This window comes from Streptomyces sp. NPDC111628, assembly GCF_055635195.1.
Genome location: NZ_JBVKBZ010000001.1, coordinates 1 through 53,450, shown reverse-complemented (window position 1 = coordinate 53,450; position 53,450 = coordinate 1). Strand labels below are relative to the sequence as shown.

Genomic DNA, 53,450 nt, shown 5'->3' with positions numbered 1-53,450 from the left:
TTGTGACGGCTGCGACGGCTGCATCGGTTGCGACGGCTGGGGCGCGGGCATCGGCGGTGGCCTTCCGGAACGGGCGACCCCCCGCGGCGACGGCCCGGGATCACCGGGCTCCGGAGGCGGCGCGGGTGGCCGCCCCCGTGTCACACGAGCAGGTCGTCGACTTGTGCTTCCCCCTCACGGTACCGGCGTGCGATCTCCGCGCTGCAGCCGTCCGCCGTGCGCTGGAGCCGCTGCCGGCTCCGGGAGACCTGCTGCTCGTAGCGGACGAGCCGCCCCATCCCGGCGGTCAGCTCGACGTCGGTGCGGGCCGTCAGGTCGGACAGCTCCACCTCGCCCATCATCTCCGCGGCCAGCCGTCGGCACTCCTCGCTGCGCGGGGTGGCCAGCGTCACGTGCCGGGCGGAGGAGCGCTGCCTGGCCGGCGCGTCGGCGAGGATCTCGGAAAGCCGCTCCACCACCGACCCGGTTGCCGCGGTGGTGACCACCGACGACGACGGCGTCGCCGGCCCGCGCCCCGCCAGCTCCGCGCGCAGGATGTCGATACGGCCCTGCAGCAGCCGCCGTACGTAACTGAGGTCGGCCTCCTCGCGCTGGGCGTTCCGGCGCAGCGTGCGCAGCTCCGGCAGGCTCAGCGTGGTCAGGTCCCCCTCCGGGGGGTCCGCCGGCAGCTCGGGGCTGTCCGTGCGCTGCACGGGCGCCCGGGGCGCCTCCAGACCACCCAGGCCGGCCGGACCGCTCGGCCCGCCCCGGCCACTCGGACATGTCAACGCGGCAGTCCCGAACGACCGCCCCGTACTCGGTGTGCTCATGCGCCTCAACCGTCCCCTCGCCCGGCGTCTGGGAGCATCGTGCCACCCCAAGTGGCCGCTATGTGACCGAGTGCCCCCGATCGGCCCCGATCGGCCCCAGATGGGGGGTTCGCAGCGATAAAAACCCCGTACGGCCCCGCCCCTCCACACCCTAGGGGCGCACGGCATCATTGCGGGATGCGTGCAGTGGTGCAGAGGGTCGACGGCGCGAGCGTCGTCGTGGACGGCGAGACGGTGGGCGCGATCGACGGCGAGGGCCTGTGCGTCCTGGTGGGCGTCACCCACGACGACACCAAGGAGAAGGCGGCGCAGCTGGCCCGCAAGCTCTGGTCGGTGCGGATCCTGCACGACGAGAAGTCGTGCAGCGACCTCGACGCCCCGCTGCTGGTGATCAGCCAGTTCACTCTTTATGGCGACGCCCGCAAGGGCCGCCGCCCCACCTGGAACGCCGCCGCCCCCGGTGACGTCGCCGAACCCCTGGTCGACGAGGTCGTCGCGCAGCTGCGCGCGCTGGGCGCGACCGTGGCGACGGGCCGCTTCGGCGCGCAGATGCGGGTGTCCCTGACGAACGACGGCCCGTTCACGGTCCTCGTGGAGGTCTGAGCCCCGCCCTTCAGGGCTCGACGACGGTCTCCTGGGCGGCCGCGGTCTCCTCGGCCATCAGCCGGGCGTCCACCGGCACGTTCCGCTTCACCAGGGCGAGGGCGACCGGGCCCAGCTCGTGGTGGCGCGCGGACGTGGTGACGAAACCGATCTTCCGGCCGTCGGGCCCGTCGTCCGCGAGGCGGATCTCCGCCCCGTTCGGCGGCAGGTGGACCTCGCTGCCGTCCAGGTGCAGGAAGACCAGCCGGCGCGGCGGCTTGCCGAGGTTCTGCACCCGGGCGACGGTCTCCTGCCCGCGGTAGCAGCCCTTCTGGAGGTGTACGGCCGTACCGATCCAGCCCAGCTCGTGCGGGATGGTCCGGTGGTCGGTCTCGAAGCCGAGGCGCGGGCGGTGCTGCTCGACCCGCAGCGCCTCGTGGGCGAGGATCCCGGCCGCGGGCCCGGACTCGGCGGCGAACGCCTCCAGCTCCTCCCGCGGCAGGAAGAGATCACGCCCGTACGGCGTCTCGCGGACCACGGCGGAGTCGGGAGCCTGGGCGATCGAACCGGCCGGCAGGTGCACGAGGGCGGTGTCGGCGGTGCGGTCGGCGACCTCGACCCGGTAGAAGAACTTCATCGACTCCAGGTAGGCGATCAGCGCCTCCTGGCTGCCGGGCTCGACGTGGGCCCAGACGGTCGTGCCGTCGTCGACGAGGTACAGCGCGTGTTCGATGTGGCCGTTCGCGGAGAGGATCAGCGCCTCGGTGGCCTGGCCGGTCGGCAGGTCGCTGACGTGCTGGGTGAGCAGCAGGTGCAGCCAGCTCAGCCGGTCGTCGCCCGTGACGGTGAGGACACCGCGGTGGGAGAGGTCGACGAAGCCGGTGCCGTCGGCGAGGGCACGCTGCTCGCGGAACAGGTCGCCGTAGTGGGCGGCGACGCCTTCGTCCACGCCCTCGGCGGGAACGGCGCCGGGCAGGGACAGCAGGGGGCTCTTCATACGCCCAGCCTACGACTCGCTTACGACTCGGTAGTTGAACCCTTCAGGGAACAGCTCTCGCACCGGCCGAAGATCGCGAAGTGCTTCATGTCGGTGTCGAAGCCGAACTGCTCGCGCAGCTTGGCGGTGAAGTCGGCGGCGACCGACAGATCGGCCTCGATCACGTTGGTGCAGTCCCGGCAGACCAGGTGGATGTGGTGGTGCCGGTCGGCGAGGTGGTAAGTGGGCGCACCGTGCCCGAGGTGGGCGTGGCTGACCAGCCCCAGCTCCTCCAGCAGCTCCAGCGTGCGGTACACGGTGGAGATGTTGATCCCCGACGCCGTCTTCCGCACCTGGCCGAGGATGTCGTCGGGGGTCGCGTGCTCGAGGGTGTCCACGGCTTCCAGCACCAGCTGCCGCTGGGGCGTCAGCCGATAGCCGCGCTGCCTGAGGTCGCTCTTCCAGTCGGTGCTCACCACACCCACGAGTCTAGGACTACTTGAAGAAAGCGATCCCGTCGTCCGGCATGTCGTCCGGCAGGGCCTTGGCCCAGCGCTCGACGTCCTCCGGGGTGACGACCTTCTTCAGGTGCGCCGACATGTACGGGCGCAGCTCGACCTCGGGGGTCTGCTTCTCGCCGACCCACATCAGGTCGCTCTTGACGTAGCCGTACAGCCGCTTGCCGCCGGTGTAGGGCTGAGCCGCCGCGGTGCGGGCCACCGCGTCCGTGACCAGGTCGATCTGGGGCTTCTGGTCGGCCAGCTCGCCGTACCAGATCTCGATGACGCCGTCGTCGCGGGTCATCGTCACCTCGACCTTGCGGTTGGCGTCGACGCGCCAGAAGCCGTGCTCCGACTCCAGCGGGCGGACCTTGTTGCCGTCGTTGTCCAGCACCCAGGTGTGGGACTGGTACTCCAGGAAGTCCCGGCCGTCGTGGGTGAAGGAGACCTCCTGGCCGAAGTTGCACTTCTCGGCACCGGGGAAGTCGTGCACGCCCGCGCCGGCCCAGTCACCCAGCAGGAAGACGAGCGGGACAAGGTCCTTGTGCAGGTCGGACGGGATCTCGATCATGAGCGGTACTTCCTGGCGTCGGTGATCAGCGCTGGCCCTGGTACAGCTTCTTCACGGTCAGACCGGCGAAGGCGAGAACGCCGACGCAGACCAGGACCAGCAGGGCTTCGAAGAAGATCTCCACGGGGTGCTCCTTGAGCGGGGGGCATAAACAGGGCCGGCCTCAGCTTACGCGGCCCGCCCCGCCTCTTCTCGCCGGACTCCGTCCAGGAAGACGGCCCACGCGGGGGCGGCGAACAGGAGGGCTCCGCGGGCGGGTGCCGGCGGGCGCAGCGGCTCGTGCCGCGACGGGACCGGGCTCCCCTCTCCCCGGGTTTCGCGATGCCCCCGTTCCATCCGGGCCACCCGCCCCGGCCCGCGCCGAAGCACAAGGCCCGGCCCCGGCGGCACACGCGGCTGGACGGTGCCACGGTCAGCGGCCTGCTCACCGTGCTGTGCGTCGCGACGCTGCTGGTGACGATCACCTTCGCGGTCTGACGCCGCCCGCGAGGGCTACGCTTCCGGCATGGCGAAGAAGCTCGTGATCAAGGTGACTGCGGGGGCCGATGCCCCGGAGCGGTGTTCGCAGGCGTTCACCGTGGCGGCGGTGGCCGTGGCCAGTGGTGTCGACGTGTCGCTGTGGCTGACCGGTGAGTCCGCGTGGTTCGCGGTGCCGGGGCGTGCGGCCGAGTTCGAGCTGCCGCACGCCGCGCCGCTGCCCGACCTGCTGGACTCGCTGCTGGCGGGCGGCCGGGTGACGCTGTGCACCCAGTGCGCGGCCCGGCGCGACCTCACCGAGAAGGACGTCATCGAGGGCGTGCGCATCGCGGGCGCACAGGTCTTCGTGCAGGAGGCCCTGGCCGACGACACGCAGGCCCTCGTCTACTGACGTCACTGAGGTCACTGAGGTCACTGACGGCGGCGGCGCTCACTGCCCCATGACGTACGCCACCGTCGGGCCGGTGGTCCAGCCGCCGTCCACCGCGAGTTCGGCGCCGGTGACGTAGGACGCGGCGTCCGAGAGCAGGAAGACGACCGCCCCGGCGATCTCGTGGGCCTCGCCGACCCGGCCCATGGGCGTGTTCGGGTACTTCCCCTCGCCGCGCTCGATGCCGACGGCCGCGGTCATCGGGGTGTACGTCATCCCGGGGTGCACGGAGTTCACGCGGATACGGGCGGTGCCCAGCTCCACGGCGCCGATCTTCGTGAGCCCGCGTACGCCCCACTTGGAGGCGCCGTACCCCGAGGTCAGGGCGAGGCCCATGAGGCCCGCCGCGGACGAGATGTTGACGATCGAGCCGCCGCCTGCCTCCTTCAGCGCGGGAATGACGGCCTTCATGCCGATGAAGACGCCGGTTAGGTTGACGTCGAGGACCTTGCGGAAGTGCTCGACGGACGCCGACTCCAGGGTCTGGCCGGTCGAGATCCCGGCGTTGTTCACCAGGCCGTGCAGCGCGCCGAACTCGGTGACGGCGAAGTCGGCGACCCGCCGCCAGTCCTCCTCGGAGGTCACGTCGTGGTGCAGGAAGCGGGCGCGGGCGCCGAGTTCGCGGGCGGTGGCCTCACCCTCGTCGTCCAGTACGTCGGTGATCAGGACGTGCGCCCCGGCGGCGACCGCCTGCCTCGCGGCTTCCGCGCCGAGGCCTCGGGCGCCGCCGGTGACGATGACGTTCTTGCCGGTCAGGTCGTGCATGGTGCGTGCTTTCCTTTCTGGGGTTCTGGGGGCGGGCGCCCTCAGAAGTGGGTGCCGCCGTCGACGCGGACCTCGGTGCCGGTGATGAACCGGCCGTCATCCGAGGCCAGCATCGCGACGACCGACGCCACCGTCTCCGGACCGGCGAAACCCCGGCCGAGCGCGGGGGAGAGCTTCGCGAACAGGGCCATGTCGGCGTCCTCGGGCAGCCCGGGACCGACGCTCTGCCCGCTGGCCCCGCTGCCGTCCGTCATGCCCGAGGAGATGGAGCCGGGCTGGACGGCGGTGAAGCGGATGCCGCGTCCCGCGTACTCGGCGGCCAGGGCGTGGGTCATGGACTGGACGCCGCCCTTGCTCGCCGCGTAGGCCGCCATGTACGGGTGTGCGAACACGGCCGAGGTCGAACTGAAGTTGACCACCGCCGGGTCCCTGCCCTCCAGGAGCGCCGGGATCGCCTCGCGGATCACCAGGAAGGTGCCGACGAGGTTCACCGTCAGGACTTGGGTGAAGTCCGCCAGGCCGGTCTTCTCGGTGTGCGAGGAGCGCAGGATGCCGGCCGCGTTGACCAGGACGTCGAGGCCGCCCAGCGTGTCCGTGGCCGCCCGCACGCCCTCGCGCACCGAGGTCTCGTCGGCGATGTCGACGACGAGCGTGGTGAGCCGGTCCGCGTGGGCCCCGGCCTTCTCCAGGGTGTCCTTCAGGCCCGGCTCGCTGACGTCCGCCGCGACGACGGTGCCGCCCTCCGCGAGCAGCCGCAGCACGGTGGCCTGGCCTATGCCCGAGCCGCCGCCGGTGACCAGGGCGCGACGGCCTTCGTAACGATGCGCGTAGTTCATATCCATGTCCGTCACCGTACGCCCGAGTGGCACGTTTTGCCATCACGTCACGGCGTGCCGCCTGGTGGTCGCAGGCCGTACGCTTCTCGGGTGAGCACCGAGCCACCGCCCCCGACGCTGACCGAACGCCGCAAGGCCGCCACCCAGCTCGACATCGCGCACGCAGCGGCAGAGCTCTTCGCCACCCGGGGCCCGGAGGCCACGACGGCGGAGGAGATCGCCCGGCGGGCGGGGGTCGCGCTGCGGACCTTCTACCGGTACTTCCGCTCCAAGCAGGACGCCGTCGGCCCCCTGCTCACGGACGGTGCCGACCGCTGGCGGGCGCTGCTGGCCGAGGCGCCGCCGGGCAGCGCCCTCGGTCCCGCCCTGCGCGGCGCGGTCGAGCAGGCGCTGGCGACGCCGGATGCGCAGGCCGTCGAGGCGCTGCTGCGCACGCGTGGTCTGCTGCGCGCGGCCGCGGACGATCCCGCGCTGCGGGCGGTCTGGTACCGCGTGAACCAGGAGTCGGAGGAGCTGCTCATCCCGGTGATCGCCCGGCTGACGGACGGCCGCCGGGACCCGCTGGAGGTGCGCCTGGTCGCCGCCGCGGCCACCGACGCCATCCGGATCGCCCTGGAGACCTGGTCCGGCACCGAGGCCGCGACCGAGGGCCCCGGCTCGCCCGCCGACCTGGCGGTGCGCTGTCTGCGCAGCCTCCTCGGCGCCGGGGACGACACCCCTTAGTGGCGCTTCAGTGGCGCTTCTCGTCAGTGGCGCTTCTCGTCAGTGGCGCTTCTCGTCAGTGGCGCTTCTCGTCAGTGGCGCTTCTTGCCGTCCAGTTCGTCCCACCACTCGTCGGACTGGGCGTCGCCCGACGGGTCGTCCCACCACCGGTCGTCCGGGCCGCGCCGGTTGGCGACCATCGCGGCCACCGGGGGGATGAGCATCGTGAACACGCACAGGCCGACGGCCGCCGGGACGGACCAGAGACGCACGACTCCCCAGGCCAGGACGAAGAGGACGATGCAGGTCCCCATCATGGCGAAGTAGACGTGCCGCCGCCGCGCGTACATACCTCCAGAGTAGGTCCGGACCCCCCGTCCGGACACGCCGAAGGGGCCGCACCCCAGGCGTCCAACCCGGTGGGTGCGGCCCCTCGGCCGTCCGCGCGCCGCGCGCGCTGTGCTGCCTGCCGTCAGACGGCGATCGCGACCTCCGCGAGGCCGCCGTGCTGGGCCACGACCGTGCGGTCGGCGGTGCCGCCCGGGACGAGCGCGCGCAGGGTCCAGGTGCCCTCGGCCGCGTAGAAGCGGAACTGGCCCGTCGCGGAGGTCGGGACCTCCGCCGTGAACTCGCCGGTGGCGTCCAGCAGACGGACGTAGCCCGTCACCGGCTCGCCGTCGCGGGTCACCTGACCCTGGATGGTGGTCTCACCGGGCTTGATCGTCGAGGCGTCGGGGCCGCCGGCCTTCGCTCCGCACATGTCGTACTCCTGAGGGGTTGAGGGGGCGGGCTTACTTGTTGGCGCCGAGCTCGATCGGCACGCCGACGAGGGAGCCGTACTCGGTCCAGGAGCCGTCGTAGTTCTTGACGTTCTCCACGCCCAGCAGCTCGTGCAGGACGAACCAGGTCAGGGCCGAGCGCTCGCCGATGCGGCAGTAGGCGATGGTGTCCTTCGCCAGGTCGACCTGCTCGTCGGTGTAGAGCTGCTTGAGCTCGTCGTCCGACTTGAAGGTGCCGTCGTCGTTGGCGTTCTTCGACCACGGGATGTTGCGGGCGGACGGGACGTGGCCCGGACGCTGCGACTGCTCCTGCGGGAGGTGGGCCGGGGCGAGCAGCTTGCCGGAGAACTCGTCGGGCGAGCGGACGTCGACCAGGTTCTGCGCGCCGATCGCCTTGACGACGTCGTCGCGGAAGGCGCGGATCGCGGTGTTCTGCGCCTTGGCCCTGTAGTCGGTGGCGGCGCGCTGGGGCACCTCGTCGCCGGGGACCAGCTCGCGGGCGTCCAGCTCCCACTTCTTGCGGCCGCCGTCGAGGAGCTTCACGTTCTCGTGGCCGTAGAGCTTGAAGTACCAGTAGGCGTACGACGCGAACCAGTTGTTGTTGCCGCCGTAGAGGACCACCAGGGTGTCGTTGGCGATGCCCTTGGCCGACAGGAGCTTCTCGAAGCCCTCCTGGTCGACGAAGTCGCGGCGGACCGGGTCCTGGAGGTCCTGCGTCCAGTCGATCCGGATCGCGTTCTTGATGTGGTTCTTCTCGTAGGCGGACGTGTCCTCGTCCACCTCGACGATCGCGATGTCGGTGTCGTCCAGGTGGTCCTGCAGCCAGTCGGCGTCGACCAGGACGTCGCTGCGGCTCATGTTTTCTCCTCCGGGGCAGTTGCGGCGGGGCGTGCGGTGAGAGGGGGTGCGCGCTCGGGCCGTGCCGCGTCGCGCGCGGGTGCCCACGACGGTGCGGGGCGAGGGTGAGGGGGACACGGACGGCGACGTCGCCGTCCGTCTCAGAAGGAGCGACAGAGCATGGCGGCAACGCGGCACAGGTCCACTGCCCGCCGCTTCGTGAGGTCCGCCTGTCGCTTCATAGGACCCGATCGTAGGGATTGAGGGCGGGCCGTGTCACCGACGTGTCGCATGATGAGACGCGATCGTCCGACATGTGGGATCAGGAGGCTCCGCCCCCCTGCCCCGAGGGTCGCCGGGGCCGACGCCGGCGTCACCGCATCTGCGGTACGGACAGCGCCGTCTCGCCTGTCGGACACGGGCGTCGCCGGACCCCGCGGCACCGGCCTTCGTCCTACCCGGCCAGCTTGACGTTCGAACCCTTCACCGTGATCTCGACGCCGTCCTTCGCCGCCTCGACCTTGTCCAGCTCGATGCCGCCCGGCAGCTCGTCGATGGTCTGCTGGAAGTCGGTGATGGCCCGGATCCGGGACTCGGCGAGCTGCTTGCCGCCGATCTCCGGCAGGCCGTCGGCGACGACCTCGACGTCGTCGTCCTTGACCTTGACCGAGCTGAGCACCTCGACCGGCTCGGGCACCTCGACCCCGAGGACCGTGGCCCGCAGCGACACCTTGATCTTTCCGTTGCCGCCGTCGGAGAGGCCGATGACCTTGGCCGAGACGCCGGGCGCGATCTCCGTGGGCTCGGACCTGGTGGCCTTCATCAGCTCGTCGTAGCCGACGGTCGCGGTGCCGGTGGCGGTGGCCGCGGTGGCGGAGCTGTAGTCGCCGGAGAACTCGACGCCCTTCATGTGCGCGCGCAGCTCGGCGATGCGGATCTTCTCGCCGCCGTTGCCGGTGGACGCCTCGTAGTCGTCGATGCCGACCTCCACGTCGTCCAGGGAACCGCCGGCGACCTGGGTGAGGAAGGGGAAGCCGTTGATGGAGACGTCCGGCGTCGAGGCGAGGTTCTCGGTGCTGCGCAGCTTGTCCGCGGCCTCGTCCTCGGCGAAGTTGACGGCGACACGGTCGGCGATCACGAAGAGGCCGCCCAGGATCACGACGACGATCAACAGTATTCGCAGTGCGCGCATGCGGTGTTTCCCCAACCCTGGACGCTCGACGACGGCGGACCCGACGACCGACGACCGGCGGCCGTCCAGCGCGAGCGTAACGCGGGCCGGTGGCGCCCCCCGGGTTTTGTCGAACACCTGTGACAGGGGGCGCCGTACCGGCGGGCGGGGCCGGACTCAGGCCAGGGCCCGGCCCAGGAGGTACACGGCCGGGGCCGCCGCCGCCAGCGGCAGTGCCACGCCCGCCGTGAAGTGGACGAAGCGGGAGGGGTAGTCGTAGGCCGCCACCCGCAGGCCGATCAGCGCGCAGACCGCCGCGCCCGCACCGAGGAGCGCGCCCGACGCCCCGAAGTCCGTCATCGAGCCGGCCGCGATCCCCGCCCCGGCCGCCGCGAGCAGCGCGACGACCACGGACGCCGGGGTCGGCAGCGGCAGCGCGCGGGCCACGGCCGCCACGGCCACCGCGATGCCGCCGACCGTCACCGCGTCCGCGTCGGCGGCGAGGTAGCCGCCCGCTACGACGGCCAGGGCCGCCGCGGCGATGGTCGCCATCAGGCCGTACATCCGCTCGTCCGGGTCGGCGTGCGAGCGGAGTTGCAGGACGAGGGAGAGCAGCACCCACACCCCGAGCGTGCCGAGGATCGCCGCCGGGGAGCGGTCCGACACCAGCAGCGCCGCGTCGGCGGCGAGCGCGCCCAGGAAGCCCAGCGCGATGCCCTGCCGGGCGGGCCACATGCCGTTCAGCCGGAACCAGCCCGCCGCGGTGACCGCCTGGAGGACGACGAGCGGGACGAGGAGGGCGTACGTGCCGAGCGCCGCCGCGCCGGACAGCAGCAGCCCGAGCAGCGCGGTGAGTCCGGCCGGCTGCATGCCCGGGTCGATGATCGGCGAACGCCCCTCGGCCCGGGCCCGCTGCGCGTCCGTGATCCGCGTGTTCCCGGCGACGGTCGCGGGACCGTAACCCGGATCGCCGGGCGCGGAAGGGGCGGGGGCCGGGGCGGGAGTGGGCGCGGGGCTCGGCTCGGGCGTGACGGGCGGCGCGTACGGCTGCGGCTGGGGCGCGTACGGCTGGGGCTGGGGTTGGGGCTGCCCGTACCCCTGCGGCGCGTACTGCTGCGGCTGCGGCTGCGGCTGCGGCTGCGGCTGCGCGGTGTGCGGCGGCAGGTACGCCGTCTCCTCCGCGGAGACCGGCGGCTGCACCTGCGTCTCCCAGGTCTGCCCCTGCCACTGCTGCGTGTACTGGCCGGCGTTCGGGTCCGGCTGCTGCTCCCCGTAGCCCTGGTGCGACTGGTACGACTGGTACGGCTGCTGCCCGGGCCACGCCTGGGCGTCGTACCCCTCGTACTGCTGGTCCGGGCCGTACTGCCGGCTCGGGTCGTACGGCTGATTCGGGTCGTACTGCTGGTACGGCTGATGCGGCTGGTCGGTCATCGCTCACCCTCCTGCGAACGGCGGGAGCACCTCGACCGTGCCGCCCTCGGCCAGCCGTACCGTCTCATGCCCGCGGGTGCCCACGGGGTCGCCGTCGACGAGGAACGAGCAGCGCAGCAGCACACGGGTGAGTTCGCCGGGGTGCCGCTCGCGGACCGCGCCCAGCGCGTCGGCGAGCGTCGCCGCGTCGTAGGGCTCCTCGGCCACCCCCGCCGCGGCCTTCGCGGCGGCCCAGTAGCGCACCGTGACCTTTGCCATCTCGTTCCTTCGTCTCGGCGATGAACAACGTCAGGCTAGCCCGCCCGGGCCACCGCCCAGTCGCCGATGCGGTGCAGCAGCGTCTCGTCCGAGGCGTTCTCGGCATGGCCCATGCCGGGCTCCAGCCAGAGTTCGCCGTGGTCACCGGCGGCCTCGGCCAGCATCCGGGGGTGGTCGAGCGGGAAGTAGCCGTCCCGGTCCCCGTGCACGACGAGCAGCGGCGTCGACGCGATCCGCGCCACCGCCTCCACCGGCGACAGCGGCACCGGGTCCCAGTCCCGGTGGTGGATCCGGGTGCGCAGGCCGTAGCGGCCCACCAGGCGCCCGGCGGGGCGCATGACCAGCCAGTGCAGCCGGCGCATGGGTGCCGTGCCCCGGTAGTACCAGCGGGCGGGGGAGCTGACCGACACGACGGCGTCCGTGCCCGCCGCGTCGTCGTCGGCGTGCAGCGCGGCGTGCCGCAGGACCACCGAGCCGCCCATGGAGAAGCCGACGGTCACCACGCGCGCGTGCCCGAAGCCGCGCGCCCACGCCACCGCCGCGGCCAGGTCGAGCACCTCGCGGTCGCCGACGGTGGACCGTCCGCCGGACGCGCCGTGGCCCCGGAAGGAGAACGTGACGACGGCACCGTGCCGCGCGAACGCCGCCGCGATCCGCCGCACGTGGGGCCGGTCGGCGTCGCCCGTGAACCCGTGCGCGACGACGAACACCAGGTCAGCAGGGTCGCGACCGCCCGGTCCCGGCTCGTACACGGCGTCGATGAGGACACCGTCGGCCGTACGGAGGAAGGTGCGCGCGGGCGTGCGGCGCGGCGCTCCCCGGGGCGTCTCGGGATGCGGACGATTGGCTGGACCACGGGTGGAACGCGCCACATGACCCGGCGGTCGGTTGCTCATGTCGGCTATTCTGCTGGGCAGAGGACTCGGGCAACGTAGCCCCCGGGTCCTTTTGTGCTTTCGGGAGCGATGCCGGGCGGGCGCCCGGCGTTCACCACCCGGACGCCACCAGTAAGAAGCAGTGCCGCAAACGTCCTCGCAGGGACCCAGGAGGAACCAGACGTTATGGGCGAGCGAACCGGGCACGACCACAAACCGTCCCCCCAGGCAGGTGGGGCGCGATGAGTTCTCTGCTGCTCCTGACCAACGCCCTCCAGCCGTCGACGGAGGTGCTTCCCGCCCTCGGCCTGCTGCTGCACAACGTACGCGTCGCCCCCGCCGAGGGCCCCGCCCTCGTCGACACCCCCGGCGCCGACGTCATCCTCGTCGACGGCCGCCGCGACCTCCCCCAGATCCGCAGCCTGTGCCAGCTGCTGCGCTCCACGGGCCTCAGCTGTCCGCTGGTCCTCATCGTCACCGAGGGCGGTCTCGCCGCCGTCACCGCCGACTGGGGCATCGACGACGTACTCCTCGACACCGCCGGTCCGGCGGAGGTCGAGGCGCGGCTGCGGCTGGCCACCGGCCGCCAGCAGCTCGGCGGCGACGACTCCCCCATGGAGATCCGCAACGGCGACCTGTCGGTGGACGAGGCGACGTACTCCGCGAAGCTGAAGGGCCGGGTCCTGGACCTGACCTTCAAGGAGTTCGAGCTGCTGAAGTACCTCGCCCAGCACCCCGGCCGCGTGTTCACCCGCGCGCAGCTGCTCCAGGAGGTGTGGGGGTACGACTACTTCGGCGGCACCCGCACGGTCGACGTGCACGTACGGCGGCTGCGCGCCAAGCTCGGCCCCGAGCACGAGTCGCTGATCGGCACCGTCCGCAACGTCGGCTACCGCTTCGTGACGCCGGAGAAGCCCGAGAAGGCCGAGAAGGCTGGGAAAACCGAGAAGGCCGAGAAGACCGAGAAGGCCGAGGAGCCCGACAAGGCGGCCGCCGAGAGGAACGAGGCGGCGCACGCAAGGTCATCCAAGGTGTGATACGCCCTGCCCGGAGCGGGTCCATCCGCGTAGACTCCGCGCGTGGCCAAGGTGACTCGGGATGATGTGGCGCGACTGGCGGGGACTTCCACCGCCGTCGTCAGCTACGTCATCAACAACGGACCCCGGCCGGTCGCCCCGGCCACGCGCGAGCGTGTCCTCGCCGCGATCAAGGAACTGGGGTACCGCCCGGACCGGGTCGCCCAGGCGATGGCGTCGCGGCGCACGGACCTCATAGGCCTGATCGTGCCGGACGCGCGCCAGCCGTTCTTCGCGGAGATGGCGCACGCGGTCGAGTGGGCCGCCTCCGAGCGCGGCAAAATGGTGCTCGTCGGCAACAGCGACTACGTCGGCGAGCGCGAGGTCCACTACCTGCGCGCCTTCCTCGGGATGCGCGTCTCCGGCCTGATCCTGGTCAGCCACGCGCTGAACGACAACGCCGCCGCCGAGATCGACGCCTGGGACGCCCGGGTGGTCCTGCTGCACGAGCGCCCCGAGGCCATCGACGACGTCGCCGTCGTCACGGACGACCTGGGCGGCGCCCAGCTCGCCGTACGCCACCTGCTGGAGCACGGGTACGAGTACGTCGCCTGCATGGGCGGCACCGCCGAGACGCCGTCCGTCGGCGACCCGGTCTCCGACCACGTCGAGGGCTGGAAGCGCGCGATGAAGGAGGCCGGGCTCTCCACCGAGGGCCGGCTCTTCGAAGCGCCGTACAACCGCTACGACGCGTACCGCGTGGGTCTGGAGCTGCTCTCCGGGCCGCAGCGCCCGCCCGCGATCTTCTGCTCCACCGACGACCAGGCGATCGGCCTGCTGCGCGCGGCCCGCGAGCTGCGCATCGACGTCCCCGGCGAGCTGGCGGTGGCCGGGTTCGACGACATCAAGGAGGCGGATCTCGCCGACCCGCCCCTGACGACGGTCGCCTCGGACCGGTCGGCGATGGCACGGGCCGCCGTGGACCTGGTCCTGGACGACGGCCTGCGGGTGGCGGGCTCCCGCCGCGAGCGGCTGAAGGTGTTCCCGTCGCAGCTGGTCGTACGGCAGTCCTGCGGCTGCGTGTAGCCACCGCCGGAGCCGGGGGGCCTGGAGCAGGGGGCCAGGAGCAGGGGGCCTTTTATATCGGGCATACGAGGTTCTGCCGGGCTTCTCAGGCAGCACTCAGGCCGCTCTCATCCACGGGCGGGAAGCTCATGGACATGACCGAGAGCCTCCGCCACAACGGCGAGTACGAGCACGCGAACCCGTATCAGGGAACTTCCCAGCACGCCTCCTCTCCCGTCAACCCGGAGTGGCCGCCCCCGCCCGCGCAGCCGCCCGGGAACCACCCCACGCAGCCCCTGCCCGACCCGCAGCCCGAGCCGCCGCACGGCAGGCGCCCGGCCAGACGGCGCGGCCCCGCCGCCCTGCTGGTGGCCGTGGCGATCGTCGCGGCGGCCGTCGGCGGCGGCACGGCGTACGGCATCCAGGAGCTGACCGGCAGCGACACCGTCGCATCCAGCTCGACCAGCACCAACGTGGTGCCCTCCAGCCAGAAGGGCACGGTCTCCGGCGTCGCGAAGGCGGTCAGCCCGAGCATCGTCGAGATCAACGCCACCTCGAACGCCGGCTCCTCCACCGGTTCCGGTGTGATCATCACCGACGACGGCGAGATCATCACCAACAACCACGTCGTCGCCGGTGCCTCCTCCGTCAAGGTGACGACGAACGACGGCAAGCAGTACACCGCCGAGGTCGTCGGCACCGACAGCAAGAAGGACCTCGCGCTGATCAAGCTGGAGAACGCCTCCGGCCTGAAGGCCGCCACCCTCGGCGACTCCGACGGCATCGGGGTCGGCGACCAGGTCGTCGCCATCGGCTCCCCCGAGGGCCTGACCGGCACCGTGACCAGCGGCATCGTCTCCGCCCTCGACCGGGACGTGACCGTCTCGACGGACGAGGGCCAGCAGCAACAGCAGCAGCGGCAGGGCGGCCAGTGGCCGTTCGAGTTCGGCGGGCAGCAGTTCAACGGCGACACCGGCTCGTCCACGACGACGTACAAGGCGATCCAGACCGACGCGTCCCTCAACCCGGGCAACTCCGGCGGCGCGCTGATCGACATGAACGGCAACATCATCGGCATCAACTCCGCGATGTACTCGGCGACCGAGTCCTCCGCGAGCGCGGGCAGCGTGGGCCTCGGCTTCGCCATCCCGGTCAACACGGTCAAGGCCGACCTGCCCGAGCTGCGGGCGGGCGCCAGCAACTGAGCGGGCGCGAAGACGTGCGACGCTGAAAGCGTTGACACCCCGTGCCCGTACCCGACCGCACCCGAGGACCCGAGCCCATGAGCCCCGCAGACGCCGACCGCGACCGCGACCGCGAGATCCAGCGCATCCTGATCGTCGACGACGAGCCGGCGGTCCGCGAAGCCCTCCAGCGCAGCCTCGCCTTCGAGGGGTACGACACCGAGGTCGCGGTCGACGGCGCCGACGCGCTGGAGAAGGCGGCGGCCTACCGGCCCGACCTCGTGGTCCTGGACATCCAGATGCCCCGCATGGACGGCCTGACCGCCGCCCGCCGCATCCGCGGCGCGGGTGACCTGACCCCCATCCTGATGCTGACCGCCCGCGACACGGTCGGCGACCGGGTGACCGGCCTGGACGCGGGAGCGGACGACTACCTGGTCAAGCCGTTCGAGCTGGACGAGCTGTTCGCCCGCATCCGCGCGCTGCTGCGCCGCAGCTCCTACGCGGCGGCGGTGGAGGCCACCGCCGAGGACGACGACACCCTCACCTTCGCCGACCTGACCATGGACCTGTCGACCCGGGAGGTCACGCGGGCCGGACGCCCGGTGGAACTGACCCGCACGGAGTTCACCCTGCTGGAGATGTTCATGGCGCACCCGCGCCAGGTCCTCACCCGGGAGCAGATCCTGAAGGCCGTCTGGGGCTTCGACTTCGAGCCGTCGTCGAACTCCCTCGACGTGTACGTCATGTACCTGCGCCGCAAGACCGAGGCGGGCGGCGAGCCGCGTCTCGTGCACACCGTCCGCGGCGTCGGCTACGTCCTGCGGCAGGGCGGCGCCGAGTGACAGGCCTGGTCCGCCGGGTCCGCGCCCTGCCCATCCGGGCGCGGCTGTCGCTGCTGGTGGCGGCGGCGGTGGCGTTCGCGGTGGCGGCGGCGGCGCTCGCCTGCTGGTTCGTGGTCAAGAGCGTGCTGGTCAGCTCGCTCGACGAGGCCCTCAAGGCGAACCGGATGACCAAGCAGCAGGTGAGCCAGTACGTCAACCTGCGCACCGGCGCGTGCGCCCACGACCCCGTCACGCACGAACAGAACCCCTTCGGCTCGTCCGTACAGCTCGTGGACGGCACGGGCGGGAGCTGCCTCATCATCGGCACCCAGGAGGTGCCGCTCAGCGACGCCGACCACGCCGTGGCCGAGGGCGAGTCCACCGACGCGTTGCACGACGCCACGGGGGCCGACGGTGCCCAGTACCGCGTCTACACCTACAGCGTGCTGCCCGAGCTGGGCGTGGCCGTCTCCGCCGCCCGGCCGCTGGGCGAGGTGAACCGCTCCCTCAACGACCTCGCCCTGGTGCTCGTGATCGTCGCGGGCGCGGGTGTCGTCGGCGCCGGCGCCGCCGGACTCTGGGTGGCGCGCACCGGCCTGCGCCCCGTCGACGATCTGACCCGGGCCGTCGAACACGTCGCCCGCACCGAGGACCTCACCGTCCGCATCCCGGTCGCGGACGACAGCGACGACGAGATCGCCCGCCTGTCCCGGTCCTTCAACAGCATGACCTCGTCCCTGGCCAGCTCCCGCGACCTCCAGCAGCAGCTCATCGCCGACGCGGGCCACGAACTGCGCACCCCGCTCACCTCGCTGCGCACCAACATCGAGCTGCTCACCCGCAGCGAGGAGACGGGCCGCCCGATCCCGGAGGCCGACCGCAAGGCGCTGCTCGCCTCGGTTAAGGCCCAGATGACGGAACTGGCGGCGCTCATCGGCGACCTCCAGGAACTCTCCCGCCCCGACACCGGCCAGCACGAGGGCCGCACCCGCATCCTCGCCTGGCACGACGTCGTCGAGTCGGCGCTGCGCCGTGCCCGGCTGCGCGGCCCGGAGCTGGCGATCGACGCGGACGTCCGCCCCTGGTACGTACGGGCGGAACCGGCCGCGCTGGAACGCGCGGTCGTCAACGTGCTCGACAACGCGGTGAAGTTCAGCCCGGAGGGCGGCACGATCGACGTACGCCTCACCGACGGCGTGCTGACGGTCCGCGACCACGGGCCCGGCATCCCCGCCGACGAACTCCCCCACGTCTTCGACCGCTTCTGGCGCTCCCCGAGCGCCCGCGCCCTGCCCGGTTCGGGCCTGGGCCTGTCCATCGTGGCGCGGACGGTGCAGCAGGCGGGCGGCACGGTGGGCCTGACCCGGGCCGACGGCGGCGGCACCACCGCCACGATCCGGCTGCCGGGGGCGCCGGTGCCGCCGCCGGAGGGAGACCTCAGGCGGGCAACCGAAGATCGATGACGAAGCTGATCTCGACGACCTGACCGGGCAGGGTCAGCTCGGTCACGCCCAGGACCGTGCTGGCCGGGCGGTGCGCGCCGAAGTACGCCAGGTTGCTCCGCGCCGCCGCGGCGGCGTGCTCCCGCAGGTCCACCACGTACTGGGTCTGCGACACGATCTGGTTGCGGGTGGCTCCGTAGTGGTCCAGGACCCGGTCCATATTGCTGTGCGTGCGCCGGAGCTGGGCGGCGAAGTCGCCCCCGTCGGGGAACCCGCCCGCCTCGTCGAACGCGAGCTGCCCGGAGACGTGGACCAGTTCGCCCGACCTGATCGCCTGGGAGTAACCGAAGTCGTCCTCGGCCGGCACGTCGAAGCGGAAGACATCGTGGGTGGTCATGGTGCTCGCCCTTCCGATTCACTCTCTTGTGGTTACTCGGGAACTGTAGGAGAGTGAGGGCTGAACTGGAAGAACGCACTTTTCGGTGACTGAGGAACCTGATGGTGACCAAGCAACTGCTCAACGGCCTGCCCGAGGACGCGGACCTGCGGCGCGCGGACTCCCTGGCGCGGGAGATCTTCTCGGACGTCGCCAACAAGTGGGCGCTCCTGATCATCGAGGCGCTCGGCGAGCGCACCCTGCGCTTCAGCGAGGTGCGCGGCGAGGTCGAGGGCATCAGCCACAAGATGCTCACCCAGAACCTGCGGATGCTGGAGCGCAACGGCCTGGTCGACCGCACGGTGCATCCGACCGTGCCGCCGAAGGTCGAGTACACCCTCACCGAGCCGGGCCGCGCCCTGCGCGCCACGGTCGACGCGATCTGCGACTGGACCCAGCGCCACCTCGGCCACATCGAGGGAGCACGGGAGCGTTTCGACGCCTGAGCGCGTCAGTGGAAGCCGAGCATGCCGGGGGCATCGATGTCGACGGTGAGGAACCCCGGCGGGTAGCGATCCTCCCGGCCCGTCAGAATGATCGACATACCCCCCGAGTCCAGGTGCGGCGTCGCCACGTACAACGCGTGACAGGTATCGGCGCCGCCCCAGCCGTCACGCACCATCCCGCCGACTGTTACGGCCGCGGTCTGGCCGAACGGATCGATGTGCAGCCCGGGAAGTGCCAGCAGGGCACTCCCGACGTTGGCCTCCCGCTCCTCCGCCTTCATGAGGCACAGCGCCGGGAGGTGCAGCCAGTCACCCGGCGTGTGCGCGACGTTGTCGGCGAGACGATGGAGTGCCTCGTGGCCCTGCGCGAGCGCAAGAGCCGCGTCCGCGTCGAGGATGATCACGCGGCGTCCTCCCGGAGAGCTCGGGTCTTCTCCGCGGCCATCGCGTAGATGTTGGCCAGCACGTTCGGTCCGTCGTCGAACTCCTCGTCGCTGAGCGTGCAGCCGAGCCGTTCGCGCAGGACTGCGCGGGTGGCCGCCACCCGCTCCGCGATCTGCTCCGCCGTCGGCTGCTCCGAGGCGAGCTGCTCGACCAGCTGGCCGAGGGTCATGCCCCGCTCCTTGGCGACCTGGGCGAGGTGGTCGCGGGCCCGGCGCGACACCTGAATGGTCGTGTTTTCTGCCATGGCCCCACCATACTCACGCCACAAAGCGGTGAACCGTTTCCGCCGCCGCCCGTCACTCGAAGGTGCTTACGACGCACCCGCCGCTTGACTTCCCCCTCCCCCCGTCCCCGCACGGCGAGGGGCCCGGCACCCCCGCGGTCCCCCGACCGTCGGACGTACCGGGCCCCTGCCCGGAGCAGCCGGCCGTCGCCTACTGCACGACCGTGATCCGGTCCGCCGCCGGGGGCGTGATCGGGGCGGTCGCCGAGGAGTTGGCCGTCAGGTACTGCTCGAAGGCCGCCAGGTCGTCCGCGCCGACGAGTTCGTTCGTGCCCTCGCCCAGCGTGGTGAAGCCGTCGCCGCCGCCCGCGAGGAAGCTGTTGGAAGCGACGCGGTAGGTGGCCGTCGGGTCGATCGCGGCACCGTTCAAACGGATGGAGTCCGTGACGACGCGGTCCGCGCCCGACTTGGTCAGGTCCAGGGTGTAGGTGAGGCCGGAGGACACCTGGAGGATCTTCGGGGCCGCCTCGTTCGGGCCGCTCACCTGCTCCTTGAGGACCTGGATCAGCTGCGCGCCCGTGTAGTCCTTGAGGTTCACCGTGTTGGCGAAGGGCTGCACCGTGAAGCCCTCGGCGTAGGTGACGACGCCGTCGCCCTCGGCGCCGGAGGCCGTGTAGGTGATCGGGGCGCGGATGCCCCCCGGGTTCATCAGCGCCAGGTCGGTCTCCGGGTCCTGGGCCTTGCCGTACGCGAACTGCGCGTCGGCGATCAGGTCGCCCAGCGGGGACTCGGTGCCGTCGCGGTTGATGTCGGCGGAGACGTAGCCGATGGGGCGGTTGCCGATCGGGGCGGCCAGCGTGCCCCACTTGTCGATCAGCCGGGTCATGTCCGGCGCCTTCGGGACGTCCCGCGTCACCACGTGGTTGGCCGACTTCACCGAGGTACGGGCGATGTCACCGGTGCGGCGGTCGTACGTCAGCGTGGTGTCCGTGTACAGGCGGCCGAAGGACGAGGCCGAGGTGACCATGCGGGGGTTGCCCGCGGGGTCGGGGATCGTGCAGACGTACGCGTTGTGGGTGTGGCCGGTGACCAGCGCGTCGACCTGCGGGGTGATGTTCTTGGCGATGTCGACGATCGGGCCGGAGATGCCGTCGCCCGCGCCCGGGGAGTCGCAGTCGTAGTTGTAGGAGGACGAGGCGGGGAAGCCGCCCTCGTGGATGAGGGCGACGATCGACTTCACGCCCTGGCGCTGCAGCTCCTTGGCGTACTTGTTGATCGTCTCGACCTCGTCCTTGAACTTCAGGCCCTTCACGCCCTCCGCCGAGACGATGTCCGGGGTGCCCTCCAGGGTCACGCCGATGAAGCCGACCTTGACGCCCCGCTGCTTCCACACCCAGTAGGGCTTGAGGAGGGGCTTCCCGGTCTTCTCGTCCAGGACGTTCGCCGCCAGGTACGGGTAGTCGGCGCCCTTGAACTCCTTGTCCGTGTAGCAGCCCTCGGTGGGGTGGCAGCCGCCGTTCTGGAGACGGGCCAGCTCCTTGGCGCCCTCGTCGAACTCGTGGTTGCCGACGCTCGTCACGTCCAGGTCGAGCTTGTTCAGCGCCTCGACGGTCGGCTCGTCGTGGAAGAGACCGGACAGGAGCGGGGAGGCGCCGACCATGTCGCCGCCCGCGGCGGTGATGGAGTACCGGTTGCCCTTGCGGGCCTCGCGCAGGTGGGTGGCCAGGTACTCCACGCCGCCCGCGTCGATCGTCTTCGTCGTCCCGTCCGGCTGGACCTCGGTGACCCGGCCGGAGGAACCCGCGGGCGGCTCCAGGTTGCCGTGCAGGTCGTTGAAGGAGAGGAGCTGGACGTCCTGATAACGGCCATGACCGTGACCATGCCCGTGCCCGTGGCCGCCGTGGCCGCGGTCGTTTCCGCCCGCGCTCGCCGAGGCCGGGAGCGCCGCCGCGGCGAGCGCCCCGGCGGTGACGACGGTGGCGGCGGCGACGAGGAGACGGCTCGTACGGCGTCTGCGACGCGGCTGGTGCGACTGTGCTGTGGCTGGCATGCGCCCCCCTGTGGGTGTGCGTGGCGCGAGCCGCTGAGGAGACGGCTCGTCGGCGCAGCAGCCTAGAGTCAACGCGCGTAGCGCGACAGGGGCTTCCGGGTTACAGCCTGGTTTAGCTTCGCCCCCTGCTTCGCCTCCTTCCTCCTCCTCGCCCACTGCCGCCGCTTTGCCCCGCCCGCCCCTTACCCTCGTACGCATGACCAGCGACGACACCGTGCGGCCCGGCCGCCCCCGCTCGATCGAGACCCTCGCCGAACTCGCGCCGGAGCAGACCGACGCCGTCCTCACCCTGCTCACCGAGGCGGCCCGGAACGACGGTCAGCACGCCGTGTCCGAGCAGGGCCGGCTGCAACTGCGCGGCCCCGCCAGGGAGGGCGTCGTACACCTCCTGCTCACCTTGGACGGCGGCGAACTCGTCGGCTACGCCCAGCTGGAGGGCACCGACCCGGTCGAGCCGCCGGCCGCCGAGCTGGTCGTCCACCCCTCGTACCGGGGCCAGGGACACGGGCGGGCCCTGGGCTCCGCGCTGCTCGCCGCCTCCGGCAAGCGGCTGCGGGTCTGGGCGCACGGCGGGCACTCCGCCGCCCGGCATCTCGCCCAGGTGCTCGGGCTCTCCCTCTTCCGGGAACTGCGGCAGCTGCGACGCCCGTTGGCCGGCCTGGATCTGCCGGAGCCGCGACTGCCCGAGGGCGTGAGCGTGCGCGCCTTCGTGCCCGGCGAGGACGACGCGGCCTGGCTCGCCGTGAACGCGGCCGCATTCGCCCACCACCCCGAGCAGGGCTCGCTCACCCAGCGCGACCTCGACGACCGCAAGGCCGAACCGTGGTTCGACCCGGCGGGGTTCTTCCTCGCCGAGCGGGACGGCGAACTGATCGGCTTCCACTGGACGAAGGTGCACGCCGAGGAGGGGCTCGGCGAGGTCTACGTCCTCGGCATCCGCCCCGACACCCAGGGCGGCGGCCTGGGCAAGGCCCTGACCACCATCGGCCTGCGCCACCTGGAGGGGCAGGGCCTGCCCACGGCCATGCTGTACGTCGACGCCGACAACAAGGCGGCCGTCGCCGTCTACGAGCGCCTCGGATTCACCACCCACGAGACGGACCTGATGTACCGCACGGAGACCTGAGCCGTCGTACCGTTCCGGAGCCCGGTCACCGACCGCGTCTTCGCCCCAATGGCTCCGGCCCGCACACCGCCCATGCCACGGCCACCGCCGCCGCCAGCACCGCCCACCGCTCGTGTGCCACGGGCCAGCGCGGATCGTCCGCCTGGACGAACAGCGCCCAGTCCTCCGGGGCGAGCAGGGGCACGAGAACGGCAGTGAGCAGCAGGGACGCGGCGACGAGCGGCCCCGGACGGGCCTCGTCCGACAGCCGTACGGCCAGGGCCGCAGCGGCGAGAGCGAGGGCGCCCACCGCCACTGCCTCCAGGGTGACCCCGCCGGCCGGAGGCCGGGACGCCGAGGGGGTCAGGAGCAGGACCGCCGTCCACCACAGCACGGCCAGCGGCGCGACCAGGGCCACCCGCAGCACCTGCCGGACGAGCCTCGGCGTCGGCACGGGCACGGTCAGGTGGCGGGCCGGGTCGTCCAGCAGGAAGGCCAGGCCGAGCGCGCCGATCAGCGCGGCGCCCCGCAGCAGCAACAGCGTCTGCCAGGGCGCCGGTTCGGCGCCGGTGGCGAGGGGGGCGCCGGCGACCAGCAGGCCGAGGGCCCCCGCCGCCGCCAGGGCACGCCAGGGGAGCGTGCGCCACAGCGCGCCGGCCAGATCCACCGTCGCCGCTCCTCGGGCGGCCGTCAGTCCTCGCACGAGTCCGCCTTCTCCGGCCCGGCCACGCCGAGCAGTTCGGCGACGCGGGCGGTCGTGACGCCCGGTGCGGTCAGTTCGGCCCAGTGCTCCTTGACCCGGGCCCCGGTCCCGGTGGGCGGGTCCTCCAGCAGGCGGCGCACCACATCGGTCTGGCCGTCCGTCATGGACAGCGGATTGGTGGGCGACAGGACGATCGCGGAGCCCGTCACACTGTCGTCGAGGCGGACCCGGCGCAGCGCGTCCATCGGGTCGTCCTGCCAGCTGAGCGAGAGCCACATGACGGTGACCATCCGCCCGTCGCACAACTCGCTCCCCGCCGCCTCCGTGCCCGCGACGAGGACAGCGGCGACGGCACTGGAGAACTCCGGGACCCGGTTGCCGCCCCAGGCGGTACCCACGGTGACCCGGTGCGGCTCGGTCGACGCGGGGATCGCGGTGTCGGTGCCCAGCCCGTAGCGGGCGTCGATCCGCTGCCGTACGACGAGGGGCCGGTCGTGTGCGGAGCCGCCGGACAGGGACTGGACGTGGTCCACGACCGTGGCCCAGGTGCCGGTGCGCGGCGCCCACTCGGGGAAGGCGCAGTACCTCGACCGGCCGTGCTCGGAGCAGGTCAGCTCGGGGCGCACCGAGGCACGCTCACGGGCCGCGGTCAGCTCCGGCGACGGTGTCACGCCTCCGGCCTGGAGCACCCCGCCCGTCACCGCCCCCGCCAGACCCAGGGCGAGGCCCGCCCGGACGAAGATGCCGCGCCCGCCGGAGACGGCCATGGCGAGGAAGGCCACGCACAGGGCCGCGCCCGCCAGGTACAGAGCGTGCCAGGCGGCGGGCCGCCCCAGCAGATCGGAGGGCAGGGTGTCCGGGCCGGTCACGGAGACGACCGGTGCCAGCCAGGACAGCCCGCTCCCCTCGCTCGGCCCGGTACCGAGGACGAAGACGAACAGCAGGAGGACCACCAGCAGTGGCGCGGCGAGCGCCGACCGCACCAGTCGGCCGAGCAGCACCCCGAGCGCCCCGAACACCAGCACCGTCAGCGGTCCCACGGCCAGCTCGGCCGGTGAGGCGTGCCCGATCGCGCCCGGCTTGAGCGCCTCCCAGGTGAACTGCCCGGCCACGCAGAGGGCGGTGAGCAGGGCGGCCGGCACGACGGACAGCGCGTGGGCCGCCGTACGGCGCCAGGGTTGCAGGACCAGCACCGAGAAGTGGTGCTCGGTGCCGTGTCGTTCGGAGCGAATGACCGCGCGGGCGGCGCACAGCAGGACGGCGAGGCCGACGAGCATCGGCATGGACTGGGTGGCGCGGTCGGCGTCCTGGAGGGCGGGGCTGCCGTCCCAGGAAGTCCTCGTCCGCCACACGATCCACGCGACGTAGGCCGCGAAGGCGATGAGGACGGGGATGCTCAGCAGCAGCCTGCGGGCCTCGAACCGGGCCAGGGCCAGCACGGCCCGCGTCCCACGGTCGGGCCCGTCCTGGGCCGGCGTCCGCGCGGGCACGGCTTCCTCCGTCAGTACGGCGCTCACGCGGCCACCTCCGTGCCGGCGGCCGTGCCGGTGTCGTCCGAGCCGTCGAGGACGAGGAGGTAGCCGTCCTCCAGGGTGGGTTCGGCGGGCTCCGCGCCCGGGGGCGGGTCCCCCACGTTCCGGAAGGAGCCGGTGCCGGTGCGCCAGCCGGCCTTGGCTCCGGGGTCCTTCTCCGCGCTGCTCCACACCCGTCCGGCGGCCCGCGCGGTCAGCTCGGCCGGAGTCCCGTCGAAGCGCACCGCCCCGGCCGCCATGACGATCACCCGGTGGCAGAGCATCGCCACGTCCTCGGTCTGGTGGGTGGACAGCAGCACCGTCCGCCCCTCCCCGGCCCCGGCGATCAGCTCCCTGAACCGCATCCGCTGCTCGGGGTCGAGGCCGACGGTCGGCTCGTCCAGCACCAGGAACCCCGGGTCGCCCACCAGCGCCGCGGCGAGCGCCACCCGCTGCCGCATGCCCCCGGACAGCTTCTTGATCCGGCGGCCGCGCACGTCCCCGAGGTCGACCTCCTCCAGTACGCGCCGCACCTCGCGGTGCCGCTCCCGGCGGTCCGCCAGCTCCTTGAGGATCGCCACGTAGTCGACGAACTCGAAGGCGGTGAAGTCCGGGTGGAATCCTGGCGTCTGCGGCAGATAGCCGAGCCGCCGCCGCACCTCCTGCCGCCCGCGTGAACTCCCGGGGTCGTGCCCGAGGACGGTGAAGGCCCCCCGGTCGGCGGGCACCGCGGTGGCGAGCACCCGCAGCAGCGTGGTCTTCCCGGCGCCGTTGGGCCCGAGCAGTCCGGTGACGCCCGGGGTCAGCCGCAGTGAGACGTCGTCGAGGGCACGGGTGCGCCCGTAGTGCAGGCTCAGCCCGGAGGCGGAAACGGTGGGGGTCATACGGCACTCCCGTACATGAAGGGGGTCGAGAAGAAGGAGGGGCTCACGCGACACCGCGCGCGGAGACGTCGAACCGGTCGCGGAAGAGGAACAGCAGGCCGGCGCCCAGCACCGCCACGAGTCCGGACACGCCCTGCCCGGCCGCGGTGAACGGCGCGAGCGGGCCGTCCGTGGACGCGCGGGCCGCGTCCGCGGCCAGCAGCACCGCCGCCCAGGCACACACGAGCACGGACGGCGCGAGCACGGGACCCAGCCGGGGCGTCAGCGCGAGCCCGGTCGCGGTGAGGGCGAGCCCGGGCAGCAGCCAGGCCAGGGCGGCCGGTCCGAACCCGGGCAGGGCGAGGCTGGCGAGTCCGCCCACCCCGAGCGCCACCACGAGCACGGCGACGGTACGGATCATCAGCAGCCGGAAGCCGTGCATCGGCGAGACGACGGCCATCTCGTGCGTGGGGTCCAGCGCGGGCCCGTAGGCGAGCGCCACCGAGACCAGCGGGAGCAGCGGGGCGCACACCAGGAACAGCGTGGGCCGGCCGGCGGCACCGGCCGAGACGGCCACAAGGAAGGTCACGAGCAGCACGGCGGCGAGGGCGCCGAACCAGGACCGGCGCAGTATGGGGGTGGCCGCGAGCAGTCGCGCGGTGCCGTCGCCCGCGCCGCACCGCACCAGCAGCCGTTCGAACCACCCCGGCCGGGGCGCGTCCAGCTCGGCGTCGAGCCGTGCCCACCCCGCGTCCAGCGCGGCGGCGTCGCTCACCTCGGCGAGGACGCCCCGGCAGGTGGCGCAGGCGGTCAGATGGGCGTCGGTGGACCAGAGCGCGGGCGCCGCGAGGTCTCCCCGGGCGTAGGCCCGCAGGTCGTCCTCGTCCACGTGCCAGGCGTCCCGGGGACGGCTTTCCTCGATCCTCATGCCAGCGCCTCCCGCAGCTGCCGGCGGGCCCGCATCGCCCGCGTCTTGACCGTGCCCGGCGGGATGCCGAGCAGGACGGCCGCCTCACGGGTGGTCAGCCCGTCGACGACGGTGGCCTGGAGCACCGCGCGCAGCTCCGGCGAGAGCCGCACGAGCGCGCCGGCGAGGTCGCCGTGCTCGACCCCGGCCAGGACGCGCTCCTCCGCCGAGACCTCGTCCCGGTGCCGCAGCCGCGCCAGCGCCTGCCGCAGCCGTCCGCGCGCGCCCTCGCCGCGCAGCACGTCGATCAGCCGCCGCGACCCGATCCGCCACAGCCACCCCGCCACGTCACCTTCCTCCCGGTAGCGCGCGCTGCCGCGCCACACCGCGAGGAAGGTCTCCTGCACGACGTCGTCGACCACCGCGGCGTCGGCACAGCGGCTGCGCATGCGGGCGGTCAGCCAGGGGGCGTACCGGCGGTACAGCTCCTCGAAGGCACGCCGGTCGGCATCCGCCGCGACGGCCCGCAGCAGCTCCCCGTCGCTTCTCGTTTCGCTCACATCTCCTCATCGCACGAGCCGGCCCGACCGGTTCACACGATCTCAGGGCGGCTCACGGCGACGTTTCGGAGACCCGCAGCTATCCCACACGTCATGTCCCCGTAACCATCGATTCAGACAGCCTTGCGAGGCTCACCGAATGAAGCCGACCGAGCCACAGCCTTCCGGGCCCTCGGGGCCCTCCGGGCCCTTCGACGCGCCTGAGGCGCGCGCGGCGCGGAAGAATGGGTTCATGAGGCAGCCGAACACTCAGGCCGAGGCCCAGCACACGCAGCCCTCCGTGGGTTCCATCGCCGCGCACCGCCCGGACACCGTGGCCGCCACGGTCTCCGGACTGGAGCCGGACATCGACGCCGACCTCGACGCGTACGAGGAGTCGGAGGAGTCCCAGGACGGCGGCGCCCGCCTCCCGCAGGGCCGTTTCCTGGACCGCGAGCGCAGCTGGCTCGCGTTCAACGAACGCGTGCTCGAACTCGCCGAGGATCCGAACACGCCCCTGCTGGAGCGGGCCAACTTCCTCGCGATCTTCGCCAGCAACCTGGACGAGTTCTTCATGGTCCGCGTCGCCGGCCTCAAGCGCCGCATCGCGACCGGGGTCGCCACCCGCTCCGCCTCCGGCCTCCAGCCCCGCGAGGTGCTGGACATGATCTGGGCCCGCTCCCGCGAGCTGATGGCCCGGCACGCCGCCTGCTTCCACGAGGACGTCGCCCCGGCCCTCGCCGAGGAGGGCATCCACCTGGTCCGCTGGAGCGAACTGGCCGAGAAGGAGCAGGCCCGCCTGTTCACCCTCTTCCGGCACCGGATCTTCCCCGTCCTCACCCCGCTCGCGGTCGACCCGGCCCACCCCTTCCCCTACATCTCGGGCCTCTCCCTCAACCTCGCCGTCGTCGTCCGCAACCCCGTCACGGGCCACCGCCACTTCGCCCGCGTCAAGGTCCCGCCGCTGCTCTCCCGCTTCCTGGAGGCCTCCCCGGGCCGCTACGTCCCCGTCGAGGACGTCATCGCCGCCCACCTGGAAGAACTGTTCCCGGGCATGGAGGTCCTGGAGCACCACACCTTCCGCCTCACCCGCAACGAGGACCTGGAGGTGGAGGAGGACGACGCGGAGAACCTGCTCCAGGCCCTGGAGAAGGAGCTGATGCGGCGGCGCCTCGGCCCGCCCGTCCGCCTGGAGGTCGAGGAGTCGGTCGACCGCGAGGTCCTGGACCTCCTCGTGCGCGAGCTGAAGATCGGCGAGGCGGAGGTCTACCCGCTGCCCGGCCCCCTGGACCTCACCGGCCTCTTCCGCATCCACAGCATCGACCGGCCCGAGCTGAAGTACCCCAAGTTCGTCGCCGGCACCCACCGCGACCTGGCCGAGGTCGAGTCCGCGTCCGCGCCGGACATCTTCGCCGCCCTGCGCACCAAGGACGTCCTGCTCCACCACCCGTACGACTCCTTCTCCACCTCCGTGCAGGCGTTCCTGGAGCAGGCCGCCGCCGATCCGGACGTCCTCGCGATCAAGCAGACGCTGTACCGGACGTCCGGCGACTCCCCCATAGTCGACGCGCTCATCGAGGCGGCCGAGTCCGGCAAGCAGGTCCTCGTCCTGGTGGAGATCAAGGCCCGCTTCGACGAGTCCGCCAACATCAAATGGGCGCGCAAGCTGGAGGAGTCCGGCTGTCACGTCGTCTACGGCCTGGTGGGCCTGAAGACCCACTGCAAGCTCTCCCTGGTCGTACGGCAGGAGGGCGAGACCCTGCGCCGCTACAGCCACGTCGGCACCGGCAACTACCACCCGAAGACGGCCCGCCTCTACGAGGACCTGGGCCTGCTCACCTCGGACCCGCAGGTCGGCGCGGACCTCTCCGACCTGTTCAACCGCCTCTCCGGCTACTCACGGCGCGAGACCTACCGCCGCCTCCTGGTCGCGCCCAAGTCGCTGCGCGACGGCCTCGTCTCCCGCATTCACAAGGAGATCCAGCACCACCGCGCCGGGCGCCCCGCCCACGTCCGCATCAAGGTCAACTCGATGGTCGACGAGGCCGTGGTCGACGCCTGCTACCGCGCCTCCCAGGCCGGTGTGCCGGTCGACGTGTGGGTGCGCGGCATCTGCGCGCTGCGCCCGGGCGTGCCGGGCCTGTCGGAGAACATCCGGGTCCGCTCGGTCCTCGGCCGCTTCCTGGAGCACTCGCGGGTCTTCGCCTTCGGCAACGGCGGTGAGCCCGAGGTGTGGCTCGGCAGCGCCGACATGATGCACCGCAACCTCGACCGCCGGATAGAGGCCCTGGTCCGGGTGACCGACCCGGCCCACCGGGCGGCCCTGAACCGGCTCCTCGAGAACGGCATGTCCGACGGCACCGCCTCCTGGCACCTCGGCCCGGACGGCGAGTGGACCCGGCACGCGACCGACGCGGACGGCCAGCCCCTGCGCAACATCCAGGAGATGCTCATAGACGCCCGGAGGCGCCGGCGTGGCACAGCGACACCTTGACACTACGGACATTCCGACGGACACCCCGACGGAACCTCCGGCGACCGCCGGACCGCCGCACCCCGCCTCGACCGGCGCGCACGGGGACGCACGCGGGGACGCGACCGGGGACGCCGATGCGGCCCCGCACACCGACGCGGGCTCCGACGCGCTGGTGGGCTACCTGCGCGCCCAGGCCACCGAGTTCCTGCGCGCGCTGCGCCGCCACCGGGAGTCGGGACCGGGCGCGGGCGCCGGTCCGGGTACGGGCACGGCGGCGGCTGCGAACGGCGCCCTCGGCGAACCGGGCCGGCCGGCCCAGCACGCGGACGACGTGGACGCGGCCCGCGCCCTGCGCCGCGCGGCCCGCCGCATCAGCGGCACCCTGCACACCTTCCAGCCGCTGCTGGACCCAGGCTGGGCGGAGGAGATGCGCCCCGAGCTGGCCTGGCTGTCCGGCACGCTGGCCCTGGAGCACGCGTACGCGTCCCGGCTGGAGCGCCTGCTCCAGGCCCTGCACCGGCTCTCCGGTTCGACGGCGTTCCCGGCCCCGCGGCCGGTGGGCCGGGCCACCGCCACGACCACGGCCGTGCCGCCCGCCGCACCCCCCACCCACCCGGCCTCCGCGAACCGCGGCACCCTCACGGTGGGCGCGGCCAAGGCGGGCGCGCTGCTCGACCGGCAGCTGACCCTGGCCCGCACCCGGGCGCACTCCACCGCCCTCCAGGCCCTGGGCAGCAGCCGCTTCCACGCGGTCGCCGACAAGGTCGCCTTACTGGCCAGCGAAGTCCCCCTGAGCAGCGCCGGGCGCAGGGCCGCTTCCGCCGCCGCATCCGACGCCGCGCCCGTCGACCTCCGCCCGCTGGCCGCCGCCGCACAGGAGCGCCTCACGGACGCCGTGGCCGCCCTCCCGCTGGTCACCGCGGGCAGTCCGTACAACGCCGAGGCGCTGGTCCACGGGCTCTCCCCGGATCCCGCCCCGCACCCCCAGGACACCCCGTGGCACCAGGTCCGCCTGCTGCTGCGCCTGCACCGCTACGCCCTGGAGGCGCTGACCGGCGCGGACACTGGGACCGCCGACGCCGACTCGGTGGACGTACGCCTTCTCGCGGCCGGTGAGGCCCTGGACCGCCACCGAGACGCCTCGGAGGCCGCCGCGGCCGCCGCCCAGGCCGCCCGCACCCCGCGCATCGCCCCGGCCACGGCGTACGCCCTCGGTGTGCTCCACGCCGACCAGCGGCATGAGGTGGAGGCCGCGCGGTACGCGTTCCAGCACAGCTGGCGCAAGGAACCGATCAGGCTGCCGTAGGAACGGACGCAGGACGACGGGAGGCGTACGCGCCGTGAGCCTCGCAGACGACGACACCACGGTCCGCGCGGCCGGCTGCGTCCTGTGGCGCTCCGCGCCCTCGACCGCGTCCCCCGGCCCCGGCCTGGAGCTGTGCCTCGTGCACCGCCCGAAGTACGACGACTGGTCCCACCCGAAGGGCAAGCTCAAGCCCGGTGAGGACCCGCTCGCGGGTGCCCTGCGCGAGGTCGCCGAGGAGACCGGGTACGCCGCCGAGCCGGACACCGAGCTGCCCACCGTGCGCTACCTCGCGAACGGCCGCCCCAAGGAGGTCCGCTACTGGGCCGCGGCGGCGGGCGCCGGTGCCTTCGCCCCCTCCGACGAGGTCGACCGCATCCTGTGGCTGGCCCCGGACGCGGCCCGTACCCGCCTCACCGAGCCCCGGGACCGCGACCTCGTCGACGCGCTGCTGGCGACGCGCCCCGACGGCAACGGCCACTGACCGGCCCCCGGCCCGCACCCCGGAACCCTCCCGTGTCCTTGACGTAAGCGTTCCGTGACCTCACCGCACCGTCCACAGGGGTTCACCCGGCGTTCATTTACGCCCTTCGACGCCTTCATCTCATCTGCCTAATTTCGGCCTTACCACTCCTCGCACGCCGCCGAATTCAGGACGGCGGCTCCTGGAAGGAACTCCCTCAAGTGAAGCTTCAGCGCATGAACCGGCGGGCCCTCGCTCTCGGTGCTCTCGCCGTCTCCGGCGCCCTGGCCCTCACGGCGTGCGGCTCCGACGACACCGGCGGCAACAGCAACGGGGGCGACTCCAGCTCCGCCGCCGCCAACAGCAACATCAAGTGCGACGACGCCAAGGGCCAGCTCCAGGCCTCCGGCTCGTCCGCCCAGAAGAACGCCATCGACGCCTGGGTCAAGCAGTACGTCGCGGCCTGCAACGGCGTGCAGATCAACTACAACCCCACCGGCTCGGGCGCGGGCATCACCGCCTTCACGCAGGGCCAGACCGCGTTCGCCGGTTCGGACTCCGCGCTGAAGCCCGACGAGATCGAGGCCTCGAAGAAGGTCTGCAAGGACGGCCAGGCCATCGACCTGCCGATGGTCGGCGGCCCCATCGCGGTCGGCTTCAACGTCACCGGCGTCGACTCGCTCGTCCTGGACGCGCCGACCATGGCGAAGATCTTCGACAGCAAGATCACCAACTGGAACGACGAGGCGATCAAGAAGCTCAACCCCGACGCCAAGCTGCCCGACCTGAAGATCCAGGCCTTCCACCGCTCGGACGAGTCCGGCACCACGGACAACTTCACCAAGTACCTGAAGGCCGCCGCGCCCGCCGACTGGAAGTACGAGGGCGGCAAGTCCTGGGAGGCCAAGGGCGGCCAGTCCGCGCAGGGCTCCTCCGGCCTGGCCGGCCAGGTGAAGCAGACCCCCGGCGCCATCTCGTACTTCGAGCTGTCCTACGCCAAGGACGGCATCAAGACCGTCGACGTCAAGACCGCGGCCGCCGAGCCGGTCAAGGCCACCGTCGAGAACGCCACCGCCGCCATCGGCGCGGCCAAGGTCGTCGGCACCGGCAAGGACCTGGCGCTGGAGCTGGACTACACCCCGGACGCCGCCGGCGCCTACCCGCTGGTCCTCGTGACGTACGAGATCGCCTGCGACAAGGGCAACAAGGCGGACACCCTGCCCGCCACCAAGTCCTTCCTGAACTACATGGCCTCGGAGGACGGCCAGGGCCTGCTGGCGGACGCCGGCTACGCCCCGATGCCCACCGAGATCATCACCAAGGTCCGCGAGACCGTCTCGGGCCTGAGCTGACCCGAGTGCGGTCCGGTCCCCACGCGGAGCCGACGGCGTCCCCTCCCGGGACCGCCGGCGTCCCCGCCGGGGGCCGGACCGCACCGTCCGGTGCACCGCCGCCAGGAGCCCTTGACCGGGGCTCCGCCCGAGCCGCCGACCACGGCGGCTCCGCAGACCGGAGAACCCGATGGACATAACAACGGACACCCAGAAGCCAGCCCCCTCCCCCACACCCCAGCCGCCCGCCGCCAAGGACACGCGCGCAGGCCGCGGCGTCACCCGCCCCGGCGACCGGATCTTCGTCGGGCTCTCCCGCGGGTCCGGCATCCTCGTGCTGGTCATCATGGCCGCCATCGCGGCCTTCCTCACCTACCGCGCCGTCCTCGCCATCGGCGACGACGAGGCGAACTTCTTCACCAGCTTCGAATGGAACCCGACCGGCAGCCCGCCGGAGTTCGGCATCGCGGTCCTGGCCTACGGCACCGTCGTGTCGTCGATCATCGCCATGGCCATCGCCGTCCCGGTCTCGGTCGGCATCGCGCTGTTCATCACGCACTACGCGCCGCGCAAGCTCGGCGGCCTGATCGGCTACGTGATCGACCTGCTCGCCGCCGTGCCCTCGATCGTCTACGGCCTGTGGGGCGCGCTCGTCCTGGTGCCGCACCTGAACGGCCTCTACGGCTGGCTCGACGAGTACCTCGGCTGGACCGGGATCTTCGAGTGGAACGGCGGCGCGGGACGCTCGCTGCTCACCGTGGGCATCCTGCTGGCGATCATGATCCTGCCGATCATCACCAACGTCAGCCGTGAGGTCTTCCGGCAGGTCCCGCGCATGCACGAGGAGGCCGCCCTGGCCCTCGGCGCCACGCGCTGGGAGGTCATCCGGATGTCGGTGCTGCCCTTCGGCCGCTCCGGCGTCATCTCCGCCTCGATGCTCGGCCTCGGGCGCGCGCTCGGCGAGACGATGGCCGTGGCCATGGTGCTCTCCCCGACCTTCGACATCACCCCGAGCCTGCTCGACCCGGGCGGCGGCACCTTCGCCCAGAACATCGCCAGCAAGTTCAACGAGGCCACCCAGATGGGCCGCGACGCCCTGATCGCCTCCGGTCTGGTCCTGTTCGTCATCACCCTGCTGGTCAACGGCGGCGCCCGCATGATCATCGCCCGCCGCAAGGAGTACTCGGGGGCCAACGCATGAGCCACGCAACCCTGACCCCCGCCCCCAAGAACCGCAGCTCCCTGCGCGCCGCCACCCTGCCCAGGTGGTTCCCGTGGGCGGTCGCGGCCGGCTCGGTCCTCCTGGGCCTCGGCATCAGCACCGTCGCCGGGCTGAACAGCAGCATCCAGTGGGCCCTGATCGCCGCGGTCCTCTTCGTCGCCGGTTCGTACGGCATCTCGGCGAGCGTCGAGGGCGGCCGGCAGGCCAAGGACCGGGTCGCGACCAGCATGGTCTGGGTCGCCTTCCTGCTGGCGCTGATCCCGCTGATCTCCCTGATCTGGGAGACCGTGAAGCAGGGCGTGAAGGTCCTCGACGGCTACTTCCTGACCCACTCGATGGGCGTGGTCGGCGACAGCGAGCCCGGCGGCGGCATCTACCACGCCATCCTCGGCACCCTGGAGCAGGTCGGCCTCGCCACGCTGTTCTCCGTGCCGATCGGTGTGCTCACCGCGATCTACCTGGTCGAGTACGGCCGCGGGCGGCTCGCCAAGGCCGTCACCTTCTTCGTGGACGTCATGACGGGCATCCCGTCGATCGTCGCGGGCCTGTTCGTGCTCAGCCTGTGGGTGCTGATCCTGGACATGGGGCCGTCCGGCGTGGCCGGCTCGTTCGCCCTGTGCATCCTGATGATCCCCGTGGTCGTCCGCTCCACCGAGGAGATGCTCAAGCTCGTCCCGAACGAGCTGCGCGAGGCGTCCCTCGCCCTGGGCGTGCCGAAGTGGCGCACGATCCTCAAGGTGGTCCTGCCGACGTCGATCGGCGGCATCGTCACCGGCGTCATGCTGGCCGTCGCCCGCATCACCGGCGAGACGGCCCCCGTGCTGCTGCTGGTCTGGGGCACCGACTTCATCAACGCGAATCCCTTCCAGGACCCGCAGGAGTCGCTGCCCATGTACATCTACCTGCAGTACGGCGCGGGCTCCGACGCGGCCTACGACCGTGCCTGGGCGGCGGCCCTGACGCTGATCGCCTTCATCATGATCCTCAACCTCGCGGCCCGCGGCATCGCCCGCTGGAAGGCCCCGAAGACGGGTCGCTGACGCGACCGACGCAGAACAGTCAGCGACTCGGACCGAAAGAAGCAGTGATACCCATGGCCAAGCGCATAGATGTCAGCGGCCTCAACGCCTACTACAGCTCCTTCCTGGCCATCGAGGACATCTCGATGACCGTCGAGCCCCGCTCCGTGACGGCCTTCATCGGCCCCTCCGGCTGCGGCAAGTCCACCTTCCTGCGCACGCTCAACCGCATGCACGAGGTCACCCCGGGCGGCCGCGTCGACGGCAAGGTGATGCTCGACGACGAGAACCTCTACGGCGCGGGCATCGACCCGGTGGCCGTGCGCCGCGAGGTCGGCATGGTCTTCCAGCGCCCGAACCCGTTCCCCACTATGTCGGTCTACGACAACGTGGCGGCAGGCCTGCGCCTGAACGGCAAGTACAAGAAGTCCCAGCTGGACGACGTCGTCGAGAAGTCCCTGCGCGGCGCCAACCTCTGGAACGAGGTCAAGGACCGCCTGAACAAGCCCGGCTCCGGCCTCTCCGGCGGCCAGCAGCAGCGCCTGTGCATCGCGCGGGCGATCGCGGTCGAGCCGAACGTCCTGCTCATGGACGAGCCCTGCTCCGCCCTCGACCCGATCTCCACCCTGGCGATCGAGGACCTGATCGGCGAGCTGAAGGAGCGCTTCACGATCGTCATCGTGACGCACAACATGCAGCAGGCGGCGCGCGTCTCGGACCGTACGGCGTTCTTCAACCTGGCGGCGGTCGGCCAGCCCGGCAAGCTGATCGAGATCGACGAGACGGAGCGGATCTTCTCCAACCCGTCGGTCCAGGCCACGGAGGACTACATCTCCGGCCGCTTCGGCTAGACCGGCCCCGCCCCACCGAACCCCTCGCGGTGCTGCATGGCGGTGCCACCGCGAGGAGCACAAGGGCCCGCCCCCGAAACCGGGGGCGGGCCCATCGCCGTACTGCGGCGCGTGCTGCAGAAACGCGCTACAGAACCGCCAGGTTCACGATCCAGAACGACACCGCGGCCACCGCCGCGGCGGCGGGCATCGTGATGAACCACCCCATGATGATGTTCTTCGCGACCCCCCAGCGCACGGCGTTGACCCGCTTCGTCGCTCCCACACCCATGATCGCCGAGGTGATCACGTGCGTCGTGGAGATCGGCGCGTGGAAGATGAACGCCGACCCGAACATGATCGAGGCGCCCGTCGTCTCCGCGGCGAATCCCTGCGGCGGATCCAGTTCGATGATCTTCCGGCCGAGCGTCCGCATGATCCGCCAGCCACCGGCGTACGTGCCCGCGGACAGCATCAGCGCGCAGGCGAGCTTCACCCACACCGGGATCGGGTCGCCGTAGTCCTCGACGTCGGCGATGACCAGTGCCATCACCACGATGCCCATCGTCTTCTGCGCGTCCTGCAGGCCGTGCCCCAGCGCCATGCCCGCCGCCGACACGGTCTGCGCGATGCGGAAGCCGCGCTTGGCCTTGTGCGGGTTGGCCCGCCGGAAGATCCACATGATCGCGGTCATCACCAGGTAACCGGCGAGCAGACCGATCACCGGCGACACGAACATGGGGATGACGATCTTGTCGACGACCCCGTGCCAGTACACGGTCGTGCTGCCGGCCAGCGCCGCGCCGACCATGCCGCCGAACAGCGCGTGCGAGGAGGACGAGGGCAGTCCGAAGTACCAGGTGATGAGGTTCCAGACGATGGCGCCCACGAGCGCCGCGAAGAGGATCCCCATCCCCTTCGAACCCTCGGGGGTCTCGATGACCCCCTCACTGACGGTCTTGGCGACCCCGGATCCCATGAACGCGCCGGCCAGGTTCATGACCGCGGCCATGGCGAGCGCCGCCCGCGGCGTCAGCGCGCGCGTCGACACGGAGGTGGCGATCGCGTTGGCCGAGTCGTGGAAGCCGTTGGTGTAGGTGAAGAAGAGCGCGACCCCGATGGTCACGACCAGAGCAAAGGTGTCCATGAACGGCTCAGGACTCCTTGACGGCGATGGTCTCCACCGTGTTCGCCACGTGCTCGAACGCGTCGGCCGCTTCCTCCAGCACGTCCACGATCTGCTTCAGCTTCAGCACCTCGATGGCCTCGTACTTGCCGTTGAAGAGGTGGGCGAGCAGCTTGCGGTGGATCTGGTCGGCCTGGTTCTCCAGGCGGTTGACCTCGATCCAGTACTCGGTGAGGTTGTCCATGGTGCGCAGGTTCGGCATGGCCTCGGCGGTCAGCTCGGCGGCCCGCGCCAGCACCTCGATCTGCTGCTCGACGCCCTTGGGCAGTTCCTCGACGTTGTAGAGGACGACCAGGTCGACGGCCTCCTCCATGAAGTCCATGATGTCGTCGAGGGAGGAGGCGAGGTTGTAGATGTCCTCGCGGTCGAAGGGCGTGATGAACGAGGAGTTCAGCTGGTGGAAGATCGCGTGCGTGGCGTCGTCACCCGCGTGTTCGGCGGCCCGCATACGCTCTGCGATCTCGGCCCGGGCGGATGCGTCCGCCCCGAGCAGTTCCATCAGGAGCTTGGAGCCCGTGACGATGTTGTCCGCGGAGGCGGCGAACATGTCGTAGAAGCTCGTCTCCCTGGGGGTCAGACGAAAGCGCACGTGGGGTCCTCGGGGTGCATGGGTTTCGGTCAGGCTGATGCTAGGCGCATCATCCGGCCACTGCTAACGGGCCGTCCCCCAGTGTCGCCCATCAGGCAGAGTGATGAGCAGGGGGGCGACACCGGGCGTTCCGGCAAGGGCCCCCTACCCGGGAAAGTTCGTTACCATATACCCACCAGGGGTATATGTCCGCTATGGGAGGACGCGATGACGACCACCGAGGCCGGCGCGGGTGCGCCCTCCTCCGCCGTGAACCCGGCGGTGGACCAGGTGGAGACGGACGGCACGGACATCGTGACCGACCACGACCGCGGCGTGCACGGGTACCACAAACAGAAGGACGAGCACCTCAAACGCCTGCGCCGCATCGAGGGCCAGATCCGCGGCCTGCAGCGGATGGTCGACGAGGACGTCTACTGCATCGACATACTGACCCAGGTCTCCGCCTCCACGAAGGCCCTGCAGTCCTTCGCGCTGCAACTGCTGGAGGAGCACCTGCGCCACTGCGTCGCCGACGCGGCCCTCAAGGGCGGCACCGAGATCGACGCGAAGGTGGAAGAGGCGACGAAGGCCATCGGCAGGCTACTGCGCACGTGAGCGCTCCTCGGCCACGCGCAGCACCTCGTCGATGCTCTCCAGGCTGAGCCGCTCCCGGGCGGCCGACGCCGCGATGATCAGCTCGCCGCACAGCTCGATCTCGGCGAGGGCCACGTGGTCCTGAACCGCCGTACCGCCGACCGGAGCCACACGCGTCACCTCGTCTCTGCCGTCACCGACTTCCTAGAGTAGGGAGCGGCCTACGCACCGCGCATGGCACGGAAGGGCTAGTTCTTGCCGTCCACGCCCCGTTCACCGGGCTCGGCGGCGATCTTGCCGGCGTAGATGTCCCGGTCCTCGGGCAACCGTACGCGCACGGCGGCGCCGAAATCGTAGAGCAGCGTCGTCGAGGCGACGTCCACGATGCCGGTGCCGCCCTCCTGCCCGTTGGAGAAGCTGAAGCGGTGCCGGACCTTGCGGATACGGCCCTCGTCGTCGAGGTAGGCGTCGAACGGCACCTCGGCGGTGGCGAACCCCTCGGCCGCCGCGGCCAGCGCCTTCCTGTTGCCCTCCGAGGCACCGCGCGCCGCACGCGCGAGATCGGCCGTCCCCCGGTAGTGCCGCACCTCGGTCCCGGCCAGCTCGGTGCGTCCCACGTACGTCGCCGTCCGCGTCCCCCGCAGCACCTCGGCGGCGGCGAACGGATCCGTCGCCCCGCCGGTCACCAGGTTCCCGTCGGACAGCGAGTCGGTCTCGACCCGCACCCACTTGTCGTCGGGGACACCGGCGCCCCGGTTCTTCATGAACAGGGCCCCCGGAGCGAGCAGCTCGGTGATCGGCCGGTGCTCACTCGTCCCCGCCGGATCCTGCGGCAGCCGCACCTTCAGCTGCCCGAGCCGCTCCTCGAAGTCGTACACGCCCTCGCCCCGGATGGTCACCCGCGTTCCGCCGCTGGCCATCTGCATCGCGGTACGCGCCTTGGCGCTCCCGGCGGCCACCAGCCGGTCGGCGGCGCGGTGCAGTACGGCGACCGGATCGCCGCCGCCCGCTCCCTGGACGGAGGCCTCCTGCCCGGAACCGGAACACCCGGCGACGGCCAGACAGACGCAGACCGCACCGCCGGCCAGGGCGAGGCCACCGCCCGCCCTCCCACTCCGCAGTTCCCGCTCCCGCTCCCGCTCCCGCCCGACCATCGCCACCCGCTATCCCAAGCCGTACGCCCGTTCCGGACCCCCTGCCGTCCCGCTTAACGAGGGGCAGGCAACCCCGGTAACGTTGTGGGCGTGGCGCAGCAGGACGGTCTCGAAGCCCCCGGGGACGCCCCGGAACACCTCACGACAACGGTCGAACAAGGCCCCTTCTGCCTGGCCCGCTGCACCTGCGGCTGGCGCGGCCCGGCCCGAAGAGCCAGAAGCCAGGCCCGCACCGACGCCAAGACCCACACCCTGACGTAGCCCCCGGTAGCTGCGGGCAGTCGTGCCCCCCGTAGCTGCGGGCAGTCGTGCCTCCCCCAGTGCCTGAACGGCCTGGGAGGTACCCCCAGGCGGCACGGGTGGGCGCAGCGGCACCCGCCCAGCGCCGGTCAGCGCCCCCACCCCCGCGACGTCCCCAACGCCGTACACCTGTACACCCACCGCACCCCGGGAACCCCGACCCCCCACACCCCCGTCTCCCTCCAAGACCCCCCACGGGACGCGGAGGCGACATGCACCGGCGCACATTCCTCACCACCACCACGGCCACCGCCCTGGCGGCAACCACAGCCGCCTGCACGGGCAAGGACCGGCCCCCCGACACCGACGCCAAAGGCACCGCGACCGGAACCCGCACCGCACTCACCCCCGCCGGCAGCACCACCCCCACCTCCAAGGCCCCCGCCACCTGGACCGCCCTTGCCAAGTCCCTGGACGGCCCACTGATCCGCCCCGGCGACCCCACCTGGAAAACGGCCCACCAGCTCTACAACACCCGCTTCGACACCCTCGAACCCACCGCCGTCGCCTACGCCGCCCACCCCGACGACATCCGCACCGCCCTCTCCTACGCCCGCGCCCACCACATCCCCGTGGCGATCCGCAACGGCGGCCACTCCTACGCCGGCTGGTCCTCCGGCAACGGCCGCCTGATCATCGACGTCTCGAAACTCAACCGCGTCCGCGCCTCCGCCGGCGAGACGGTCGTCGGCGCCGGCGCCAAACTGATCGACGTCTACCGCGCCCTCGCCGCGAAGGGAGTCACCGTCCCGGCCGGCTCCTGCCCCACCGTTGGCATCTCCGGCCTCACCCTCGGCGGCGGCCACGGCGTCGTCTCCCGCGCCTACGGCCTGACCTGCGACAGCCTCACCCGGGCCACCCTGATCACGGCCGACGGCAAGGAGATCACCGCCGACGCGGCAGGCGAGCACAAGGACCTCTTCTGGGCCCTGCGCGGCGCGGGCAACGGCAACTTCGGCATCGTCACGGAGTTCCACTTCCGCACCCACCCCGCACCCCGGGCGGTGTCCGCGTACCTGTCCTGGCCCTGGCGAAAGGCGGCCGCGGTGGTCCGCGCCTGGCAGGAGTGGGGCCCGGACCAGCCCGACGAGATCTGGTCCTCCCTCCACCTGGCCGCCGCCCCCGGCCGCACCCCCACCGTCTCGGTCGCCGCCTTCTCCCTCGGCACCCACGGCGAACTCCAGAACGCCGTGGACCGTCTCGCCGACCGCATCGGCGCCTCCGCGAGCCACGTCTCCCTCAAGCGCCGTACGTACGAGGAGTCGATGGAGATGTACGCGGGCTGCTCGTCCTTCTCGACCGACGCCCGCTGCCACCTCCCGGGCTCCGCCCCCGGCCACTCGCCCCAGGGCTCACTCGGCCGCGAGACGTACGCGGCCCGCTCGGACTTCTTCGACCGCTCGCTCCCGGCGGCCGGCGTCAAGGCCCTGCTCTCCCGGCTCACCCCGGTGCGCGGCGGCGCCGGCAGCATCGCGTTCACGGCGCTCGGCGGAGCGGTGAACCGCGTCTCGCCCACGGCCACCGCGTTCGTGCACCGGCGCTCCCGGATGCTGGCCCAGTACCTCGTGTCGTGGCGTCCGGGTACGAGCGGCGAGGCGGCCCGGTCCTGGCTGGATTCCGCCCATGACGCGATGCGCCCGTACGCCTCGGGGGCGGCCTACCAGAACTACACGGACCCGGCCCTGAAGGACTGGCGGAAGGCCTACTACGGAGACGCGGCCCCGCGCCTGGCGCGACTGAAGCACCAGTACGACCCGGACCGCGTCTTCACCTACCCGCAGGCGCTGTGAGCGTCAGGCGGCGAGGTCCCGCTCGCCCGACGCCTCGGAGGCACTCTCCTTGCGCGCCCCGGGGATCACGGCACCGTCTCCGGCGGCACCGGCCCGGCCTCGCGCGCTGATCAGCCACCCCACCCGGGGCGAGCGCTCGACGGCCCGGGTCAGCGGCGTCAGCAGGGCCATCGCCACCGGCGACAGCAGCAGCGCGACCGCCGTACCGAGGGCGAAGCCGCCCACGACGTCGGTCGGGTAGTGGACACCCATGTAGACCCGGGCGAAGCCGCCGAACAGCGCCAGCACGATCGCGGCGATCCCGAACTTCCGGTTGGCGACGAACAGTCCGACCGCCAGGGCCATGCAGAGCGTGGCGTGGTCGCTCACGAACGAGAAGTCGTTCTTCCCCTCCACGAGTACTTCGAGACCCTCATGGGACTTGAAGGGGCGGGGCCGCTCCACGAAACCCCGTATCGGCACGTTGACCAGGACCGCGACCCCGGCCGCGAGCGGCGCCCACACCAGGGCCGCCACGTTCGGGGCCGCGTCCTCGCCGCCCCGCCGCCGCACACCCCACCAGCACCACAGCACCAGCAGCACGATCGCGAACAGCAGTCCGTACTCACCGACGAACTCCATGACCCGGTCGAACCAGTGCGGCGCGTCCTTGGCCAGGCCGTTGATGTCGTAGAGCAGCTCGACGTCGGGGTTCGACCCGGATTCGGCGAGTCCAGCCATGGTGCTGCGGCCCCTTCGTCATGTCCTCCGGCGCGCCGAGCGCACGCCTCTTCTGCCACCCCCGTGGTCAGCTGTACGTCAACAGGAACGCACGGTCCCCGTTGATACGTTCCACACTCCACTGAATGATCACGCAGACGTTATCGAAGAGAGACACGTCGTCGCAGCTCAGGGCAGGGTTTCACGCTGGGTTCACACCCTCCCATTCACACTCTGGTGGGCAGCGCTTTCGCGCCATCCTCGGTCACCCGGGTGGCCCCGAAATAGTCGGGGGTGTCGATCGGGTCGAACCGGATCACGGCCCCCGTCCGCGGCGCGTCGATCATGTACCCGCCGCCCACGTAGATCCCCACGTGCCGGATGGCCCGCGAGTTGGTGAGGTCGTCCGAGAAGAACACCAGGTCCCCCGGCAGCAGTTCGTCCCGCCCCGGATGGGGCCCCGCGTTGTACTGGTCGTTGGCGACCCGCGGCAGCTTGATCCCCACACTCTCGTACGCCGCCTTGGTCAGCCCCGAACAGTCGAACCGCCCGCCCTGCTCGGGCGTGCCGTTCCCACCCCACAGATACAGCGTCCCGAGCTTCTTCTGCGCGTAGGCGATGGCACCGGCGGCCTGCTCGGACGGATCGACCCGCGTGGTGGGCGCCGCGAAGCTCTTCTCCAGCGTGGTGATGGTCTTGACGTAGTTCCTGGTCTCCTCGTACGGGGGCACGCCCTGATACCTGATCACCGCGTCGGGACCCGCGTTGTAGGAGGCCAGCATGTTCTCGGTCGGATTACCGGGCACGCTCTTCACGTAGGAGGCGAGAGAGCAGTCGTACGAAGCAGCCGACGGAATCGCGTCCTCCGGATCCCACACGTCCCGGTCGCCGTCCCCGTCGCCGTCGACACCGTGCACGGCCCACGTCCCGGGGATGAACTGCGCTATCCCCTGCGCCGTCGCCGCGCTCTGGGCCTTCGGGTCGAACCCGCTCTCCTGGTACAACTGGGCGGCGAGCAGCGCGGGGTTGATGGCCGGGCAGAGATTGCCCCACTTCTGCACGATCGGCTGGTACACCGCGGGCACACTCCCCTTGGCGAGCTTCTTGGCCCCGCCGCCCGCACCGCCGCCGGCCAGGTTCCCGGCGACGAGGTAGACACCCACGACGAGCAGCATCACGAAGCCCATCCCCAGGGCGACCGCGACACCGGCACCGACCCACATCTTGCGCATGGTCCAACCATCCCCCATGGCCGTACCGTTCAGTGACGTTTCCCGGCCATGTCGCGACCGACCTGACGGCACCTCACCTCGGCACCGTCCACCTCGACCGCCCCCACGGCCGCGAACACCCCAGAGGGGTCCAACGACGCAACCACGCGACAGGTTGCGCCCCGCATCATTGCCCGGCGTAACCGTACGTGATACACAGAGTGACCATACGACTCTTCATGCACCGATCCGCACCACCCGGCAAGGACCCGGCGCGGACCGGTGGCAAGCTATTCGTACGAAACCCGCCAATCAATGACGCCAAGTCGACATGCGACGGTGCCATTGTCGGCGACAATGAGGCTTGACCTCTGCATGTCCGCAGAGGGCGCGGAACTACCCAACAGGGGCGGTGACTTACATGCTCTTTGCGGCCGACGAGGGAGACATCAACACCATCATCGGGGGGATCGCTCCGGACTGGGGCCCCTTCGGTGCGCTGGGGACCGAGGCGAAGACGATGGTCCAGGTCGTCATGGCCGTCGCCATCCTGCTCTGCCTCGGCATCGCCATCTGGGGCGCCGCCAAGCAGCGCATCGGTGCCACGGCCCTGAGGGACACCTTCAGCGCCGAGCAGGGCAAGGGCCTCATCATCGCCGGGCTGACGGGCGTGTTCATCATCGGCTCGCTCGGCACGCTCTTCACCATCGTGTACGGGATGGCCGTGTAGCCCCGGCACGCAACCGTTCCTCCCCCTCCATCCCACCCGCCCGTCGTGCCAACCGGCTGAGGTTGCGTTTCCCTGATGTCGAGTCATAACACCGCGCCCGAGCGGGACCCAGCACGGCTACCGTCGTACGTACACGGCCGACCCGACGTCGAGGGGGCGTACGCGGCATGAGTCTCGGAGACGATCACCAGTCGTCCGGCGATTACGGCGGCGCCGGTCAGACGCGGCTCCGGCTGCCCGAGGACGAAGGCGGCCCCCGACGCGGCGGCCGCTCCTCCTCGCGCAGCCTGGTCACCGTGGTCGGCGTCGTCGTCCTCCTCATCGCCGCGATCGCCTTCGCGAACCGTGGAGGAGACGATTCCGCGTCGGGGGAGGGCGGGGCCGGAGACAAGCCGAAGACCTCGGCGACGGCGCCTTCGGGGACCCGTCCGGTCCAGTCGGGCTTCGCCCATGACGCCCAGGGGGCGCAGAGCGCGGCGGCGAACTACGCGGTGGCGCTGGGTTCTGACGGGATGTTCGACAAGGCGAGACGGCACGAGATCGTGAGTTCCGTCTACGCCCCCGCCGTCGCCGCCGCCCGACAGACGGACCTGGACGGCGCGTACTCCAGCGCGAAGTTCCTGGCCAATATCGGCCTGGACAAGAACGGCAAGGCACCGGCTGGTCAGACGTTCGTCTCCCGGGTTATCCCGGTGGGCACCAAGGCCACGAAGTCCAGCGCCGAGGAAGCGACCGTCGAGGTCTGGTACACCTCGCTCTTCGGACTCTCGGGTGGCAACTCGACCAACCCCGTGACCGAGAGCTGGTACACCACCACGTACCAGCTGACTTGGACCAATGGCGACTGGAAGGTCACCGACTTCCAGCAGAAGGACGGACCGGTGCCCATCGGGCGCGATCAGCGGGCCTCCACGGCCGACGACATGACGAAGGCCGTGGAGGAATACGGAGGGCTCACGTATGCGCGCTAACCACCGCGTCCTCAAGGTCTCGGCCGCTGTCGCAGCAGTACAGGCCTCGGCCATTCTGCTGGCCACCCGGGCGTTCGCCGCCCCTACACCGGCCCCCACGGACACCGAGGACCCCTGCGATCTCATCCGCGGCCCCGCCAAGGACTACTGCGAACGAGGCGACGGCGGCGGCTCGGGAGGTGGCGGGGGCACGCCCGACACGCTCCCCTCCACCCTCGATCCCCTCTCCTCCCTCGCCAAGGGCTGTGCCGACGCCGCCGCCTGGACCGTCGACACGCTCAGTGACGCCGTGAAGAACACCGCCGACGTCGACTTCACGAACGACACGTTCCTCAAGCAGTACGCCGTCGTCTTCGCGGCGTCCGCGTTCCTGACCCTGATCCTCTGGATGCTCGCGGTGGCCAAGCGTGCCGTCCGCGGCGTCCCGCTCACCACCGCGCTCTCCGAGGCCGTCGGGTTCCTCTGGCTCACCGTCCTCGCGTCGGCCTTCACGCCGCTGATCCTGTACACGGTCGTGTCGGCCACCGACGCCGTCACCGACGTCCTGGCCAAGGGCACCGGGGACCAGACGGACACGTTCTTCGGCACGTTCTCCCAGGCGCTGAAGCAGGGCAACGACATCGGCGGCGGCCCGATCATGCTGATCCTGGTGTCGTTCGTGTCGATCATCGCCGCGGGCGTCCTCTACCTGGAGCTGTACCTGCGCGCCGTCCTGCTCTACGTCGGCGCCCTGCTCGGTGTCGTCGTCTACGCCGGCCTGGTCGACAAGAACCTGTGGGGCCACGTCCGCCGCTGGGCCGGCATCATGATCGCCGTGATCATGGTGAAGCCCGTGATCGTGATCGTGCTGGGCCTCGCCGGCGCGCTGACCACGGAAGAAGGCCCCGACTCCGTGGCCGCCATCGTGTCCGGCCTCGCCATCATCCTGCTCGCGATCTTCGCCTCGGCGATGATCTACCGCTTCGTCCCCGGCTTCGGCGACGAGATCGCCAACGGCCGCAACAACCGCATCATGCAGGGCGCCGAGGGCAAGGCAGCCGCCGTGATCAGCTCCCCGGCGAACCTGGTCGCCCAGGGCATCAGAACCCACAGCAGCCGCAACAACGGCGACAGCGGCGGCGGACAGTCCTCGTCCTCCGCGGCCGCCCGCCCCTCGAACCCCGCCTCCGGCGGAGTCGCCGCGCACAGCTCCCGCCCCTCGAACGGCGGCGGCGGAAATGTCCCCTCCGCCGCACCCGCACCGCGCTCCGGCAGCCCGGTGAACACACCGCACGCCAGCAACACCCGCAACAGCAAGAGCACAGGAGGTGACGGGCGTTGACGACCGAGTCCCACGTGTCCCATACGGTCACGCCCCGCCGTACGTATCTGATCGGCCGCGCCCGGCCGAACGCGATCGTCGGCCGCAATCGCGAGACCGGTGAGATCGCGCTGATCGTCGTGGGCGCGTTCCTCGGCATGATGTGCGGGCTCCTCGTCCCCGTCCTGACCCTGCGCATCGTGCTGCTCGCCGGCTTCCCGATGCTCGCCCTGGCGGCGGTCTACGTGCCGTACAACCACCGGACGTTCTACCGGTGGTTCGAGATCAACCGCAGCTACAAGCGCACCCTCCGCCGGGGCACCACGTACCGCTCCGGCGCCATCGAGGCCGGTACCAGGATCGACGGCCGCGAGATCGAGGTCGGCCCGCCGCCCGGCATCGGCCGCATCTCCTGGCTGGCGGCGCCCTTCGGGCCCGACGAGATCGCCGTACTGCTGCACGCCGACCGCAAGACCGTGACGGCCGCCATCGAGATCGAGGGGCCCGGCGTCGGCCTGCGCGACTCCGAGGACCAGGAAGCCCTCGTCGACCGCTTCGGCACCCTGCTCAAGCACGTGGCCAACGGCGACGGCTTCGTCACCCGCATCCAGATGCTCGCCCGCACCCTCCCGGCCGACCCCGACGCGCACGCCAAGGACGTCTCCCAGCGCGGCGACGAGAAGTCACCGCCGTGGCTGCGGCAGTCGTACGAGCAGCTCCAGTCGATGGTGTCCACCAGCAGCGAGCAGCACCGCGCCTATCTCATCGCCTGCATGCACTACAACCGCGAACTGGCCGCCGAGGCGCACACCATGGCCCGCGCCGCCCGCCCGCACACCGGACGCAAGCTGGACCGGGACGCCGGACTCGCGGTCGTCATGGCGCGCGAGCTGACCGACATCTGCTCCCGCCTCCAGGAAGCCGACATCCGCGTGCGCCAGCCGCTGGGCCAGGGCCGGCTCGCCTCCCTGATCCACGCCATGTACGACCCGGACCACCCCATCGACCACATCCAGGCGATGACCAAGCGCAACGCCTGGCCGGCCGAGCTGGACGCCATGGAGCCCACCTACCTCCAGGCCAAGACGCGCGAGTCCGCCACCCGCGCCCCCTGGTGCCACGCCACCGCCTGGGTCAAGGAATGGCCGATGACCCCGGTGGGCGTCAACTTCCTGGCCCCCCTCCTCGTCCACACCCCGGACGTGATCCGCACGGTCGCCGTGACGATGGACCTCGAACCCACCGAGGTCGCCATCGAGCGCATGCTCACCGAGAAGACGAACGACGACGCCGAGGCGTCCCGCGCCGCCAAGATGAACCGCACCGTGGACCCCCGCGACATCGCCGCCCACGGCCGCCTCGACCAGCGCGGCGAGGACCTCGCCAGCGGCGCGGCCGGCGTCAACCTGGTCGGCTACATCACCGTCTCCTCCCGCACCCCCGAGGCCCTGGCCCGCGACAAGCGGACGATAAGAGCGTCGGCCGGAAAGTCGTACCTGAAACTGGAGTGGTGCGACCGTGAGCACCATCGCGCCTTCGTGAACACTCTTCCGTTCGCCACCGGCATCCGAAGGTAGGGGCTGAGCCTGATGCGGGACCCGCTGTCCGTCCTCACCGACGCCTTCACGTCCTTCCTCTTCGGGAAGGTGGAGACGACCCGCCTCCCCGTCCGCACGTCCACCGGCCAGGCCCAGGCCGTCTACCTGCCGACGGCCGCCCCCGGCCTCGGCGACTCCGGCGTGATCATCGGCCGCGAGGTCTACTCCGGCAAGGGATACATCTACGACCCCTTCCAGCTCTACGGCCAGCAGCTCCCCGCCCCGCACTGGCTGGTCCTCGGCGAGTCAGGCAACGGCAAGTCGGCCCTGGAGAAGACGTACGTCCTGCGCCAGCTGCGCTTCCGCGACCGCCAGGTCGTCGTCCTGGACGCCCAGGGCGAGGACGGCGTCGGCGAGTGGAACCTCATCGCCGAGGAGCTGGGCATAACCCCCATCCGCCTCGACCCGATGGCCGCCCTGGACCACGGCATCCGGCTCAACCCCCTCGACCCGGCGATCACGACGACCGGCCAGCTGGCGCTGCTCCGGACGATCATCGAGGTCGCGATGGGCCACGGCCTGGACGAGCGCTCCGGCTTCGCCCTCAAGGTCGCGCACGCCTACGTCAACGAGACCATCGTCGAACGCCAGCCGGTGCTCACCGACATCGTCGAGCGGCTCCGCCACCCCGAGCCGGAGTCCGCCGAGGCGATGAACGTCGCCATAGACGACGTACGGGCCTGGGGCCTGGACGTGGCGCTGGTCCTCGACCGGCTCGTCGACGGCGACCTGCGCGGCATGTTCGACGGCCCGACCACCGTCGGCATCGACCTCGACGCCCCGCTGATCGTCTTCGACCTCTCCCACATCGACCGCAACTCCATCGCCATGCCCATCCTCATGGCCATCGTGGGCGTCTGGCTGGAGCACACCTGGATCCGCCCCGACCGGAAGAAGCGCATCTTCCTGGTCGAGGAGGCCTGGCACATCATCAACAGCCCCTTCGTGGCGCAGCTGTTCCAGCGGCTCCTGAAATTCGGGCGCCGACTGGGCCTGTCCTTCGTGGCGGTGGTCCACCACTTGTCCGACGTCGTCGACGGAGCGGCGGCCAGAGAGGCCGCGGCCATCCTCAAGATGGCCTCCACCCGCACCATCTACGCCCAGAAGGCCGACGAGGCACGCGCCACCGGACGCGTCCTCGGCCTGCCCCGCTGGGCGGTGGAGATCATCCCCTCTCTCACGCCCGGCATCGCGGTGTGGGACGTCAACGGCAACGTCCAAGTGGTCAAACACCTGATCACCGAGACCGAACGCCCCCTGGTCTTCACCGACCGCGCGATGACCGAGTCCTCCACCGACCACCTGACCGACGACGCGCTGCGCGCCGCGGAGCTGGAGGCGGAGGAGCGGGCGGCGGCGTTCATGGAGCAGCACATCGGCGACTCGTCGGAATCGACGGTGGCGTAGGACGCCGGACAGGGGCCCCACGCAGGAGAGCAGGAGAGACGGAGAGGCACCGGACGCATGAGACCGGACGACCGCCGCGACCAGCGGCCGGCCCAGGGCGGCATCCCCGACGGCCTGCTGATCGGCATACTGGCCTTCATCCTCGGCATGACCCTGCTGGTGTGGACGGCGACCGGCCTGTCCGCCCTGCTCGCCCACGGCTCCTGGCCCGCCGGCGTCAGCTTCACCGGCACCCCGCAGGCCATGCGCCAACTCATCTCCGAGCCCCACGACCTCCCCGGCGCCTGGCCGGACGCCCCGGAGGGAGCGCTGTCCGGGTACGGGCTGTTCTGGGGGCTGTTCATCGGCCAGCTGATGGTGCTGGTGGTGCTGACGGTGTTCGTGATGGGCACGGTGGCGCGATGGCGCGCGGTACGACAGCGACGACGCGAGGAGCCGACTCCGGCACCGGCACCGGTAGCGCCGGAGACGCCGGAGACGCCGGTCCAGGAGTCCCAGGCCCAGGACGTACCAGTGCACGAGGTACCCACCCCGAGGGCCCCGCAACAGGCCCCACCCGCCACGCACGCTCCGCAGACCCCGGCGCAGCAGGCCCACCCCTCAGCGCCTGCGGTCAACGGCAAACGGCTGGGTGGGTGGGAGACAAACCGCGCCGAGGGCGCGGTGCACTACGGCCCCAGGGAAAGCCGCCACGAGACCGCAACCGGCACCCTGCGAGACGCAGAAGGCGCCGCCCTCGTCATCACCTCCAACCCCGCCCTCTGGTCGGAGACCAAGGACGCCCGCGCCAAACTCGGCCCCACCCACCTCTACGACCCGAACCACCTCTGCGACACCCCCGCCCGCGTCCACTGGTCCCCCACCGCGGGCTGCGAGGACAGACCGACGGCCACCGCCAGAGCCGCCGCCCTGCTCACCCCCATCCGCCCCACGGCCCGCCTCGACCAGGCGCTCGGCGACACCGCCGAACTGCTGCTGCGCAGCTACCTCCACGCCGCCGCCATCGACGGCCGCACCATCCGCCACGTCCACCGCTGGTCCCAGGGCCTCCAGGTCCAGGACGCCGTCCGCATCCTGCGCACCCACCCCAAGGCCGCCCCCGGCTCCGCGGGCGAACTCGAAGGGTCCCTCACCGCCCACCCCGAGCGCCGGGACATGGCCCAGCAGCTGACCGCCCGGGCCCTCGCCGCGCTCTCCACGGTCAATATCCGCGAGGCGTGCACTCCCAACCGAACTGATGCCCTCGCCTTGGATTCCTTCGTCCACGAACAGGGAACCCTTTACGTGGTGGGTGAATCCATTGAGGACCCCCGCACGAGCCCGGGCGCGATGCCGCTGCTGACGGCGCTCGTCTCCAGCGTGGTCGAGCGCGGCCGGCGCATGGCCGAACGGTCATCCTCCGGTCGCCTCGACCCACCAATGACGCTCGTCCTCGACGACGTCGCGGCCGTGGCCCCGCTGCCCCAGCTCCCGGAACTGCTCGCCGACGGCACGGACGTGGGCATGCCGACCCTGGCCCTGCTCCGCTCCCGCGAACAGGGCCGTGCCCGCTGGCCCCACGACGAACTCCCCGTCTGACGCGAAGGACGACGCCAGGCCGGGTCAGCGCTCGAGCACGTACTCCAGCTCATGGTCCCCGGGCCCGCCCTCCAGCGGCACCGTCCGCCCGCTCGGCGCGAACCCCGCCTTCCGGTAGGCCCTCTGGGCCCGCCCGTTGTCGGGATGCACGATGAGCCGCATCCGCTCGACGCCGTTCGCCCACGCCCACTCGAGACCGGCGTCGAACAGTGCCTTGGTCAGCCCACTCCCGCGCCACTCGGGCCGTACGAACACCCCCACGACATGTCCCTGCCGCTGCTCCACGGGGAACCCGGCCCAGTCCGTCGTCCCGGCCTCCTCCACGAACACGGTCAGCGTGCCGAGCCACAGCCCGCCGGGCCCCACGGCAATGAGCTGCTGCGCCCCGGATGCCCCCTCGGCGCCTCCGGCCGCCCGCTCCTGCCAGAAGGAGTCCGGCCGCGCGGCGGCTTCCTCGTACGTTTCCAGGTACGCCAGATCCGCGACCGGGTCCCGCAGCGCACGCAGCCGCAGCTCCTTCACCGCGGGCCACTCGTCGGCGCGTATGGAACGGATCACGTAGTCACCGGGGACCGAGGCACTCATGCCGGCCACCGTAATACCCGGGTACTACGCCCCTCATCTCATATACGGCCCCCCGGACGGACGCCCGTCGCGCCCGGACCCCCGACCATGGTCGGATGGAGCCCGTGAAGCCGGTGCCGGAAGACCGAGCCGCCGAACCCCTCACCGAGTACGTCCAGCGCGTCAACCGGCGGATCCGCGCCTTCGACCACCGCCACCCGCTCCTGTGGGACCTTCACCTCACCGGCTTCTGGGTCCTGGCCGCCCTGATCGACGGAACCGGCGACGGCTGGCGCAGCGTGGCCCACGACCCCGACGTCCCCGTCGGCCTCGTCGTCGTGCTCAGCCTCGCCCTCTCCGTCCCCGTCGTCTGGCGCCGCAGCAATCCCCGGGGCGCCCTCCTCCTCACGCTGCCCGCGGCGCTGGTGAGCGCGTGGTCGGGCGCCGCCCTCCAGGCCGCCCTGCTCCAGCTCCTCCTCGTCCACCACATCGCCCTGCGCCTGCCGCTGCGCAACCTCTGGTGGGCGGTGGCCGTGGTGACCGCGCCGACCTGTGTCTCGGTCGCCCGCTACGGGGACAGCGCGGGCTCCTGGAACCAGCAGCTCGGCTCCCAGCTCGTCGCCATCGGCGTGGCCGCCCTCATCGGCATCACCGTGCGCACCCGGCGCGACTACACCGAGGCCCTGGAGGACCGCGCCCGCCGTCTGGAGACCGAACGCGACCAGCAGGTCAGGCTCGCCGCCGCCGCCGAACGCGCCCGCATAGCCAGGGAGATGCACGACATCATCGGCCACAACCTCTCCGTCATCACCGGCCTCGCCGACGGCGGCCGCTACGCCGCCGCCAAGTCCCCCGACCGCGCCGCCCAGGCCCTCGACGCCATCGGCACCACCAGCCGCCAGGCGCTCGGCGAACTCCGCCGCCTCCTGGACGTCCTGCGCGAAGACGACCAGGACGGCACCGGCCCGGCACCCGAACTGGCCCCGCAGCCCGCCCTCGCCGACCTCGACCGCCTCCTCGACGGCGTACGCCGGGCCGGCCTCCCCGTCCGCACGACCGTCAAAGGGGAGCCCGCCCTCCCCGAAGGCCGCCAGCTCACGCTCTACCGCGTCATCCAGGAAGCCCTCACCAACACCCTCAAACACGCCGGCCCCGACGCCACCGCCCACATCGAGCTGTCCTACGCGGCGAGCGGCGCCGCCACCCTCACCGTCACCGACACCGGCCGGACGGCCCCGCTCCCCTCCCCCACCCTCTCCGGCGGCCGCGGCCTGCCGGGGATGCGTGAACGGACCTCCCTGTACGGGGGCACACTTGAGGCCGGCCCGCGCCCGGCCCCGGAGCAGGGCTGGCGCGTCCATCTGCACCTACCGGAGGAATCCCCGCAGTGACCACCGTCCTCATCGCCGACGACCAGCCCCTCCAGCGCTTCGGCTTCCGCATGCTCCTGGAGAGCCAGGACGACATGACGGTCGTGGGCGAGGCGGCCAACGGCGCCGAAGCGGCCCGGATGACGGCCGAACTCCACCCCGACGTCGTCCTCATGGACGTCCGCATGCCCGGCCTGGACGGCATCGAGGCGACCCGCCGCATCGTCGCGGTCGGCGGCCGCAGCCGCGTCCTCATCCTCACCACCTTCGACCTGGACGAGTACGCCTACTCAGGCCTGCGTGCCGGCGCCTCCGGCTTCCTGGTCAAGGACGCCCAGCCGGAAGAACTCCTCTCCGGTATCCGCGCGGTGGCCACGGGCGACGCGGTGGTCGCCCCGAGCCTGACCCGCCGTCTGCTCGACGCGTACGTCCACCACCTGCCGGCCACCAGCACACCGGACCACGCACCCGGATCCCCCGATCCCCGCCTGACCCCACTCACCGAACGCGAAACCGAGATCCTGCGCGTCATGGGCCAGGGCTGGACCAACACGGAGATAGCCGAGCGCCTCCACCTCGCCGAATCCACGGTGAAAACACACGTGGGCCGCATCCTGGCCAAGACAGGCTCGAGGGACCGCGTCCAGGCGGTCATCCTGGCCTATGAAACAAAGTTGGTGGGCTAGAAGGCGGGGGTAGAACGCAGAAAACCCCGCACCGTTCCCGGTGCGGGGTCTCCCAGCAATAATTGTTCGGCGGCGTCCTACTCTCCCACAGGGTCCCCCCTGCAGTACCATCGGCGCTGTAAGGCTTAGCTTCCGGGTTCGAAATGTAACCGGGCGTTTCCCCTACGCTATGACCACCGAAACACTATGAAACAGACAATCAACCGGGTGACCATCACGGTCTGATTGTTCGTGGTTTCAGAACCAACACAGTGGACGCGAGCAACTGAGGACAAGCCCTCGGCCTATTAGTACCGGTCACCTCCACACCTCACGGTGCTTCCAGATCCGGCCTATCAAC

General features: G+C 71.6%; 59 protein-coding genes and 1 rRNA gene (1 of these 60 running past the window's edge). 29 read left to right on the top strand and 31 right to left on the bottom strand.

What is annotated here, in order from left to right; translation table 11 throughout:
• Both ACZ7MF_RS00300 and ACZ7MF_RS00295 read right to left on the bottom strand, forming a co-directional pair.
• Positions 1-24, bottom strand: the beginning of a protein-coding gene (locus ACZ7MF_RS00300; RefSeq protein WP_471475155.1) for an asparaginase. It extends 996 nt beyond the left edge of the window; the window shows 24 of its 1,020 coding nt (coding positions 1-24); its start codon is at positions 22-24; its stop codon lies off the left edge, out of view.
• Between the two features lie 116 nt (positions 25-140).
• Positions 141-809 carry an RsiG family protein gene (locus tag ACZ7MF_RS00295; RefSeq protein ID WP_471473583.1) on the bottom strand — a complete coding sequence of 223 codons (669 nt, stop codon included), beginning with the start codon at positions 807-809 and terminating at the stop codon, positions 141-143.
• A gap of 177 nt (positions 810-986) precedes the next feature.
• On the opposite strand from ACZ7MF_RS00295, the gene dtd reads away from it, so the two are divergent.
• The gene (dtd, locus tag ACZ7MF_RS00290; RefSeq protein ID WP_011029487.1) at positions 987-1,412 is read left to right on the top strand and encodes a D-aminoacyl-tRNA deacylase; all 426 of its coding nucleotides are present in this window, start codon (positions 987-989) and stop codon (positions 1,410-1,412) included.
• Between the two features lie 10 nt (positions 1,413-1,422).
• Here the strand turns inward: dtd and ygfZ are convergent, their stop codons facing one another.
• Genes ygfZ through ACZ7MF_RS00275 form a run of 3 tightly spaced genes read right to left on the bottom strand, consistent with a single transcriptional unit; the run spans position 1,423 to position 3,438 of the window.
• On the bottom strand, positions 1,423-2,388 hold the full coding sequence (ygfZ, locus tag ACZ7MF_RS00285; RefSeq protein WP_471473581.1) for a CAF17-like 4Fe-4S cluster assembly/insertion protein YgfZ: 966 nt from the start codon (positions 2,386-2,388) through the stop codon (positions 1,423-1,425).
• Positions 2,389-2,408: 20 nt separating this feature from the next.
• Complete coding sequence (locus ACZ7MF_RS00280; protein WP_115743326.1) at positions 2,409-2,846, bottom strand: Fur family transcriptional regulator; 438 nt, start codon at positions 2,844-2,846, stop codon at positions 2,409-2,411.
• Between the two features lie 16 nt (positions 2,847-2,862).
• A complete protein-coding gene (locus ACZ7MF_RS00275; RefSeq protein WP_471473580.1) occupies positions 2,863-3,438 on the bottom strand; it encodes a heme-binding beta-barrel domain-containing protein in 576 nt (191 codons plus the stop codon).
• A gap of 321 nt (positions 3,439-3,759) precedes the next feature.
• Between ACZ7MF_RS00275 and ACZ7MF_RS00270 the strand changes: the two genes are divergently transcribed.
• Positions 3,760-3,915 carry a hypothetical protein gene (locus tag ACZ7MF_RS00270; protein WP_471473579.1) on the top strand — a complete coding sequence of 52 codons (156 nt, stop codon included), beginning with the start codon at positions 3,760-3,762 and terminating at the stop codon, positions 3,913-3,915.
• Positions 3,916-3,943: 28 nt separating this feature from the next.
• Positions 3,944-4,306 carry a DsrE family protein gene (locus tag ACZ7MF_RS00265; RefSeq protein ID WP_003974797.1) on the top strand — a complete coding sequence of 121 codons (363 nt, stop codon included), beginning with the start codon at positions 3,944-3,946 and terminating at the stop codon, positions 4,304-4,306.
• A 39-nt stretch (positions 4,307-4,345) separates the two neighbouring features.
• Here ACZ7MF_RS00265 and ACZ7MF_RS00260 read toward each other — a convergent pair whose 3' ends face one another.
• Both ACZ7MF_RS00260 and ACZ7MF_RS00255 read right to left on the bottom strand, forming a co-directional pair.
• A complete protein-coding gene (locus ACZ7MF_RS00260; RefSeq protein WP_471473578.1) occupies positions 4,346-5,110 on the bottom strand; it encodes a glucose 1-dehydrogenase in 765 nt (254 codons plus the stop codon).
• Positions 5,111-5,151: 41 nt separating this feature from the next.
• The gene (locus tag ACZ7MF_RS00255) at positions 5,152-5,946 is read right to left on the bottom strand and encodes an SDR family NAD(P)-dependent oxidoreductase (RefSeq protein WP_471475153.1); all 795 of its coding nucleotides are present in this window, start codon (positions 5,944-5,946) and stop codon (positions 5,152-5,154) included.
• Positions 5,947-6,036: 90 nt separating this feature from the next.
• Here ACZ7MF_RS00255 and ACZ7MF_RS00250 point away from each other — a divergent pair, with 90 nt between their 5' ends.
• A complete protein-coding gene (locus tag ACZ7MF_RS00250) occupies positions 6,037-6,669 on the top strand; it encodes a TetR family transcriptional regulator (protein ID WP_471473577.1) in 633 nt (210 codons plus the stop codon).
• Between the two features lie 71 nt (positions 6,670-6,740).
• On the opposite strand, the gene ACZ7MF_RS00245 is transcribed toward ACZ7MF_RS00250, so the two are convergent.
• The 7 genes from ACZ7MF_RS00245 to ACZ7MF_RS00215 form a co-directional block, all read right to left on the bottom strand.
• A complete protein-coding gene (locus ACZ7MF_RS00245) occupies positions 6,741-6,998 on the bottom strand; it encodes a DUF3099 domain-containing protein (RefSeq protein WP_016326801.1) in 258 nt (85 codons plus the stop codon).
• A 122-nt stretch (positions 6,999-7,120) separates the two neighbouring features.
• Positions 7,121-7,408 (bottom strand): DUF1416 domain-containing protein, encoded by a 288-nt coding sequence (locus ACZ7MF_RS00240; protein ID WP_356864741.1) that lies wholly within the window; start codon positions 7,406-7,408, stop codon positions 7,121-7,123.
• Between the two features lie 31 nt (positions 7,409-7,439).
• A complete protein-coding gene (locus ACZ7MF_RS00235; RefSeq protein WP_471473575.1) occupies positions 7,440-8,285 on the bottom strand; it encodes a sulfurtransferase in 846 nt (281 codons plus the stop codon).
• Between the two features lie 433 nt (positions 8,286-8,718).
• Positions 8,719-9,456 carry an LmeA family phospholipid-binding protein gene (locus ACZ7MF_RS00230; protein ID WP_471473574.1) on the bottom strand — a complete coding sequence of 246 codons (738 nt, stop codon included), beginning with the start codon at positions 9,454-9,456 and terminating at the stop codon, positions 8,719-8,721.
• Between the two features lie 156 nt (positions 9,457-9,612).
• Positions 9,613-10,866, bottom strand: coding sequence for a hypothetical protein (locus ACZ7MF_RS00225; protein WP_471473573.1), 1,254 nt, complete (start codon positions 10,864-10,866; stop codon positions 9,613-9,615).
• A 3-nt stretch (positions 10,867-10,869) separates the two neighbouring features.
• Positions 10,870-11,124: a MoaD/ThiS family protein gene (locus ACZ7MF_RS00220; RefSeq protein ID WP_003974810.1), complete on the bottom strand. Its 255-nt coding sequence runs from the start codon at positions 11,122-11,124 to the stop codon at positions 10,870-10,872.
• A 35-nt stretch (positions 11,125-11,159) separates the two neighbouring features.
• Positions 11,160-12,020, bottom strand: a complete 861-nt coding sequence (locus ACZ7MF_RS00215; protein ID WP_471473571.1) for an alpha/beta hydrolase — start codon at positions 12,018-12,020, stop codon at positions 11,160-11,162.
• Positions 12,021-12,241: 221 nt separating this feature from the next.
• Between ACZ7MF_RS00215 and glnR the strand changes: the two genes are divergently transcribed.
• From glnR to ACZ7MF_RS00190, 5 genes are all read left to right on the top strand, one after another.
• Complete coding sequence (gene glnR / locus ACZ7MF_RS00210; RefSeq protein ID WP_471473570.1) at positions 12,242-13,036, top strand: two-component system response regulator GlnR; 795 nt, start codon at positions 12,242-12,244, stop codon at positions 13,034-13,036.
• A 42-nt stretch (positions 13,037-13,078) separates the two neighbouring features.
• Positions 13,079-14,101, top strand: a complete 1,023-nt coding sequence (locus ACZ7MF_RS00205; RefSeq protein WP_471473568.1) for a LacI family DNA-binding transcriptional regulator — start codon at positions 13,079-13,081, stop codon at positions 14,099-14,101.
• A gap of 134 nt (positions 14,102-14,235) precedes the next feature.
• Positions 14,236-15,285 carry a S1C family serine protease gene (locus ACZ7MF_RS00200; RefSeq protein WP_471473567.1) on the top strand — a complete coding sequence of 350 codons (1,050 nt, stop codon included), beginning with the start codon at positions 14,236-14,238 and terminating at the stop codon, positions 15,283-15,285.
• A gap of 77 nt (positions 15,286-15,362) precedes the next feature.
• Positions 15,363-16,109 (top strand): response regulator transcription factor, encoded by a 747-nt coding sequence (locus tag ACZ7MF_RS00195; protein ID WP_471473566.1) that lies wholly within the window; start codon positions 15,363-15,365, stop codon positions 16,107-16,109.
• Complete coding sequence (locus ACZ7MF_RS00190; RefSeq protein ID WP_471473564.1) at positions 16,106-17,551, top strand: sensor histidine kinase; 1,446 nt, start codon at positions 16,106-16,108, stop codon at positions 17,549-17,551. Before ACZ7MF_RS00195 ends, ACZ7MF_RS00190 begins: the two co-directional genes overlap by 4 nt.
• On the opposite strand, the gene ACZ7MF_RS00185 is transcribed toward ACZ7MF_RS00190, so the two are convergent.
• Positions 17,526-17,927 carry a RidA family protein gene (locus ACZ7MF_RS00185; protein ID WP_471473563.1) on the bottom strand — a complete coding sequence of 134 codons (402 nt, stop codon included), beginning with the start codon at positions 17,925-17,927 and terminating at the stop codon, positions 17,526-17,528. The genes ACZ7MF_RS00190 and ACZ7MF_RS00185 overlap by 26 nt on opposite strands.
• A 101-nt stretch (positions 17,928-18,028) precedes the next feature.
• Between ACZ7MF_RS00185 and ACZ7MF_RS00180 the strand changes: the two genes are divergently transcribed.
• Positions 18,029-18,412 (top strand): winged helix-turn-helix transcriptional regulator, encoded by a 384-nt coding sequence (locus ACZ7MF_RS00180; protein ID WP_011029469.1) that lies wholly within the window; start codon positions 18,029-18,031, stop codon positions 18,410-18,412.
• A 5-nt stretch (positions 18,413-18,417) separates the two neighbouring features.
• On the opposite strand, the gene ACZ7MF_RS00175 is transcribed toward ACZ7MF_RS00180, so the two are convergent.
• The 3 genes from ACZ7MF_RS00175 to ACZ7MF_RS00165 form a co-directional block, all read right to left on the bottom strand.
• On the bottom strand, positions 18,418-18,816 hold the full coding sequence (locus tag ACZ7MF_RS00175) for a hypothetical protein (RefSeq protein ID WP_471473561.1): 399 nt from the start codon (positions 18,814-18,816) through the stop codon (positions 18,418-18,420).
• A complete protein-coding gene (locus ACZ7MF_RS00170) occupies positions 18,813-19,100 on the bottom strand; it encodes a hypothetical protein (RefSeq protein WP_087808569.1) in 288 nt (95 codons plus the stop codon). Before ACZ7MF_RS00170 ends, ACZ7MF_RS00175 begins: the two co-directional genes overlap by 4 nt.
• Positions 19,101-19,290: 190 nt before the next feature.
• Positions 19,291-21,129, bottom strand: a complete 1,839-nt coding sequence (locus ACZ7MF_RS00165) for a bifunctional metallophosphatase/5'-nucleotidase (protein WP_471473560.1) — start codon at positions 21,127-21,129, stop codon at positions 19,291-19,293.
• 196 nt (positions 21,130-21,325) lie between these two features.
• On the opposite strand from ACZ7MF_RS00165, the gene mshD reads away from it, so the two are divergent.
• Positions 21,326-22,255 carry a mycothiol synthase gene (gene mshD, locus ACZ7MF_RS00160; protein ID WP_471473558.1) on the top strand — a complete coding sequence of 310 codons (930 nt, stop codon included), beginning with the start codon at positions 21,326-21,328 and terminating at the stop codon, positions 22,253-22,255.
• Between the two features lie 25 nt (positions 22,256-22,280).
• On the opposite strand, the gene ACZ7MF_RS00155 is transcribed toward mshD, so the two are convergent.
• The 5 genes from ACZ7MF_RS00155 to ACZ7MF_RS00135 are packed head-to-tail and all read right to left on the bottom strand — an operon-like array spanning position 22,281 to position 26,778.
• The gene (locus ACZ7MF_RS00155) at positions 22,281-22,901 is read right to left on the bottom strand and encodes an ABC transporter (protein WP_471473557.1); all 621 of its coding nucleotides are present in this window, start codon (positions 22,899-22,901) and stop codon (positions 22,281-22,283) included.
• Positions 22,902-22,924: 23 nt separating this feature from the next.
• Entirely contained in the window at positions 22,925-24,454 is a 1,530-nt protein-coding gene (locus tag ACZ7MF_RS00150; protein ID WP_471473556.1) for an ABC transporter permease, read from the bottom strand.
• A complete protein-coding gene (locus ACZ7MF_RS00145) occupies positions 24,451-25,332 on the bottom strand; it encodes an ABC transporter ATP-binding protein (protein ID WP_471473555.1) in 882 nt (293 codons plus the stop codon). Before ACZ7MF_RS00145 ends, ACZ7MF_RS00150 begins: the two co-directional genes overlap by 4 nt.
• 43 nt (positions 25,333-25,375) lie before the next feature.
• Positions 25,376-26,239, bottom strand: coding sequence for a cupin domain-containing protein (locus tag ACZ7MF_RS00140; protein ID WP_471473553.1), 864 nt, complete (start codon positions 26,237-26,239; stop codon positions 25,376-25,378).
• Positions 26,236-26,778, bottom strand: a complete 543-nt coding sequence (locus tag ACZ7MF_RS00135) for an RNA polymerase sigma factor (RefSeq protein ID WP_127895416.1) — start codon at positions 26,776-26,778, stop codon at positions 26,236-26,238. The genes ACZ7MF_RS00140 and ACZ7MF_RS00135 overlap by 4 nt, the downstream gene beginning before the upstream one ends.
• A 232-nt stretch (positions 26,779-27,010) precedes the next feature.
• Here ACZ7MF_RS00135 and ACZ7MF_RS00130 point away from each other — a divergent pair, with 232 nt between their 5' ends.
• From ACZ7MF_RS00130 to pstB, 7 genes are all read left to right on the top strand, one after another.
• Positions 27,011-29,251, top strand: coding sequence for an RNA degradosome polyphosphate kinase (locus ACZ7MF_RS00130; protein ID WP_388525928.1), 2,241 nt, complete (start codon positions 27,011-27,013; stop codon positions 29,249-29,251).
• Complete coding sequence (locus ACZ7MF_RS00125) at positions 29,232-30,539, top strand: CHAD domain-containing protein (protein WP_471473551.1); 1,308 nt, start codon at positions 29,232-29,234, stop codon at positions 30,537-30,539. The genes ACZ7MF_RS00130 and ACZ7MF_RS00125 overlap by 20 nt, the downstream gene beginning before the upstream one ends.
• Positions 30,540-30,573: 34 nt before the next feature.
• Positions 30,574-31,020: an NUDIX hydrolase gene (locus ACZ7MF_RS00120; protein ID WP_471473550.1), complete on the top strand. Its 447-nt coding sequence runs from the start codon at positions 30,574-30,576 to the stop codon at positions 31,018-31,020.
• 200 nt (positions 31,021-31,220) lie between these two features.
• Positions 31,221-32,351: a phosphate ABC transporter substrate-binding protein PstS gene (gene pstS, locus ACZ7MF_RS00115; protein ID WP_356864719.1), complete on the top strand. Its 1,131-nt coding sequence runs from the start codon at positions 31,221-31,223 to the stop codon at positions 32,349-32,351.
• Positions 32,352-32,520: 169 nt separating this feature from the next.
• A complete protein-coding gene (pstC, locus tag ACZ7MF_RS00110; RefSeq protein WP_471473549.1) occupies positions 32,521-33,531 on the top strand; it encodes a phosphate ABC transporter permease subunit PstC in 1,011 nt (336 codons plus the stop codon).
• The gene (pstA, locus tag ACZ7MF_RS00105; RefSeq protein ID WP_471473547.1) at positions 33,528-34,592 is read left to right on the top strand and encodes a phosphate ABC transporter permease PstA; all 1,065 of its coding nucleotides are present in this window, start codon (positions 33,528-33,530) and stop codon (positions 34,590-34,592) included. The genes pstC and pstA overlap by 4 nt, the downstream gene beginning before the upstream one ends.
• A 53-nt stretch (positions 34,593-34,645) precedes the next feature.
• Positions 34,646-35,422 (top strand): phosphate ABC transporter ATP-binding protein PstB, encoded by a 777-nt coding sequence (pstB, locus tag ACZ7MF_RS00100; protein ID WP_328658193.1) that lies wholly within the window; start codon positions 34,646-34,648, stop codon positions 35,420-35,422.
• A 127-nt stretch (positions 35,423-35,549) separates the two neighbouring features.
• Here pstB and pitH read toward each other — a convergent pair whose 3' ends face one another.
• Both pitH and ACZ7MF_RS00090 read right to left on the bottom strand, forming a co-directional pair.
• A complete protein-coding gene (pitH, locus tag ACZ7MF_RS00095) occupies positions 35,550-36,548 on the bottom strand; it encodes a low-affinity phosphate transporter PitH (RefSeq protein ID WP_115743292.1) in 999 nt (332 codons plus the stop codon).
• A gap of 7 nt (positions 36,549-36,555) precedes the next feature.
• The gene (locus ACZ7MF_RS00090) at positions 36,556-37,176 is read right to left on the bottom strand and encodes a DUF47 domain-containing protein (protein ID WP_003974832.1); all 621 of its coding nucleotides are present in this window, start codon (positions 37,174-37,176) and stop codon (positions 36,556-36,558) included.
• Between the two features lie 207 nt (positions 37,177-37,383).
• Here ACZ7MF_RS00090 and ACZ7MF_RS00085 point away from each other — a divergent pair, with 207 nt between their 5' ends.
• Complete coding sequence (locus ACZ7MF_RS00085) at positions 37,384-37,773, top strand: metal-sensitive transcriptional regulator (protein WP_471473545.1); 390 nt, start codon at positions 37,384-37,386, stop codon at positions 37,771-37,773.
• On the opposite strand, the gene ACZ7MF_RS00080 is transcribed toward ACZ7MF_RS00085, so the two are convergent.
• Positions 37,759-37,923, bottom strand: a complete 165-nt coding sequence (locus ACZ7MF_RS00080) for a hypothetical protein (RefSeq protein ID WP_007451049.1) — start codon at positions 37,921-37,923, stop codon at positions 37,759-37,761. The genes ACZ7MF_RS00085 and ACZ7MF_RS00080 overlap by 15 nt on opposite strands.
• Before the next feature lie 77 nt (positions 37,924-38,000).
• On the bottom strand, positions 38,001-38,906 hold the full coding sequence (locus ACZ7MF_RS00075) for an SCO4651 family lipoprotein (protein WP_471475152.1): 906 nt from the start codon (positions 38,904-38,906) through the stop codon (positions 38,001-38,003).
• A gap of 90 nt (positions 38,907-38,996) precedes the next feature.
• On the opposite strand from ACZ7MF_RS00075, the gene ACZ7MF_RS00070 reads away from it, so the two are divergent.
• Together ACZ7MF_RS00070 and ACZ7MF_RS00065 are read left to right on the top strand one after the other, a co-directional pair.
• Positions 38,997-39,167, top strand: a complete 171-nt coding sequence (locus tag ACZ7MF_RS00070; protein WP_162832946.1) for a hypothetical protein — start codon at positions 38,997-38,999, stop codon at positions 39,165-39,167.
• Between the two features lie 251 nt (positions 39,168-39,418).
• Positions 39,419-40,996: an FAD-binding oxidoreductase gene (locus ACZ7MF_RS00065; protein WP_471473544.1), complete on the top strand. Its 1,578-nt coding sequence runs from the start codon at positions 39,419-39,421 to the stop codon at positions 40,994-40,996.
• 3 nt (positions 40,997-40,999) lie between these two features.
• Here ACZ7MF_RS00065 and ACZ7MF_RS00060 read toward each other — a convergent pair whose 3' ends face one another.
• Together ACZ7MF_RS00060 and tgdA are read right to left on the bottom strand one after the other, a co-directional pair.
• Positions 41,000-41,716: a phosphatase PAP2 family protein gene (locus ACZ7MF_RS00060; RefSeq protein ID WP_471473543.1), complete on the bottom strand. Its 717-nt coding sequence runs from the start codon at positions 41,714-41,716 to the stop codon at positions 41,000-41,002.
• Between the two features lie 206 nt (positions 41,717-41,922).
• Positions 41,923-42,945: a transglycosylase TgdA gene (gene tgdA / locus ACZ7MF_RS00055; protein ID WP_471473541.1), complete on the bottom strand. Its 1,023-nt coding sequence runs from the start codon at positions 42,943-42,945 to the stop codon at positions 41,923-41,925.
• 382 nt (positions 42,946-43,327) lie between these two features.
• Here tgdA and ACZ7MF_RS00050 point away from each other — a divergent pair, with 382 nt between their 5' ends.
• The 6 genes from ACZ7MF_RS00050 (at position 43,328) to ACZ7MF_RS00025 (ending at position 50,490) form a co-directional block, all read left to right on the top strand.
• The gene (locus ACZ7MF_RS00050; protein WP_003974839.1) at positions 43,328-43,636 is read left to right on the top strand and encodes a membrane protein; all 309 of its coding nucleotides are present in this window, start codon (positions 43,328-43,330) and stop codon (positions 43,634-43,636) included.
• Between the two features lie 167 nt (positions 43,637-43,803).
• On the top strand, positions 43,804-44,607 hold the full coding sequence (locus tag ACZ7MF_RS00045; protein ID WP_471473540.1) for a hypothetical protein: 804 nt from the start codon (positions 43,804-43,806) through the stop codon (positions 44,605-44,607).
• Positions 44,597-45,928: an energy-coupling factor transporter transmembrane component T family protein gene (locus ACZ7MF_RS00040; protein WP_471473538.1), complete on the top strand. Its 1,332-nt coding sequence runs from the start codon at positions 44,597-44,599 to the stop codon at positions 45,926-45,928. The genes ACZ7MF_RS00045 and ACZ7MF_RS00040 overlap by 11 nt, the downstream gene beginning before the upstream one ends.
• Positions 45,925-47,484: an SCO6880 family protein gene (locus ACZ7MF_RS00035; RefSeq protein ID WP_471473537.1), complete on the top strand. Its 1,560-nt coding sequence runs from the start codon at positions 45,925-45,927 to the stop codon at positions 47,482-47,484. Before ACZ7MF_RS00040 ends, ACZ7MF_RS00035 begins: the two co-directional genes overlap by 4 nt.
• A gap of 12 nt (positions 47,485-47,496) precedes the next feature.
• Entirely contained in the window at positions 47,497-48,912 is a 1,416-nt protein-coding gene (locus tag ACZ7MF_RS00030; RefSeq protein WP_356722057.1) for an ATP-binding protein, read from the top strand.
• Positions 48,913-48,969: 57 nt separating this feature from the next.
• Complete coding sequence (locus tag ACZ7MF_RS00025) at positions 48,970-50,490, top strand: type IV secretory system conjugative DNA transfer family protein (RefSeq protein ID WP_471473535.1); 1,521 nt, start codon at positions 48,970-48,972, stop codon at positions 50,488-50,490.
• Positions 50,491-50,514: 24 nt separating this feature from the next.
• Here ACZ7MF_RS00025 and ACZ7MF_RS00020 read toward each other — a convergent pair whose 3' ends face one another.
• On the bottom strand, positions 50,515-51,075 hold the full coding sequence (locus tag ACZ7MF_RS00020; protein ID WP_471473534.1) for a GNAT family N-acetyltransferase: 561 nt from the start codon (positions 51,073-51,075) through the stop codon (positions 50,515-50,517).
• A gap of 95 nt (positions 51,076-51,170) precedes the next feature.
• Here ACZ7MF_RS00020 and ACZ7MF_RS00015 point away from each other — a divergent pair, with 95 nt between their 5' ends.
• Positions 51,171-52,445 (top strand): sensor histidine kinase, encoded by a 1,275-nt coding sequence (locus ACZ7MF_RS00015; protein ID WP_471473533.1) that lies wholly within the window; start codon positions 51,171-51,173, stop codon positions 52,443-52,445.
• Positions 52,442-53,110 carry a response regulator gene (locus tag ACZ7MF_RS00010; RefSeq protein WP_471473531.1) on the top strand — a complete coding sequence of 223 codons (669 nt, stop codon included), beginning with the start codon at positions 52,442-52,444 and terminating at the stop codon, positions 53,108-53,110. The genes ACZ7MF_RS00015 and ACZ7MF_RS00010 overlap by 4 nt, the downstream gene beginning before the upstream one ends.
• A gap of 64 nt (positions 53,111-53,174) precedes the next feature.
• Here the strand turns inward: ACZ7MF_RS00010 and rrf are convergent.
• Positions 53,175-53,291: ribosomal RNA gene (rrf, locus tag ACZ7MF_RS00005) — 5S ribosomal RNA — on the bottom strand.
• Positions 53,292-53,450 lie beyond the last annotated feature (159 nt).

What these genes read in the sequence shown, in the direction of transcription:
- ACZ7MF_RS00295 (WP_471473583.1), bottom strand. Translation starts at nt 809, where the DNA reads ATGAGCACACCGAGTACGGGGCGGTCGTTCGGGACTGCCGCGTTGACA.
- dtd (WP_011029487.1), top strand. Translation starts at nt 987, where the DNA reads ATGCGTGCAGTGGTGCAGAGGGTCGACGGCGCGAGCGTCGTCGTGGAC.
- ygfZ (WP_471473581.1), bottom strand. Translation starts at nt 2,388, where the DNA reads ATGAAGAGCCCCCTGCTGTCCCTGCCCGGCGCCGTTCCCGCCGAGGGC.
- ACZ7MF_RS00275 (WP_471473580.1), bottom strand. Translation starts at nt 3,438, where the DNA reads ATGATCGAGATCCCGTCCGACCTGCACAAGGACCTTGTCCCGCTCGTC.
- ACZ7MF_RS00270 (WP_471473579.1), top strand. Translation starts at nt 3,760, where the DNA reads ATGCCCCCGTTCCATCCGGGCCACCCGCCCCGGCCCGCGCCGAAGCAC.
- ACZ7MF_RS00265 (WP_003974797.1), top strand. Translation starts at nt 3,944, where the DNA reads ATGGCGAAGAAGCTCGTGATCAAGGTGACTGCGGGGGCCGATGCCCCG.
- ACZ7MF_RS00260 (WP_471473578.1), bottom strand. Translation starts at nt 5,110, where the DNA reads ATGCACGACCTGACCGGCAAGAACGTCATCGTCACCGGCGGCGCCCGA.
- ACZ7MF_RS00255 (WP_471475153.1), bottom strand. Translation starts at nt 5,946, where the DNA reads ATGAACTACGCGCATCGTTACGAAGGCCGTCGCGCCCTGGTCACCGGC.
- ACZ7MF_RS00245 (WP_016326801.1), bottom strand. Translation starts at nt 6,998, where the DNA reads ATGTACGCGCGGCGGCGGCACGTCTACTTCGCCATGATGGGGACCTGC.
- ACZ7MF_RS00240 (WP_356864741.1), bottom strand. Translation starts at nt 7,408, where the DNA reads ATGTGCGGAGCGAAGGCCGGCGGCCCCGACGCCTCGACGATCAAGCCC.
- ACZ7MF_RS00235 (WP_471473575.1), bottom strand. Translation starts at nt 8,285, where the DNA reads ATGAGCCGCAGCGACGTCCTGGTCGACGCCGACTGGCTGCAGGACCAC.
- ACZ7MF_RS00230 (WP_471473574.1), bottom strand. Translation starts at nt 9,456, where the DNA reads ATGCGCGCACTGCGAATACTGTTGATCGTCGTCGTGATCCTGGGCGGC.
- ACZ7MF_RS00225 (WP_471473573.1), bottom strand. Translation starts at nt 10,866, where the DNA reads ATGACCGACCAGCCGCATCAGCCGTACCAGCAGTACGACCCGAATCAG.
- ACZ7MF_RS00220 (WP_003974810.1), bottom strand. Translation starts at nt 11,124, where the DNA reads ATGGCAAAGGTCACGGTGCGCTACTGGGCCGCCGCGAAGGCCGCGGCG.
- ACZ7MF_RS00215 (WP_471473571.1), bottom strand. Translation starts at nt 12,020, where the DNA reads ATGAGCAACCGACCGCCGGGTCATGTGGCGCGTTCCACCCGTGGTCCA.
- glnR (WP_471473570.1), top strand. Translation starts at nt 12,242, where the DNA reads ATGAGTTCTCTGCTGCTCCTGACCAACGCCCTCCAGCCGTCGACGGAG.
- ACZ7MF_RS00200 (WP_471473567.1), top strand. Translation starts at nt 14,236, where the DNA reads ATGACCGAGAGCCTCCGCCACAACGGCGAGTACGAGCACGCGAACCCG.
- ACZ7MF_RS00195 (WP_471473566.1), top strand. Translation starts at nt 15,363, where the DNA reads ATGAGCCCCGCAGACGCCGACCGCGACCGCGACCGCGAGATCCAGCGC.
- ACZ7MF_RS00185 (WP_471473563.1), bottom strand. Translation starts at nt 17,927, where the DNA reads ATGACCACCCACGATGTCTTCCGCTTCGACGTGCCGGCCGAGGACGAC.
- ACZ7MF_RS00180 (WP_011029469.1), top strand. Translation starts at nt 18,029, where the DNA reads ATGGTGACCAAGCAACTGCTCAACGGCCTGCCCGAGGACGCGGACCTG.
- ACZ7MF_RS00170 (WP_087808569.1), bottom strand. Translation starts at nt 19,100, where the DNA reads ATGGCAGAAAACACGACCATTCAGGTGTCGCGCCGGGCCCGCGACCAC.
- ACZ7MF_RS00165 (WP_471473560.1), bottom strand. Translation starts at nt 21,129, where the DNA reads ATGCCAGCCACAGCACAGTCGCACCAGCCGCGTCGCAGACGCCGTACG.
- mshD (WP_471473558.1), top strand. Translation starts at nt 21,326, where the DNA reads ATGACCAGCGACGACACCGTGCGGCCCGGCCGCCCCCGCTCGATCGAG.
- ACZ7MF_RS00145 (WP_471473555.1), bottom strand. Translation starts at nt 25,332, where the DNA reads ATGACCCCCACCGTTTCCGCCTCCGGGCTGAGCCTGCACTACGGGCGC.
- ACZ7MF_RS00140 (WP_471473553.1), bottom strand. Translation starts at nt 26,239, where the DNA reads ATGAGGATCGAGGAAAGCCGTCCCCGGGACGCCTGGCACGTGGACGAG.
- ACZ7MF_RS00130 (WP_388525928.1), top strand. Translation starts at nt 27,011, where the DNA reads ATGAGGCAGCCGAACACTCAGGCCGAGGCCCAGCACACGCAGCCCTCC.
- pstC (WP_471473549.1), top strand. Translation starts at nt 32,521, where the DNA reads ATGGACATAACAACGGACACCCAGAAGCCAGCCCCCTCCCCCACACCC.
- pstA (WP_471473547.1), top strand. Translation starts at nt 33,528, where the DNA reads ATGAGCCACGCAACCCTGACCCCCGCCCCCAAGAACCGCAGCTCCCTG.
- pstB (WP_328658193.1), top strand. Translation starts at nt 34,646, where the DNA reads ATGGCCAAGCGCATAGATGTCAGCGGCCTCAACGCCTACTACAGCTCC.
- pitH (WP_115743292.1), bottom strand. Translation starts at nt 36,548, where the DNA reads ATGGACACCTTTGCTCTGGTCGTGACCATCGGGGTCGCGCTCTTCTTC.
- ACZ7MF_RS00085 (WP_471473545.1), top strand. Translation starts at nt 37,384, where the DNA reads ATGACGACCACCGAGGCCGGCGCGGGTGCGCCCTCCTCCGCCGTGAAC.
- ACZ7MF_RS00075 (WP_471475152.1), bottom strand. Translation starts at nt 38,906, where the DNA reads ATGGTCGGGCGGGAGCGGGAGCGGGAGCGGGAACTGCGGAGTGGGAGG.
- ACZ7MF_RS00065 (WP_471473544.1), top strand. Translation starts at nt 39,419, where the DNA reads ATGCACCGGCGCACATTCCTCACCACCACCACGGCCACCGCCCTGGCG.
- ACZ7MF_RS00060 (WP_471473543.1), bottom strand. Translation starts at nt 41,716, where the DNA reads ATGGCTGGACTCGCCGAATCCGGGTCGAACCCCGACGTCGAGCTGCTC.
- tgdA (WP_471473541.1), bottom strand. Translation starts at nt 42,945, where the DNA reads ATGGGGGATGGTTGGACCATGCGCAAGATGTGGGTCGGTGCCGGTGTC.
- ACZ7MF_RS00050 (WP_003974839.1), top strand. Translation starts at nt 43,328, where the DNA reads ATGCTCTTTGCGGCCGACGAGGGAGACATCAACACCATCATCGGGGGG.
- ACZ7MF_RS00045 (WP_471473540.1), top strand. Translation starts at nt 43,804, where the DNA reads ATGAGTCTCGGAGACGATCACCAGTCGTCCGGCGATTACGGCGGCGCC.
- ACZ7MF_RS00040 (WP_471473538.1), top strand. Translation starts at nt 44,597, where the DNA reads ATGCGCGCTAACCACCGCGTCCTCAAGGTCTCGGCCGCTGTCGCAGCA.
- ACZ7MF_RS00030 (WP_356722057.1), top strand. Translation starts at nt 47,497, where the DNA reads ATGCGGGACCCGCTGTCCGTCCTCACCGACGCCTTCACGTCCTTCCTC.
- ACZ7MF_RS00025 (WP_471473535.1), top strand. Translation starts at nt 48,970, where the DNA reads ATGAGACCGGACGACCGCCGCGACCAGCGGCCGGCCCAGGGCGGCATC.
- ACZ7MF_RS00020 (WP_471473534.1), bottom strand. Translation starts at nt 51,075, where the DNA reads ATGAGTGCCTCGGTCCCCGGTGACTACGTGATCCGTTCCATACGCGCC.
- ACZ7MF_RS00015 (WP_471473533.1), top strand. Translation starts at nt 51,171, where the DNA reads ATGGAGCCCGTGAAGCCGGTGCCGGAAGACCGAGCCGCCGAACCCCTC.